This is a genomic window from Microcella sp., from assembly GCF_046293215.1.
Classification (GTDB): domain Bacteria; phylum Actinomycetota; class Actinomycetes; order Actinomycetales; family Microbacteriaceae; genus Microcella.
Map to the genome: position 1 here is coordinate 1 of NZ_JBKBPI010000004.1, position 56,818 is coordinate 56,818.

The following is a 56,818-nucleotide window of genomic DNA, read 5'->3' on the forward strand; positions in this document are numbered from 1 at the left end:
AACCTCGATCCTGGACACCCTCAACCACTGCTTGAGACAGGCGCGCCGCCGGTCACCCCTTGGAATCAATCATCTAGACTGGCCCGTTATGAATCCTGACGGCCCGCTCATCGTGCAGAGCGACCGAACCGTGCTGCTCGAGGTTGCGAACCCGCACGCCGATGACGCCCGCCACGCGCTCGCGGTGTTCGCCGAACTCGAGCGCGCCCCCGAGCACATCCACACCTACCGCATCACCCGGCTCGGTCTGTGGAACGCCCGCGCTGCGGGTCACGACGCCGACGAGATGCTCGCGGTGCTGGAGAAGTATTCGAAGTTCCCGGTGCCCGCGTCGGTCGCGATCGACATCGCCGAGACCGTCGGCCGATACGGCCGACTCGTGGTGGAGCGCGACGATGAGGGCCTGGTACTGCGGTCGACCGATCGCGCGGTCTTGACCGAGATCGCATCGAACAAGCGCATCGCTCCTCTGCTGGAGGGCCGCATCGACGAGCACGCGTATCGCCTGCAGGCCTGGGCGCGGGGGCAGGTGAAGCAGGAGCTCGTCAAGATCGGCTGGCCCGCCGACGATCTGGCCGGCTACACGCCGGGCACGCCGCACCCGATCGACCTCGACACCGCCGACTGGAACCTGCGGCCCTACCAGCAACAGGCCATCGACCAATTCTTTGTCGGCGGCTCCGGCGTTGTGGTGCTCCCCTGCGGCGCCGGCAAGACGCTCGTCGGCGCGGGAGCCATGGCGTCGGCGGCGACCACCACACTCATCCTGGTCACCAACACGGTGTCGGCCCGGCAGTGGCGCGACGAGTTGCTGCGCCGCACGACACTCACCCCCGATGAGATCGGCGAGTACTCGGGGCAAGTGAAGGAAATCAAGCCGGTCACGATCGCCACGTACCAGATCCTCACCGCGAAGCGAAAGGGCGAGTACGCGCACCTCGCCCTGCTCGACGCACTCGACTGGGGCCTCATCGTCTACGACGAGGTCCACCTGCTTCCCGCGCCCGTCTTCAAGCTCACCGCCGAGCTGCAAGCTCGGCGCCGCCTCGGCCTGACGGCGACCCTCGTCCGCGAGGACGGCCGCGAAGGCGACGTCTTCAGCCTCATCGGCCCGAAACGGTTTGACGCCCCCTGGAAGCAGATCGAGCAACAGGGCTACATCTCACCGGCCGCCTGCTTCGAGGTGCGCGTCGACCTTCCGCCGGATGAGCGGCTCGAGTACGCGGCGAGCGCCGACGACCAGCGCTACCGGCTCGCGGCCACGGCGCCCGCGAAACGGGAGGTGGTGAAGCGTCTCGTCGACCGTCACGCGGGCGAGCGCATTCTGATCATTGGCCAGTACCTCGACCAGATCGACGAATTGGCCGACGAGCTCGGGGTGCCCCAGCTGACGGGGTCGACACCGGTCGACGAACGCGAGCGTCTGTTCCAGGAGTTCCGCGACGGTACGACCCCCGTGCTCGTCGTGTCGAAGGTCGCGAACTTCTCGGTCGACCTTCCCGAGGCGACGGTGGCAATTCAGGTGTCCGGCTCATTCGGCTCGCGCCAAGAAGAGGCGCAGCGTCTGGGTCGCCTGTTGCGCCCCAAGCAGAGCGGAATTCCGGCGAGCTTCTACACGCTCGTTGCCCGCGACACGGTCGATCAGGATTTCGCGCAGAACCGCCAGCGCTTCCTCGCCGAACAGGGCTACAGCTACGAGATTCTCGACGCGCACGCGCTCGACGAGGCGGCCTGATTCAGCAAGCCCGCCCCGCGCATCCCGCCATTATCGGCGCGGCGTTCAGGAAACCTTCAGTGCACGCGCAGATACTTGCGGCATGGCTGACGGACCCAAGATTCTCATCGTTGACGACGAGCCCAACATTCGCGACCTGCTGACGACCAGTCTGCGGTTTGCCGGATTCGCCGTTCGCGCGGTGAGTAACGGCGCCCAGGCCATCTCCGCGGTGCTCGAAGAAGAGCCCGACCTGATCATCCTCGATGTCATGCTTCCCGACATCAACGGGTTCGGGGTGACCAAGCGTCTGCGCTCGAGCGGCTACACGAGCCCCATCCTTTTCCTCACAGCCAAAGACGACACCGACGACAAGATCATGGGCCTGACCGTCGGCGGCGATGACTACGTCACGAAGCCGTTCAGCCTCGACGAGATCGTCGCGCGCATCAAGGCGATCCTCCGCCGCACCATGCAGGAGGAGGACGACGCGATCATCCGCGCGGGCGAGCTCACGATGGACCAGGACACGCACGAGGTGACGGTCGGCGACGTCGTCATCGAGCTGAGCCCCACCGAGTTCAAGCTGCTGCGCTACCTCATGCTGAACCCCAACCGCGTGCTGTCGAAGGCGCAGATCCTCGACCACGTGTGGGAGTACGACTTCAACGGCGACGCCGGCATCGTCGAAAGTTACATCTCGTACCTGCGCCGCAAGCTCGATCAGCACACTGACGAGCCGCTCATCCAGACCAAGCGCGGCTTCGGGTACATGCTCAAAGCCTCCAAGTAGTGGCTAGAGCGGCCGGCATGGCTGACCTCGATGCATGAGCAACTGAGCGCGTGGTGGGAGGGAATCTCCCTCCGCTCGAAAATCACGGGAGTGACCGTGCTTGTCGTGACCTTCGGGCTGTTGGTCGTGGGCACGGGAACGCTGACGACGCTGCAGCGCACTCTTGTTGACGAGGTCGACCGCCAGATTGGTCAGGCGGCGACAGAGTTGCGCGAGTTGCTGTCATCAGAGAACGGCGAGCGCGCGCAGTTCACCACCGACCAGTTCGACGAATTCACCACCCTCACGCCGTCGGTCTTCTCCGCCCCGTTCTACTTCGGCGCGGTGGATGCGAGTGGTGAGGTCATCGACGACAACGTCGCCGACTACGCCCGCGACAGCGCGCCCGACCTCTCACGACTGACCGCTGACTTCGTCGCGGACCTCGACGGCGGCGTCACCCTGACCAGCGAGAACCGCACCACACAGTGGCGCATCGCCACGTACCCGCTCCGGGTGACCAACCTCGAGACGGGCGAGTCGCAGCAGGCGACGCTCGTCGTCGGCGCGAACCTCTCCGACACCAACAACGTGATCGGCTCGTTCGCCTCGATCTTCCTCGGTTTTGGACTGGTCGTTGTCATCATGTCGGCGGCCATCACCCGGCTGCTCGTGACGACCACCTTCCGGCCGCTGCGAGAAGTCGAAGCGACGGCCGCGCGGTTCGCTGGGGGTGACTTCAGCCAGCGCCTGTCGGGGGCGACGCCGAACACCGAGGTGGGCCGCCTCAACCGCTCGCTCAACACCATGCTGTCGCGCATCGATCGCGCGTTCGCTGACCGCGCGGAAACCATCAGTCGGATGCGCCGCTTCGTCGGCGACGCCAGTCACGAACTGCGCACCCCCCTCGTCAGCCTTCGCGGGTATGCCGAGCTGTATCGGATGGGCGCGATCCAGAAAGAGGAGGACGTCGCCCAGGCAATGGAGCGCATCGAGAAGGAGGCGATGCGCATGAGCTCGCTCGTCTCCGACCTGCTCGAGCTCGCGCGTCTCGACGAGCAGCGCCCCATCGAGAAGGTGCCTGTCGACCTTGTACCGCTCGCTCGCGACGCGGCGTTGGACGCGATGGCAGGTTCGCCCGATCGATCGGTGACCGTCGTTGTCGACGACCGCCCCGCATCCACCGCGATGTCTGTCGCGATCGACAGCGACCAGGAGGTGCCGGGAAGCACGAGCGCCACCCGGCGCCGCGCCAGCGCCGCGCTCGCCCGCCTGCGCCCGAAGCGGCGCGCCGTCGCCACCGCCGATGCGCCCGAGCTCGCGGGCCGACTGAGCATTCCCGAGCTACCCCCGGTGAGCGCCGTCGTGGCCGGCGACGAGAACAAGCTGCGCCAGGTCGTCACGAACCTGATCGGCAATGCCCTGCGCTTCACCCCGGAGGGCAGCCCCATCGAACTGGTCGTGAGCGTCGATGACGCCGCTGGCATGGCGACGCTGTCTGTCGTCGACCACGGAGAGGGCATTCCAGCGCAGCTGAAGGAGAAGATCTTCGACCGCTTCTTCCGCGCCGACTCCTCGCGCACGCGCGACACAGGAGGCTCGGGGCTGGGTCTGGCGATCGTCTCTTCGATCGTTGCCAACCACGGCGGCCGCATTGACGTGCTGGACACTCCCGGGGGCGGTGCGACCTTCCGTGTTGCCCTCCCGCTCCTCCCCAATGAGCCCGCCGCCTCGGAGTCACCGGCCGACGAGGTGTAGCCCGGCCAACGAACCGCGGCGCTCTACCTTCTGGGCGATCGGCACGCACGGTGCGCGCCGAATGGGAGGAGACACCATGACTCGCTATCACGTCGATGCCGATGCCCTGTTGAGCGCGACCTCAACCACCACCGCGACCATCGGTCGCCTGCAGGCAGAGTGCGCGGGCCTCACCAGCCAGTTGTCCGCCCTGCAGGGCAGTTGGTCGGGCAATGCGGCCAGCGCGTTCCAAACGCTGGTGGCTGAATGGATGGCGACGTACAGCCGGCTCGAGCAGAACCTCGCGGCGCTCAACCACGCGCTCGGCCAGGCGGGCAGGCAGTACGCCGAGATTGAGCAGCAGGCTGCATCCATGTTCATGCGGTGACGCCGACCAGACGAACACTCTCGGGGAAGTCGGGGAGCAGCGGCCATACAGTGGTCGCTGTGACCCGCTTCTCTGACGACATCGTGGGTGCCGTGCTGCACCACATGAATGACGACCACTCTGACGACAGCCTGCTCATTGCGCGCGCCTTTGGCGATCGTGGCGCGATTCGCTCTCGCATGGTCGATGTGACGATGGACGCCGGCCACTGGGTGTACGAAATCGGTGACGGACTCGGCGAGCGCGCACTCTCGGTGCGCTGGTCGCGCACCATCAGCGAGCGGGCCGAGATCCGTCGCGAAATCGTCGCCCTGTACGACCGGGCCTGCGCCATCCTTGGCGTTACTCCGCGGCCGCACTAAGCGCCGCGGCGGGGGCTTCCCCCGCGGTGACGGATGAGGTTAGGATTGCCTTACCTAATCCCGACCCGGAGCAGCATGACCGTCGCCGAGCCCACCCCCACCACCGTCGTCCCGTTCTCGGCACTGATCCGCGAACGATCACGAACCAGCCACGGCACGAGCGAAGGCACGTCGTTCATGACCGACCTGCTGTCGGGCGCCGGATCGCGCGACGACTACATCGCGCTAGTTCGGCAGCACCACGAGATCTACGCCGCCCTCGAAGCGGGGGCCGAGGCTCTTCGCGCCGACCCGACGGTCGCCCCCTTCCTCTCCCCCGCGCTGACCCGGCTCCCGGCACTCACGACTGACCTGACGTTTCTCGTCGGAGACGATTGGATGACGCGCATCCCGCTCCTGCCGGTGACCGAACGCTACGCCGCGCGCATCCGCGAGGTGTCTGCATCATGGCCGGCCGGCTACGTCGCCCACCACTACACGCGATATCTCGGCGATCTGTCGGGCGGCCTGCACATCGGGCGCGTTCTCGCGCGTCGCTTTGGATTCGAAACCAACGGCATCGGCTTCTACCTGTTCGACCAGATCGCCGACCCCGCAGCATTCAAAGACACCTACCGCGCCCAGCTGGATGCGGTGACGTGGGACGACGCCGAGCGTGAGCGCGTCGTCGGCGAGGTGCTTGCCGCCTACCGCTTCAATACCGCGGTGTTCGTGGCCCTCGACGAGGCCCGCAGCACACGCGCTGCCTGATTCGCCGCGCCGCGACGCTGGGGCTAGACGCCCAGTCGACCAAAGACGTGTGGAGCCAGTACGGACACCAGCATGTAGCTGGGGATTACCGCGGCGAACGCTGCAGCACGGAGCGTCCACGTTCGCGGAATGAGAACGAGGATTGCCACGGCGGACGCGACGTCAATCATCGCCTGGACGGGTCGAACGGTTGACCAGAAATAGTCCGGCATTGACTCGGTCAGTGCGATCAGAAGGCGTGGAACCGCGCCGCTCACGAGACACAATCCAGCCATCAGCGCTGCGAGCACCGCAGAGTACCAGCGGTCTGCCACGCTGCTCCAGTGCACGATGGCCGCACCCATTGGCACGACGACGAGCGCGAGGGCAAGCCAGATGGTGACCTCTCGGCCGAGAGGGATCCCCAGCACCACAAACGAGGTGACGTAGTACCCGCTACACATCGCGACGAAACCGAGCACTGCGCGCAGGGAAGCACGCGCCACGTCATTCGACATCACAGCGATGACGACGAGGGCAACGACCCACACGGAGAGATAGGTGGCAGCGTCGCTCAGCCAGGTTTCTGACAGATCCGCGTACTTCGCGAGCACGCCCGCGGCGAATCCTGCGGGAACAAAGACCCCCGTCACGATGGCAGCGCGCGGCCGAGCTGGTGTGCTCCGGTGACGGTCGGTATCGCGACGATGCATCGACGAAAAAGCCACGGGCCCAGTAAAGCAGGATTCCCGTCAGCGAGACTCGCGGGCCAGAGCGGTGCGCGGCGGCCGATCCCGACGCTGTGACACGCGAAACGGGGCGGCCTCCCGAAGGAAGCCGCCCCGCGTGTGCGTTGCGTGAGGTGGAGGACTAGAAGTCCATGCCGCCCGACGGGTCACCCATGGGTGCCGGGTTCTTCTCCGGCTTGTCGGCAACGACGGCCTCCGTGGTGAGGAAGAGACCAGCGATCGACGCGGCGTTCAGCAGCGCCGAGCGGGTCACCTTCACCGGGTCGGCAATGCCGGCGCCGAGCATGTCGACGTACTCGCCGGTGGCCGCGTTGAGGCCGTGGCCGACCTCGAGGTGGCGCACCTTGTCGGCGACGACGCCGGGCTCGAGGCCCGCGTTCAGGGCGATCTGCTTGAGCGGGGCGTCGATCGCAACCTTCACGATGTTGGCACCCGTCGCCTCGTCACCGGTCAGACCCGTGAGGGCGTCCGACTCGAACGCGATCTTTCCGGCCTGGATGAGGGCCACACCACCACCGGCGACGATGCCCTCTTCGACGGCAGCCTTCGCGTTGCGGACGGCGTCCTCGATGCGGTGCTTGCGCTCCTTGAGCTCGACCTCGGTCGCCGCGCCGGCCTTGATGACGGCAACGCCGCCGGCCAGCTTCGCGAGGCGCTCCTGCAGCTTCTCGCGGTCGTAGTCGGAGTCGGTGTTCTCGATCTCGGCACGGATCTGCTTGACGCGGCCGGCGATGGCGTCGGCGTCACCGGCACCCTCAACGATCGTGGTCTCGTCCTTGGTGATGACGACCTTGCGGGCGCGACCGAGCAGGTCGAGGGTGGCGTTCTCGAGCTTGAGACCGACCTCCTCGCTGATGACCTGGCCACCGGTGAGGATGGCAATGTCTTGCAGCATGGCCTTGCGGCGGTCACCAAAGCCGGGAGCCTTGACGGCGACCGACTTGAAGATGCCGCGGATCTTGTTCACGACGAGCGTCGCGAGAGCCTCGCCCTCGACGTCCTCGGCGATGATGAGCAGCTGCTTGCCGCTCTGGATCACCTTGTCGACGATCGGGAGCAGGTCCTTGATGGCCGAGATCTTGCCGTTCACGATCAGGATGTACGGGTCTTCGAAGACCGCCTCCTGACGCTCCGGGTCGGTCACGAAGTACGCCGAGAGGTAGCCCTTGTCAAAGCGCATACCCTCGGTCAGCTCGAGCTCGGTGCCGAAGGTGTTCGACTCCTCGACGGTGACGACACCCTCCTTGCCCACCTTGTCGATGGCCTCGGCGATCAGCGCGCCGATCTCGGGGTCGGCGGCCGAGATGCTCGCGGTCGCGGCGATCTCTTCCTTCGTCTCGACCTCCTTGGCGCTCTTCAGCAGCTCGTCCGAGACAGCCTTGGTCGCCTTCTCGATACCGCGCTTGAGGCTGATCGGGTCGGCGCCGGCCGCGACGTTGCGCAGGCCCTCACGCACGAGCGCCTGGGCGAGAACGACCGAGGTGGTCGTGCCGTCACCGGCGACGTCATCGGTCTTCTTCGCGACCTCCTTGACGAGCTCGGCACCGATCTTCTCGTTCGGCTCCTCCAGCTCGATTTCCTTGGCGATCGACACACCGTCGTTCGTAATCGTGGGGGCGCCCCACTTCTTCTCGAGAACGACGTTGCGGCCGCGGGGGCCGAGCGTCACCTTCACGGCGTCGGCCAGGATGTTGAGGCCACGCTCCAGGCCGCGACGGGCCTCTTCGTCAAAAGCAATGATTTTAGCCATGTGTATCTTTCGTCCCTCCCGGACGCAGTACGTACGGTAGCTCTGGCACTCGCAGAGAGTGAGTGCTAACTGATTTTGGCACTCTCCACCACCGAGTGCAAGCCAGGGAGGGGCGGAAGGTCAGCCGGCCGTGATCGTTGCGTCTCCGCTGCGCGGCACCAGCTCGACCCACGTGTTTCCAGGGGCAAGTCGCACGGCCACGCCGTGCTCGTCGACGATGCGGATCGGATCGGTCATCGAGGCCTTCGACCAGGTCACGGGCACGGTGCGCCCTCCGGTAGCGACGAAGCCCGTGCCGCTCTCACCCGCCAGGAACGTCGTCGGGATGTTCTGGATCGTCTCGACGCGCACGCGCAGGACGACGACATTCGTGGCACTGAGCCGCGTGCCGCTGGCGGCGTTGTCGGGGTTGCCGCCCTGCGACCGCAGCCACGCCCCCTGGTCGGCGCTCCACTGCCAGCCCGACTGCCCAATCTGGCCGTAGCGCAGGGCGAGCGCGGATGCGGGGCTCCCATCGCGCACGGCGGTGGCGTTCTCGAGGCGATCAGCGAACGCGAACTGCTGGACGGGCGGTGCGTCGCTGGCATAGCGGTCAACGAGCTGCGCGGCGCGCGCGATGACGTTGTGGGGCGCCGGTCGCGGCAGACCCCGATAGAGCAGGTCGGAGTCGTTCCCGAGGTCGAAGATGATGTTGCGCACCGGAGTGTTGCGCATGGCGTCGATGAAGCGGGGCTGAGCGCCCGAGTACGCGAGGATCCCGCCGAGTGGGGAGACGATGTCCGGGTCCATCGGGCGCACGGAGCGAACCGGACCCACCTCGTCGGGAAGGTCGCTATGCCAGGAGGCGGCGTAGCGGATCGAGCCCCCTTCGACGAGCTCGACGTGCACGATATCGGCCCGATCGAGTCCGACCTGGGGCCGCGCGAGCGGGGCGTTGTCGATCTTCGCCGAGAGCACGGGGCGGTCAAGAGCACCCGGCTCGATGACCTCTCCCGTCAACGGAGCAAGCGCGTACGGCGGAGGCGCCTCGTACGTCGAGGTGTACGTCGGCTCGGGTTCGGGGCTCGGGGTCGGCGACGCTGTCTCCAGCGGTCGCTCCTCGGGGGCGCAGGCTGCGACGCCGATCAGGAGGGCAACGGTGGCGACGAGCGCGCCGGAACGGCGAAGAGCAGTGCTGCGCATGGCCAGAACCCTAACCCGGTCGCGCGTGTCGCCGTGGACGTGACGCGCGCGAGCTCACGCCAGGACGGTGACGTTCTCGGCCTGCGGGCCCTTGGTGCCTGCCCCGATCTCAAAGCGGACGGCCTGCCCCTCCTCGAGCACCTTGTATCCGGGCATGTCAATCGACGAGTAGTGCACGAAGACGTCCGTGCCGTCTGCCTCGAGCGTGATGAAGCCGAAACCCTTCTCGGCGTTGAACCACTTGACGGTTCCGTTGGCCATGCTGTGACTCTTTCTGATGCGGTGAACGACAGGGCACGCGAGCGCTGTCATTCGGCACAGTAGCGATCCGGCAGATACCGCGAAAGAGAATCCGATCACTCGTTACCGCCCGGTAACGGCGCGGAAACGTGGCCGCTTAGCTGGCGGCGCGCAGCTCGTAGTCGGTTCCGAGAACGATCGTGATCGGTGCGCCGGGGAACGCATCCGTCAACTCGATGTCCGCGACGCCGTCGAGCAGCTCGACCATGCCCCGCGCCACGGGTTCGAGGTCGGCGCTCGTGTAGTACACGACCGTCTCTTCGACGTCGGCGGTGGCCGCCTGAGTAACGGTTCCAACGGGCCAGCCGCGAGCATCCAGCGCGCTTTGCGCCTGCGGACCGCGCCCCACCGACCCGGTGCCGTCAAGAATCGTGATGGTGAAGCCTTCGGGCAGGTTCGCGTCGGCGGCGTCCGTGATCGGCTCCGGCTGGGGCTCGCCGGGTTCGCCCGGCGCGTCCGGATCGTCGCTCGGGGGCGCCGTCAGGACGGGGATATCCAGCTCGAGCCGATCATCGATCGCCGCCAGGCCGATCAACCCGGCCACAACCAGCACGACGGAGGCAGCGGCGCCGATGCCCACGAGTTGCCACGTCGCCGCTCGGCTGCGCGGAGCCCGATGAGCGCCCACTCGACCGCTCTCGAGCGGCAGATCGTCGAAACGATCGGGCGGAAAATCGGGCATGAGGGCTTTCTCGGCTCAGGAGGCGACGGTGTCGCGGCGGGTGCGCCGGCGGGTGGCTCGCGCGTCACGCACCTCGTGCAGCCTGCTCACGAGAATGGGGTCGTATGCGTGCGACGCCGCGTCGTCGATGACGGTGTTCAGCACCTGATAGTACCGGGCCGGTGACCAGCCGAATTCTGCACGGATCCGGCGTTCTTTCGCCGCGCTGTGGCCCCACCACTCGCGCTCGAACTCGAGCACGCGCCGCGCGCGCTCGGAGAGCGCGGACGCGTCAGCCGGGTTAGCCATGGCCTCATGCTACGGGCGTGTCCGACGGACGCTGGGCGGCTCGCGGAGGACCATCAGACTCGCAGGTTAGGCTTACCTAAGCCCCTCTGCCCATCGCTCCGGAGCCCCATGCCCATGACCGTTCGATACCGCGTCGCGCGCGCGCTCGCGGTCGCATCGGCGCTCGCGCTGGTCGCCGGATGCACGACCCCCGGAGCGCCGGGAGCATCCGACCCCGACGTGGTCGGCGACCGCCCTCCGCTGAGCGACATCGCCCTCCTGGAGGATCCCCGCACGCAGGGCGGAGCCGCGACGGCGCTGATCGCCGATGCCGCCATCGAGCCGGTCCTCGAGAACCCTTCGGCGATACTCCCCACGACCGTGACTTCGCGCGATCTCGACGGCGACCGCGACATCGAGGTGACGAGCGCCGAGCGGGTTCTCGCCCTCGACATCGCCGGGTCGATCGCGGCCACAACGTGGGCGCTCGGGTTCGGCGATCGACTGATCGGGCGCGACGTGTCAACGACTTTCCCCGGCACGGAGGACCTGCCGCTCGTGACGAGCTCAGGGCACGCGGTCAGCGCCGAGTCCGTCTTGTCGCTGCGCCCCGACCTGATCATCACGGACGGCACCGTGGGTCCCACCGATGTACTCGTACAGCTGCGGTCGGCGGGCATCACGGTCGTCTATGTCGACGTCGAGCCTGGCCTTGCCGCGCCCGCCACCCTGGCTCGCGAGGTTGCGGCCGTCTTTGGCGCTCCGGAGGCAGGCGAGCTGCTCGCCGAGCGACTCGACGCGGAGCTGGAGGCTGTGCTGGCCGACATCGCCGCAATCGCGCCGGACACGCCCGAACGCCGCGTGCGCATCCTGTTCCTGTACCTGCGCGGGGCCAGCGGCATCTACTACCTGTTCGGTGAGGAGTCGGGGGCCGACGAGCTCATCGAAGGCCTCGGCGGTGTCGACGTGGCCGGCGAGATCGGCTGGGTGGGTTTGCGCCCCATGACCGACGAAGCGCTCATCGCCGCCGATCCTGACCTCATCATGGTGATGTCCAGCGGCCTGGCGAGCGTCGGCGGCGTCGAGGGATTGCTCAGCGAGAAGCCCGCCATCGCGCTGACCTCTGCCGGTCAGAACGGCCGGTTCGTCGACATGGCCGACGGCGAGGTGTTGAGCTTCGGGCCCCGCACGCCGCTCGTGCTCGACGCGCTCGCCCGCGCGATCTACGGCACAGACGACTAGCGGCTCACTCGGTCGCGATCGGCGACGCCCAGCGGTCAATGCGCTCACCGTGGGGGCTGACGATGGCGATCGGCTGGCCGTCGCGGCTGAGGAGAAAATCATCGTCGGAGCCGGGTAGCCGAGCCTCGGCGCGCTCGGCGACATCGGGCAGGACACGACGGCCGTCGAGAGAGACCCACACGTCGCTGAGTTCCCGAGCCAGCTCACCGAAGCGAACCCGCGCTTCGGGGGCGAGATACACGAGCACCGCGGGGCTCCAGATCACCCGAACCGCGTCGTCGGGCATCTCGGCCACGGCCGCACGCAGACCGTCGACAGCATCGCCTGCCACGACACGGGGAGGATGCGCGTGCGCAATGCGCAGGGCTGCGTCGAGTTGGCGAGCCCGGTCGCGCTCCTCCGGCCAGATGAGGGTGCGCAACCATCGCTCGTCGTCGGCGACGCCGAGACTCAGTGGTCGCCGCTCCAGGCCCGCGCGCCAGACGATGTCGGGTCGACTTCTCGGTGCCGGGACACCCTCGCCCAACTGACAGTCGAGGGCGAGAGCGTCACCCTCATCGTCAACGGCGTCGATCACCGATACCGGCTCGGTGCCGCGCCAGAAGGTGTGGCGGTAGCGGTCGACGAGCAACCCGAGGCCGATCGATGCACCGACCTCCAGCAGAGCAATCGGCTCGCGGATGCCATCGAGCGCCGCGACCAGAGCGGAGGCACGTCGCGGGTCATTCGTCTGCGTGGCGCGATTGCGCGCGACCGCCTCGACCGCGTCCCACTCCCCCTCCACCCAGGCGCGCGCATCCCCCGCTGGCGACAGCCCCGTGAAGCGGGCTGCGGCGAGGATGAGCACGGGCTGGCGGCACGCGACGGGCAGCGTGTCGATGAGCGCCATCGCGTCGGGGTCGTCGGCGAGATCCCGGGCCCACCGCGCGTAGACCGCCGAGCGGCCAGCCGCTTCGCGGGCGAAGCGACGGTACCGTTCGGCGGTCGACGTCACGCTCGCATCCTGCCACGCAGGACGCGCCGTCGTTACGCGGCGCGGCGGCGCAGCACCATCACGGCCAGCGCAACGATCACGGCCAGCAGCACGGCGATGATGGCGATCAGCACGCTGGTCGATTCCGCGGCAGGGGCGGGATCGGCGCCGGATCCGTTCGCCGCATCTCCGTCGAGGTCGGCCGGCGCCGCCGTGGCGGGACTCGCAGCGCAATCGCTGGGGATCGAGTACGCGAGCGTGATCGGGTCAAACTCTTCGCCGGCGGGGTACGTGCCGAACGCCTCGGCGCCCGCCACCGTGAGCGTCGTCGGAATTCCCGTGATCGTCACGGTGCCGTTCTCGCGGCTGCCGCTGGTGGCCCCGGCCAGGTTCAGTTCGAGGAAGCGCACGTCACGTGCCTCCACCTCTTCGAAGTCTTGGCGGGTGCCGGTCAGATCGGCAATGAGCTCCGCGGTCGTCGAACTCGTGAAGACAATCCGCGGGTTGGCGATCAGGGTGTCAAGGATGCCCTCGTGCCCCGTAAATCGAATGGCGCCCGCAAAGGCGATCTCCCCGGTGCGCGCGGCAGGGTTCACGGCACCGGTTCCGCCCCCGAAGGTGAACAGCGGCACCGCATACTCGGCGCCGTCGAGCACCTCCCAGCCGCCGCGAGCGATCGAGCCGCTGACGTATGCCCGGAAGCTTTCCTTGAAGCCCCAGTCGAGCTGGGCATCCGTCACCACGCACTGGTCAGCGTCCGTCGCGGTCAGCGCGGGGTCGACGATCTGCAGCACGACGCCGCGGTCGACCGAGCCCTGGAACGTGAGGGTGTGCTGGCCGACGAGGTCATCGGGGAGGCGACCAGTCCACACCGCCTGGCCGGAGGCATCCGCCGTCACCTCGCCGAGCAGGCGTGGCTCACTGTAGACGACGACGAGGATGCCCTCTTCACCGGGCGCGAAGCCGGTCGCTCGGGCCTCAATGCGGGCGCCCGGTAGCAGGTCACCGTCGCCACCGACGAGTTCGGCACCGGTCGTTGCCGGCGGCTCTGCGGGGATTCGCCGTTCGACAAATCGCGCCAGCTCGACAGCTCCCGGCGCGATGGCGGTGCCGGCGACCGCTCCGCCGCCCCCGGTCATCGCCGGGCTGCCGATGGTGAAGGTGACCGGGTCGAGGGCGGTTCCCGCCGGGTAAAACGCGTTGCCCTGGAAAGAGAACACGCTGGTCCCCGACCGCGTGAGGGTCGCGGGCACGCCCGAGTAGCGAATCGACCCGTCAGCACTCTCGGTGCGCGTACCTGCCGCCAGATTCAAGGTGGCGAGCGACACGGGGGTGCCGTTGACCACGACCGAGAGGGATGCACGGCTCGCCGACTCGATCGTCACGCGCGGATCGCGCAGGGTCACGTCGAGCAGGCCGCTGTGCCCGAGGTAGCGAACCTGGCCCGAGTACGCGACGGTTCCCGTCGAGCCCGTCGGCGATGGTCCGGCCTGGGGGAAGACGAGGTTCGCACCCTGCTGGCCGACGCCCGCCGCGGTGATTGAACCGCGCGCGATCGTGCCCGTCATGTACTCGCGGAATGACTGCTTGACACCCCACACGAGCGAGCCCGCTGTGACGTTCTCGCGCGGCGCCTCGGTGACCGGTGCGGGCACTGGTGCGGGCACCGTCGGGGTCGGCGTGGGGCGCGGGCCCGAGCCCGTGCCATCCGCCGCGAAGGTCAACGGTGTGAAGGTCTCGTACGGCGCGTAGACGGCTCCGGAGCCGGCGTAGGTGAACACGCCGAACGTGCCGGTCGCGAAGCGTTCAGCGTCGGCGCGCGAGACATCGAAGGTCACGGTGAACGACCCGTCCGGGTTGATCGGAACCGCTCCGGCCGAGGGTCCGCCGATGAGTTGCACATGCTCGGGGCCAACCACCCAGCGCTGTTGGGAGACTTGGCGAGCGGTGGGTGGCGCGTTCTGGCTCGGCTTCCACACGTCGAGGACCGAGCCCAGAATCACGAAGGTTCCGGCGTACTGGCCCATCAGCGGCGGGCGCGTGCCGTTCGTGGCGGGCGCGTTGGGGGTGAACCCCGTGCCGCGGACGGTGATGGTCTGCCCCGCCGGGTTCAAGCCCGTCGTAGCGGACACGGAAACGGTCGGCTGAGTCGCACCGGGATCAGGCTGCGGCTCCGGCTCCGGCTCGGGGCTGGGCGTGGGGTCGGGTTGGGGGTCGGGCTCCGGGTCCGCAAAATTCAGCGCAGTGTACGTCTCGAACGGCGTGTAGCTCGCGCCGGATCCGGAGAACGTGTAGATGCCATACCGACCCCCATCGGGTGCGGTCTCGCTCGTTGCCACCGAGAATTCGATGGAGAACGAACCATCGGGGTTGATGGGCACGGCCCCGGCGGCCGCGCCGCCGACGGTCGCCACGTTTTCGGGGTTGACGACCCACTTCTGCTGGATGACCGGGCGGGCGCTCGACGGCGCTCCGGCACTCGGCTTCCAGTTCTCGAGGAACGCCCCGAAGGTGACGTAGACACCGCCGAAGACTCCTTGCAGGGGCCGGCGCGTGCCGTCGGTCGCCGGAGGGTTCGGCGAGAATCCCGTGCCCGTCACCGTGATGGTGTCGCCGGCCGGGTCGAGGCCCGTTGTCTTGGACACCGTGACGGTCGGCGTCGGGGCGAAGGCGAGGGGGGTGAAGGTTTCGAACGACGGCACCACCGCGCCCGAACCGGCAAAGGTATACACACCGAAGTTCGGCTGCGTGAGGGTCTCGGCAGCGGCCTGCGACACCGCGAAGTCGATGCTGAAGGAACCGTCGGGGTTGATGGCCACGGCTCCGGCCGCGGCGCCCCCGACGGTGGCGACATTCTCGGGGTTCACGACCCACTTCTGCTGAAGAACCTGGCGGGCGGTCGATGGGGCACCTGCGCTGGGCTTCCATACGTCGGCGACGGCACCGAGCACGACGTACACGCCACCAAAGACCCCCTGGAGGGGTCGGCGCGTGCCGTCGGTCGCGGGAGCATTCGGCACGAAACCACTACCGCTCACGGTGATAGTGTCACCGGCCGCGGTGAGGCCCTGCGTTTTCGAGACCGTCACCGTCGGAGTTGACGTCGTGGCGCCCGCAGCGGACTCCACGGGGGCAACGGTGAAAGCGAGAACGCAGGCCAGGGCGGCTGCGAGCGCGACGGCAAAGGGCCGCCGGCGATTGAGGGTGTGCACCGGGTGACTCCGTAGTCAGAAAGTGATTCAGGTTTTAGGTAAGGCTTACCTAACTCCAGAGTACGCGTTTTCGCGACGCGACCCTAATTCAACGCGATACCGCCTGGTCAGCCGCTGGGAGGCCGCACCATCGTGACGTGCGGAATGCCCGCCTCCACGTACTCGTCGCCGATCGGCACGAATCCCGCCCGAGCGTACAGCGGCTGCACATACGACTGAGAGTGCAGGGCGAGCGGCTCGTGCCCGAACTGGGCGACCACGTGCTCAACGAGGCGGAGCGCGAGGCCGCGACCGCGCGCATCCGCCCGCGTCACGACGCGCCCGATCAGGCGGCGTGCGCCGCCATGAGCGGGGTCAGGATGCTCGTCGTCGATGACACGGAGGTAACTGACCACGCCGCGATCGTCCCGCATCCACACGTGCAGGGTTGATTCGTCACGGTCGCGTTCGTCGAGTTCCGGCTCATCGATCTGCTGCTCGAGGTAGAAGACGACGGTGCGCAGCATGGCGATGTCGAAGAACTCATCGGCCGAAATGTGACTCCATGTTTTCTGCTCGATGGAAGGTTCCGGCACAAGCCCGAGTTTAATGGGGGGAGACGACGCGCCCGACGGGCGAGCAGGAGGAACCATGAGCGAGCAGACCACCGGCAAGTACCAGGTTGAAAAGACCGAAGACGAGTGGCGGGCCGAGCTCGGCGAGGAGCGCTATCAGGTGCTGCGCCAGGCCGGCACCGAGCGCGCCTGGACGGGCGAGCTGCTCGACGAGAGCCGCGCCGGCCTGTACACCTGCGGCGCCTGCGGGGCCGAACTGTTCCAGGCCGGCACGAAGTTCGACTCCGGCTGCGGCTGGCCGAGCTTCTACGAGTCGGTGCGCCCCGAGGCTGTTGAGCTGCTCGAAGACACCTCACTCGGCATGGTGCGCACCGAGGTGCGCTGCGCCACCTGCGGATCGCACCTCGGCCACGTGTTCCCCGACGGGTTCGGAACCCCCACGGGCAATCGCTACTGCATGAACTCGCTCGCCCTCGACTTCACCCCGGCCGACGACGCCGACCCGGCGTAGTCACTCACGCCAGCTGGCGAGCGCCGAGACGATAGTTCGCCCCGCGGTGCTCGTCGGGGAGTCGATCCCCGCGGCCGTGCAGCTTCTGCCGCAACGTGCCCTCCTCGTAGCCGTCGGGGTATAGCCCGCGCTCGCGCAGCACCGGGATGACGTGCTCGACCACATCGGCGAAGGTGCCGGGTGTCACGGCATAGGCGAGGTTGAAGCCGTCGACGTCGGTCTCGGCCACCCATCGCTCCAGCTCGTCGGCAATCTCGCTGCCCGAGCCCACGATGAGGGGTCCCAGCCCGCCGATAGCGCTGTGCCGGCCGATATCGGCGACCGTGAACTCGGTGCCGTGCTCGGCCGCGGCCGCGAAGTTCGAGACGACGGACTGAATCGCGTTACTCGGAACGTTTCCGACCGGCTCATCCAGCGGGAACTGCGAGAGGTCGATTCCCATCCAGCCGGACATGAAAACGAGAGCGCCCTCCGGGTTGGCATAGGACAGGTAGTCGCGGTACTTCGCCTGCGCGGCGTCGGGGGTGGCGTCCGTGATGATCGTGAGCAGGGTGTAGATCCGCGCCGCGTAGCGATCGCGACCCGCCGCCTCCAACGCATCCCGGATGCGCGTGACGGTCGCCCGCAGTACCTCCTTCGTCGGGGCGGCGACGAAGATCGCTTCAGCATTCCCGGCGGCAAAGGCGACTCCGCGGGGGCTTGCTCCAGCCTGGTAGATAACGGGTGTGCGCTGAGGGCTCGGCTCAGAGATGTGGATGCCGGGAACCGTGAAGTGCGTCCCCTCGTGACGAATCTCGTGCACCTTCGCCGGGTCGGTGTAGACCCCGCTGGCGCGATCGCGCACGACGGCATCGTCTTCCCACGAGCCCTCCCACAGCTTGTACAGCACCTCCAGGTACTCATCAGCGTGGTCGTAGCGATCGTCGTGCTCGCGCTGGTCGTCGTGCCCCATGTTGCGTGCAGCACTCGGCAGGTAGCCCGTAACGACGTTCCACCCGACCCGCCCCTTGGTCAGGTGATCGAGCGTCGTCATCCGGCGCGCAAACGGGTAGGGATGCTCGTAGGCCGTTCCCGCCGTCACACCGAATCCCAGATGCTCGGTCACCGCGGCCATCGCGGAGACCAGCAGGATCGGGTCGTTCACCGGCACCTGAGCGCCGTGCCGGATCGCCGCCTCGTTCGACCCGCCGTACACGTCATACGTGCCGAGGACATCGGCGATGAAGATGCCGTCGAACGACCCCTTCTCGAGCAGTTGGGCCAGCTCCGTCCAGTACGACAGCTCGGTGTAGCGATGCGACTGGTCGTCGGGGTGGCGCCAGAGCCCGGAGGACTGGTGGGCGACGCAGTTCATGTCGAACGCGTTGAAGCGGATGCGGCGGGGAGGCGTGGCAGCGGTGTCAGACATGGCCGTCATCGTGCCCGTCCGATCGTGCCCCGTGCATCCCTCATGTCGCAGCGTGACCGCGCATGTCACCGCGTGACGCAGCGCGACGCCTGATGACACGGATGCTTGAAGCGAGTGCCGACAGGCTCCTAGCGTGCCGGGCATGACCGCCACCACAGCTGCTCCGAGACCGATTGCTGCACGGGAAAGCTCCCCCGACCGCCTCACCGTCGTGGGAGTGTCGGGAAGCACGCACGCGCCATCGCGCACGACCGCGCTCGTCACCGCGATCGTGGACACGATCGCCGCCCGCACCCCCGCCACGACGCACGTCGTCGAAGTGGACGCCGTCGGGCCCGCGCTGGCCGCGGCCCGGGGGCGCGACGCCCTGCCGCCGATCGCGGAGGACGCGCTGACGCGCATCGAGACTGCCGACCTGCTCGTTGTCGCCAGCCCCGTGTACCGGGCGTCATACACGGGACTGTTCAAGCACCTGTTCGACTTCGTTGACCAGCACGCGCTCGTCGACACGCCCGTGCTCCTCGCGGCGACCGGCGGCAGCGACCGGCACGGGCTCATGATCGACCATCAACTGCGGCCGCTGTTCAGCTTCTTCCGGTCGCTGACGCTGCCCGGCGGCATCTACGCAGCAGACCGCGACTTCACCAACTACACGGTCAGCGCGCCAGAGTTACGAGAGCGCATCGACCGGACGGTTGACGGGGCGCTCGCTCTCGTCACTCGCGGGCCGCTCGAGGTTCGCTCCGCCTACTTCTGAGGCGCACGCTCCCGTCGCTGTGCGAACCGTGGGCGCCACCGATCGAGGGTGGCGATGACGATACCGAGCGCGGTCAGCATCACGCCCGCCACCGTTTGCGGCGCGAGTGCCGGGCCAATCGCCGAGAGCGAGTCGAAGACGGTCGCCCCGAGCAGCTGACCGAGCACGAGACACATGCCGAGCAGAAGCACGCCAATGCGGCCCACGGTGGCGGTCTGCACGGCGATGAAGACAACGCCGACCAGCCCACCGAGATACAGGTACGGCTCGGCCGGGGGCGCCGCCGGCAGCCCCCGCACGAGCAGCGCGACGGCGGTCACCACCACGAGCCCGGCGGTACCCACCGTGAAGTTGACCAGCGTCGCGGCGAGCGGAGATCCGCTGACCTGACGCACACGCCCGTTCATGGCCTGCTGCACGCCGATTCCGAGACCGGCGATCAGCGGCAGCAACAACGCCAGCCACGGGATGCTCGCGGCCGCGTTCCCGGCAACCGCCACGATCACGGCGACGACCGTGAGTGCGGCCCCGACGAGACGCGCCGGTGTCGGGGGCGTGCGCCGGGCGCCCGCGAAGCCCCGCGCATCCGCGACCATGCCGGCAAGAGTCTGGCCGGACACGATCGCGACCGTGAAGATGGCGACGCCGAGCACGCCCGCGACGAGGCCCTGCGAGAGCACGAAGAAGGCTCCCCCGGCCCCGCCGAGCAGCATCCACCACGGCAAATCACCGGCGCGCATCGCGGACCGGATGCGCCCCATCGCCGCGCGGCCGCGGCGGGTCGCCAACACCACGACGAGCAAGACGACCCACCCGGAGGAGAACGAGACGAGAGCGGCCGTGAAGCCGTCGTCGAAGCGTTGGCCGAGCTCGCCGTTGATGCGCGACTGGGTCGCCACGCCGAAGCCGGCGAGTACGGTCGCCGCGACCGCGAGGATCGTGCGAAGGCGTTCGCTCACGCGGTGCCTCCGGCGGGGTGCACCGCGCGGGCGGCCAACTCGTCGTCGTGAGCGGCCCGCCACACGCGACGGGCGGCCGTCGCGTTGAGGCCGAGAATGATGAGGCCGAGGGCGATGTCGGGCCAGCCGCTTGCCACGAAGAGGGTGACGACCGCCATGACGACGATCGCACCGTTGATGATGATGTCGTTGCGCGCGACCAGCCATGCCGCGCTCACGAGCGAGCCGCCCTCCCGTCGGTGGCGAGCGAGCAGGAGCGCGCAGACGAGGTTGATCAGCGCTCCGCCGGCGGCGACCACGATCAGCGGCACGGCCGACGGCGCTTCCGGCTCGAACGCTTTGCGGATCGCCTCGACGCCGGCAACCACCGCCGGCACGACGATGACGACCGCGAGCACGCGCCCAAGACGCGCCTGTGCCATCGCCGACCAGCCCAGCGCGACCGCGATCAGCAGGTTGATCGAGGCGTCCTGGAGGAAGTCGACGGAGTCGGCCAAGAGGGCCACCGATCGCACCGACAGTGCGACGACGAGCTCGACGACGAAATAGGCGCCGTTGAGCGCGGCGACCGTCAGAATCACCCGGCGCAGAGCGCGCGTCGCTTCGTTGACGGTCATGCGCATCCTCTCGACGTGACAATCACACCACGCGCACAGGGCAACGGATGCACGGGGCACGATGTGCGCGAGAAGAAGGATGGGGATGGGGATGGGGCCGCCTGTGGGAATCGAACCCCGCGACGCGCCAGCGTCGGCGCACCGGGAACAACCCCAGCAGGAAGGACGTGATTGCGGGCCGCCTGTGGGAATCGAACCCCTCGACGCGCCAGCGTCGGCGCACCGGGAACAACCCCAGCAGGAAGGACGTGATTGCGGGCCGCCTGTGGGAATCGAACCCCGCGACGCGCCAGCGTCGGCGCACCGGGAACAACCCCAGCAGGAAGGACGTGATTGCGGGCCGCCTGTGGGAATCGAACCCCGCGACGCGCCAGCGTCGGCGCACCGGGAACAACCCCAGCAGGAAGGACGTGATTGCGGGCCGCCTGTGGGAATCGAACCCACGACCTATTCATTACGAGTGAATCGCTCTGCCGACTGAGCTAAGGCGGCGTGCGACGGGCGAGCCCGGCACGGTGCAGAAGTCTAGCCCAAACCCGAGCATCGCGATGACGCGGCGGAGACTTAGGCATTGCACTGCGGGTCGGCGTCGGGCACCGCTCCGGTGAGCAGATACGTCTCGATCACGTCGTCAACGCAGGGGTCGCCCTCGTCGTAGGCGATGTGCCCCTCGCCGACATAGGTGACGAGCACGCCGCTCGACAGCTGCTCGGCGAGCGCCACTGCCCACTCGTACGGCGTGGCCGGGTCGCCGGTCGTACCGACGACCAGGATGGGCGCAGCGCCCTCAGCCGTCACGGGCCCGAGCTCGCCGTCGAACTGGTGCGGCCAGTTGGCACACAGCACGTCTCCGACCGGTGAGGGGGATGCGGTCGTGGGGGCGACCTCGAGTAGCCGCTCGTTGTGCGCCGCGATGACGGCGGGGTCAGTCTCGACGGGATAGTCGAGGCAGTTGATGGCGACGAACGCTTCGAAGGAGTTGTCGATGTATTCGCCGTTCTCTCGCCCGTAGTAGAAGTCGGCGAGGAAAAAGCCCGTCGACGGATCACCGGCGCGCAGCTCGGTGAAGAGCTGGGTGAGGAAGGTCCACGTGGCTTGGTCGTAGAGCGCCGTCGCGATCGCGGTGCTCATGACCGAGCCGTCGAACAACCGGCCGTCGGCGCCGGCCAGTGGGGCCGCGTCGAGGCGGTCGACGAGATCACGGATCTGCGCAGCCGCGGCGTCGACGTCGCCGGGGAATGGGCAGTCCCCGAGCGCGGGGCACTCGGCGAGGTACGCCCGCAACGCCTGCTCAAACCCGGCCTGTTGCGCAATGACGACGTCGAGCACGCCGAGCCGCGGGTCGGTCGCTCCGTCCAGTACGAGACGCCCGACGCGGTCGGGGAAACGGTCGGCGTACCGCGCGCCGATCTCGGTGCCGTAGGAGTAGCCGAGGTAGTGCAATTGCTCGTCTCCGAGCACGGCCCGCAGCAGATCGAGGTCGCGCACGGTCGAATCGGTGTCGACGAAAGCGAGCAGCGGGCCTGTGTTTTCGGCGCAGGCCTGGGCGAAGGCCTCCGACGACTCGGTGACCTCGGCAACCCACTCATCGGTGCCCAGTTCGGCGTCGGGAATGCCGAAGAGGAACGCGTCCATGTCGGCAGCGTTGTCGTAGCAGGCGACCGCGCTCGAGCGACCGACGCCGCGGGGATCCCAGCCGACCACGTCGTATGCCTCGCGCACGGCCTCGCCCACCGCGAAGTCGACGCTGTCGCGAATGAAGTCGAAGCCCGAGGCTCCCGGGCCCCCGGGGTTCACAAAGAGCGAGCCGATGCGCTCACCGGTCGCCCGATGCCGAACCAGGGCGAGCTCGACATCGTCACCGTCGCCGGGGTTGTCCCAGTCCAGCGGAGCGATCGCAGTCGCGCACTGCGCTCCTCCCCCGCAGTCGGTCCAGGTCACGCGCTGCTCGTAGTACGCGGCGAGCTCGACGTCGACCTGCTCGCCCGTCGGGGTCGACTGTTCGCCCTGGCCCAGCAGCTCGGAGAGCAACCCCGGGGTGCAGCCGCCGAGCAGCAGGGCCGAGGCGGCGATGGCCGAAACGAGAGCGAGTCGACGATGCATCACGCGGGCGAGCCTAGCGCCGGCACCCTGCCACTTGCCGCGATCAGCATGGCCTCCAGCGCCATCGCCGGCGGCATGTTGCCCTCGATGCGTCGTCGGGCGAGCGCGATCGCGTCCAGCGCCGCGAGCATCCGCTCGGGGGTGGATGCTCGTGCCGCCTCCTCGATCCGGTCGCGAATGGCCTCGTTGACCAGGTCGACACCGGCACCGAGTTGCACCGTCAGAATGTCGCGGTAGAGCGACGTCAGATCGACGAGCACACGGTCGATGCCGTCGCGCACCGAGCGCGTCGCCCGGCGCTTCTGGTCCTCCTCAAGCGCCTTGAGTTGCGACCGCAGGGCGGGGGGCACCGTGCCGCCCGGCTCAATGCCGAGGGAGCGCAGGGCGGCCTCCCGCTCGGCCTGATCGCGCTCGATCGTGAGCGCCTTCGCGTCGTCGGTGGCAACCGCGACAAGCTTGTCGGCGGCCAGCACCGCGCCCGAGACGGAACCGACGCCGAGCGCGATGTCGAGGCTGCGCGCCCGGCGCTCACGAGCATCCTGATCAGTGGCAAGCCGGTGGGCCATGCCGATGTGGCTCTGCGCCTCGCGGGCGGCTCGAGCGGCGAGGTCGGCGGGGATGCCGTCGCGTCGTTCGAGCAGAGCGGCGACCTCGGCGACGGTTGGCACGCGCAGCCGGACGGTGCGCACGCGCGAGCGGATGGTCGGGATGAGGTCAGCGGCGTTGGGCGCGCAAAGAATCCAGACGGTGCGCGGCGGCGGCTCTTCGAGCGCCTTGAGCAGCACATTCGAGGTGCGCTCCGTCATGCGGTCGGCGTCTTCGATCACGATGACGCGGTAGGGGGCAACCGACGGCGAAAACTGGCTCTGCGCAACGAGGTGTCGCACCTCGTCGATCGAGATGATGACGCGGTCGGTCGCGAGCACCGCCAGATCAGGGTGACTGCGCGCGTCGACCTGGGCGGCGACCCGCGGGTCGGTGGCGCCACCCAGCAGTTCGGTGGCGAAGGCGTAGGCCAGGTTTGAACGGCCGGACCCGGGCGGGCCGGTGACCAGCCACGAGTGCGTCATCGCCTCAGAGCCCTCGGCAGCCGCGCTGCGCAGCGCCTCGATGGCGGCGTCCTGGCCGGTGAGATCGTCCCAGGCGGTCATGCGGTCACCCTAATCGAGGAGGTCCGACACGCGATCCCGGATGCTCTGCTGCAGCTCGTCGACCGGCCGCGTGGCATCGAGCACGAGGAAGCGCTCGGGCTCCGCAGCGGCCAGCGCGAGATAGGCATCGCGAACGCGCATGTGAAAGTCGAGCTGCTCGGCCTCCAGCCGGTCGTACCGGGTGCGACTGGCGTCGAGGCGCGCGCGTCCGACGGAGGGGTCGAGGTCGAGCAGCACCGTGAGGTCGGGGAGCAAGCCCTCCGTGGCCCAGAGTGAGAGCTCACGCACCTCCTCCATCGACAGCACTCGCCCGGCGCCCTGATACGCGACCGACGAGTCGAGGTAGCGGTCTTGGATGACGATGTCGCCGCGCTCGAGTGCGGGACGCACGACGGTGGCGACGTTCTGGGCGCGGTCGGCGGCATACAGCAGCGCTTCCGCCCGCGGCGCAACGAAGCCGCGACGGTGCATGACAATCTCGCGCACTTCATGACCGAGGTCGGTGCCGCCGGGTTCGCGGGCGTGCACCACGGTGCGCCCACGCTGCGTGAGCCACTCGGTCACGAGCGCCGACTGGGTGGTCTTTCCCGAGCCGTCGCCGCCCTCAAACGTCAGGAAGACGCCTCGGCCCGTCATCCGTCTGCCGGCGGGGTCTTCTTGGCGGCAGGCTTCTTGGCCGCAGGCTTTTTCGCCGCCGGCTTCTTTGCGGCAGGCTTCTTCGCCGTCGCCCCGCGTCGCGCTGCCGGCTTCTTGGCCGGACCCTTGGCCCGCTTGTCGGCGATCAACTGCACGGCGCGCTCGAAGTCGATCTCCATCGGGTCTTCGCCGCGCGGAACGGTCGCGTTCGTTTCCCCGTCCGTGACGTAGGGGCCGAACCGACCGTCCTTGAGCTTGATGGGCTTACCGCTGACCGGATCGGCGTCGAACTCTTTGAGCGCGCTGGAGGCCTTGCGCGCCCCGTACTTCGGCTGAGCGAACTTCTCGAGCGCTCCGGCCAGGTCGATCTCGAAGATCTGCGCCTCGCTGTCGAGCGACCGCGTGTCGGTGCCCTTCTTCAGGTACGGGCCGTACCGCCCGTTTTGCGCCGTGATGGCGTCACCGCTCTCGGGATCCTCGCCGACCGTGCGGGGCAGGTCGAGCAGTCGGATGGCCGTGTCGAGGTCGATCGTGTCGGGCGACATGTCTTTGAACAGGGATGCCGTGCGCGGCTTCTCGGCGGCGGCTTTCTTTCCGCGGGCGGGCGACTTCGCGGGTGCCTCCTCGACGACCTCGCCGGTGGCGGTGTCGACCTGCGGTTCAGGGGCGGGATCCACCTCGGTGACGTACGGTCCGAAGCGGCCGTCCTTGGCGACCACCATCTTGCCCGTGGCGGGGTTGATGCCGAGCTCGCGGTCACCGACAACGGGAGCGTCGACGAGCTCTTGCGCCCGAGCCGGGGTCAGCTCGTCGGGCGCCATGTCCTGCGGGATGTTGACACGGCGCGGGGTCTCTGCGCCCTCGTCGACCTCGAGGAAGGGGCCGTACTTGCCCACGCGCAACGTGATCGTCTCAGTGATCGGAATCGAGTTGATGGCGCGGGCGTCGATGTCGCCGATGTTGTCGACGACGGGGCGCAGGCCCGGCTGCCGGTCGTCACCGAAGTAGAAGGCCTTCAGCCAGTCGGTGCGGTCGGCCTCGCCGCGGGCGATGCGGTCGAGGTCTGCCTCCATTTCGGCCGTGAAGTCGTACTCGACGAGGTCGCCGAAGTGCTGCTCCAGCAGCTTGACGACGCTGAATGCGACCCACCCGGGAACGAGCGCCGAACCGCGCGGGGCGACGTAGCCGCGGTCGATGATGGTCGAGATGATCGATGCGTAGGTCGAGGGGCGGCCAATGCCACGCTCTTCGAGAGCCTTGACGAGGCTCGCCTCGGTGTAGCGCGGCGGCGGGCTGGTCTCGTGACCCTTCGGCTCGGTGTCGATGACGCCGAGCGCCTGACCCTCCGTGAGGGGCGGCAGCGTCGCCTCCTTCGCCTCCGCGGGGTCGGCGTTGCGCTCTTCGTCGCGGCCTTCCTCGTAGGCGGCGAGGAATCCGCGGAAGGTGATGACCGTGCCACTCGCTGCGAACTCCGCAACCTGGCCCGAGACCCGCGAGTCGCTGCTCGTGAGTGGGCCGGTCGCCATCTGGATCGAGGCCGTCTGACCGCGTGCATCCGCCATCTGGCTGGCGACGGTGCGCTTCCAGATGAGGTCGTAGAGCTTCCAATCGTTGCCGCGCAGGGTGCCCTCGAGCTGGCTCGGCGTGCGGAATACGTCGCCCGCCGGACGGATCGCCTCGTGCGCCTCCTGCGCGTTCTTGCTCTTACCGCTGTAGGTGCGCGGCGCGTCGGGCACCGAGTCGGCGCCGTACAGGTCGCGCGCCTGACGGCGGGCCGCGTCGACGGCTTGCTGCGACAGCGTCACCGAGTCGGTACGCATGTACGTGATGTACCCGTTCTCGTACAGCGACTGCGCGATCGACATGGTCTGTCGCGCCGTGAAGCGGAGCTTGCGGCCGGCTTCCTGCTGGAGCGTCGAGGTGGTGAACGGAGCGGCCGGACGGCGCGTGTACGGCTTCGACTCGACGCTCGTGACCGTGAGGGCGAGATCGGATGCGCGCAGCGCCTCCGCGAGGCTCGTCACCGTGGCCTCGTCGAGCGCCACCGCGTCTTTCGCCTTCAGCTGTCCGCGGTCGTCGAAGTCTCGACCGGAGGCGACCTTGTTGCCGCCCAAGCGCGAGAGTCGAGCGGGGAAGGGCGCTCGCTCGCTCAAGGGGGTGAGGGTCGTGTCGAGGTCCCAATAGCTCGCCGACACGAACGCAATGCGTTCGCGTTCGCGGTCAACGATGAGTCGGGTTGCTGCCGATTGCACGCGCCCGGCGCTCAAGCCGGGGCCGATGCGACGCCACAACACGGGGCTGACCTCGTAGCCGTACAGGCGGTCGAGGATGCGGCGGGTTTCTTGCGCGTCGACGAGTGCGGTGTCGAGGTCGCGCGTGGCCTCGACGGCTTTCTGAATCGCCTCTTGGGTGATCTCGTGGAACACCATGCGCTTGACCGGAACCTTCGGCTTCAGCACCTCGAGCAGGTGCCACGCAATGGCCTCTCCTTCGCGGTCTTCATCGGTGGCGAGCCACAGTTCGTCTGCCGACTTGAGTGCCTTCTTGAGGTCGGCGACCGTGCGCTTCTTCGAGTCGGAGACGACGTAGTGCGGCTCAAACCCGTTGTCGATGTCGATGGCGAACTTGCCGAGGGGGCCCTTCTTCAGCTCGGCGGGAAGGTTCTTCGGCTCCATGAGGTCGCGCACGTGCCCGACCGAGGCCTGCACCTCGTAGTCGTCGCCGAGGTAGCGACCGATCGTCTTCGCCTTGGCGGGCGACTCGACGATGACGAGCTTCTTCGAACCGGGCACGGTGCTCCTTTATATGTGCTGCTGGGGCGGGCGACGGGGCTGCGGCAGGCGGCCGGGGTAGGCCGCAGTCGAGGCGGCAACACCCGTTCCCGGTGACTGGCGACGGGGTGCGCCAGTCACCGTCACCATACACACCCGGCCGACAAAGGCCATCAGCGCCGGTCTGCGGCCCCGGCGCGCGCCGACCGGTCGACCGCGACTGCGAGGATGCTGCGGCGCACCGTGACAACGACGCTCACCTCGTCGACGGCACACGACGCCAGCTGGGCGCCGTGCGCACTCGCCACGCGCTCGGCCGCGGAACACGGATCACCGGGCAGCCACCCGAGGAGCGTGTCTGCGGCAGCCAGTGCCGCGCCGTCTGCGGTGTGAGCCAGCCGGGAGGCGTCGGCGAGCGCCGCGCCGATTCCCAGCAAGATCGTCGCGAGGAGGACCGTCGCTGCGATGACCCCGACCATGAGCGGCGTGGCAGCGCCGTTGTCGTGAGGCGTCACCAGCCGCTGTCGAGCGCGCACGAACGTGCCTCCACCGCCAGCGGGAGTCCGAGCACGCGATGCGTGTGCTCGACACGCGTGCACAGCAAGCCGTCGACGCGCGTGATGTGGAGCCTCGCACCGGCGAGCACCCGGGCCACGTGGCGGTGAGCGTCAGACTCGACGGCACCGCGGGCAAGCAAGCGCGCCGCCGTGGTCGCGACCTCGTGGGATCGTGCCTGGGCGGTCGCGGCGGTCAGCCCGCCGAGACACAGGGCCAGCACGATGAGTACCGCCGGGATGGCCGCGACAAGCTCGGCGCTGACCGCACCGCGCTCGTGCACGGCGGCCCCGCGACGAGCGCTCACCCGCCGAAGGTCAAGGCCGAGCGCACCATGTCGGTCAAGATGCCGCGTACCTCGTCGCTCTGCATGATGACAACGAGCAAGCCAGCGAACGCGACCGCGGCCATCGTGGCGATGGCGTATTCGGCGGTCGCGGCTCCGCGGTCGTCGGTCATGTGGCGGCGCAGGCGCGCGAGACGGCGGTGAGGGCGGGCAAGGGTCGACATGGCGTCTCCGATTTCGGTCGGGTGGGCGGCACGAACGCGACCAGTGTCGGTGGCCCGCCGCGACAGCGGGGCGAGAGCACGAGCATCCGGTTGACGGGAGATCAGCCGGCAAGTGTGGAGGAGACGATGCCGAGCAGGATCGGAACAACCCCGATGAGCAGGAAGGCCGGCAGCACGCACGCTCCGAGCGGCAGCATCAGCCGCACACCGAGCCGCTCTGCCGTGCGACGAGCGGCCCCGCGCGCGCCGACGCGCGCCTGGTGAGCCTCCGTCCTCGCCAACTCGCCGAGCGGCGCACCGGATCGGCGCGACAGCGAGACGAGGTCGCCCAGCTCGATCACCTCGCCCGGTGGGGGCGAGCAGCCAACAGCAGCGAGCTGGTCGATCACGAGGCGCAGCGCCGCCTCCGGCCCCCGACCGCCCGCCGCAGCGATGGCGAGCAGATCGAAGGCGAGTCCCGCGGTGGGCGCGGGAGGCTCGGCGGCCGCGAGCAGGCGGCGCGTCCAGCGACGGCCGATGTGCACCAGGCCGAGCCCCGCTGCGACGCTCACGAGACCGACGGGGTGCGTGGCGGTTGCCACGACGTCGACGCCAATCATGAGGGCGAGCAGGACGCCGGCGGCGGGCAACCACAGGACGAGTCGGGCCGTCGCGCGGGGCGCGGCGAGCGCCACCGCGATCTCGCGGCGCGCGTCGGCGCGATCCCGCAGCGCATCGGCGATGGAGCGCAGCACCGGTGACAGCGGGGCGCCCGCGGTGGCGGCGATGCGCCAGGCCGCGGTGAGGGCCCGCCACTCGACCGGCGGGTCACCGGAGGCGGCCGCCATCGCCTCCGCTGGATCGCGCACGAGGGCCGCGTGCTCGGCCACCGCGGCGACCAGGGGGTGGGCTCCCGCGTCGCCTCCCGCGACGTGGCGCCACGCCGACGCCGGTGTCAGTCCAGCGCTGAGCAGAACAGCGAGTCGGTGAATGAGCCGCGGCAGTTCCTCGTCGGCCGCGCGGCCCGCGGGTCGCGGAGGCGTCACCGTCACGACGCCACGCTGACGGCCGACTCGGGTGGCGCGGCGGGGGCGACCGCCTCGGGGAGGAGCGGTCGGATGCGCAGCCGCTCACGGGCATCCAGATCGGGTCGTCCGAACGCGATCGCGCGCGCCCCGTCGGGCGTGCGCGACAGATGCGCGACCAGATCAACTCCGCTCACCGCCTGACGGGCCAGGGCGGCCGGCGTTAGGCCGGCGAGCATGCCGACCGCTTCGAGCCGCGCCGCCACGTCAGCGAGCCCGTTGGCGTGCAGCGTGCCCGCGCCGCCGCGGTGGCCGGTGTTCAGGGCGGCCAAGAATTCGCGCACCTCGGCGCCTCGGCACTCGCCCACGACGAGACGATCGGGTCTCATGCGCAACGCCTCCCGCACGAGACGGTCGAGACCGACCCCTCCGACACCCTCGATGTTCGGCTGCCGCGTCTCCAACGACACGACATGCGGGTGACGAATGCGGGCCTCGGCAACGTCTTCGAGCACCACGATGCGGTCACGCGGGTCGGCGGCCGACAACCAGGCCGACAGCAGCGTCGTCTTGCCGCTGCCCGTCGCGCCCGTGATGAGCAAGGTGGCGCGCGAGGCCAAGGCGCGCGCCAGGGCGGCATTCGCCTCGGACGGCAAACCCAGCGCCGCGATGGTGGTGGGCATCGCACGCGGAAGCCGGATGGACAGCACGGCACCGCCCGTGCTGATCGGCGGCAGCACACCGTGAACGCGAAGCCCGTCCCCGAGCCGCACGTCGCAGCACGGAGCGGCCTCGTCGATGTGGCGACCGCCCAGAGCGATGAGATGCACGACGAGCTCACGGGCCTGCGCGGCAGACAGGCTGAGGCCGGCGACTAGCTCTGCTCCCCCGCCGGCATCGACGTAGACACGCCCCTCCGCGGTCACAAAGAGGTCGGTCAGTCGGCCGTCCGCGGCGAGCGGAGCGAGCGGCCCCAGGGCGTCACGCACCTCGGAGGCCACCGGCCGATGCCCACCCGAGCCGGCGATGGCCACGGGCAGGAACGGGCCTGAAGGCGAGGAGGAGGACACCCGGCGAGTGTGTGCGAGAGCGCGGCACGCATCGCGCAGCGCGTGCCGTGCCGGGGACGACGAAGCGGCGGCCCCTCCGTGGGGAGGAGCCGCCGCCTTACGTCAGGGGCGGCGCCCACTTGGGGGGATTTGGACGCCGCCACAGCGACACGAGATTGGGGGGATTTTTCGCGCCGCGAGGTCAGTTTTGCTGCTGACAGTCATCAGTGTACGCGAGGACGGGGTCCGGTCAAGAGATTTTTGACCCCCATTTCGTCCCCAGAAGTGCGGACACCCGAATGGGGGACACACGGTGCGTGTGACGCACCACGACGCACCATCGTCGCGCGCACGGCGTGAAAGCCCTACGATGGCGTCTGTTCACTCGCACCGTCGCGGCAGACCAGGCCAGTCCGCACATCGACGAAAGTAGATGTATGTCCTCGACATCGATCGACAGCCTCCTGCACGAAAACCGCCGCTTCGCCCCCGAGCCCGCATTCACCGCCCAGGCGAATGCCACGGCCGAGCTCTACGAGGAAGCGAAGGCCGACCGCCTGCGCTTCTGGGCCCGCCAGGCCAGCGAACTGCTGAGCTGGCACACGCCATTCACCCAGACCCTCGACTGGTCGAACCCGCCGTTCGCGCGGTGGTTCCACGACGGCCGCATCAACGTCGCCTACAACTGCCTCGACCGCCACGTCGAGGCGGGCAACGGTGACCGCGTCGCCCTCTACTTTGAGGGCGAACCCGGCGACTCGCGCGCCATCACGTACGCCGAGCTCACCGCCGAGGTCAAGAAGGCGGCGAACGTGCTCGCGAGCCTCGGCGTCGGCCAGGGCGACCGCGTGGCGCTCTACATGCCCATGATTCCCGAGGCGGTCATCGCCATGCTGGCGGTCGCGCGCCTCGGCGCAATCCACTCCGTCGTCTTCGGTGGCTTCGCGGCCGAGAGTCTGCGCGCGCGCATCGACGATGCCGAGGCGAAACTCGTCATCACGGCCGACGGCGGCTACCGCAAGGGCAAGGTCTTCAACCTCAAGAACGCGGTGGATGCAGCGCTCGCCTCGGGCGCGGAATCGGTTCAGAACGTCCTCGTCGTCCGACGCGGCGACAACGAGATCGCCTGGAGCGAGGGCCGCGACCTGTGGTGGCACGACCTGATGGCGGAGGCCGACCCCGAGCACGAGGCGGAAGGCTTCGAGGCCGAGAACCCGCTGTTCATTCTGTACACGAGCGGCACGACGGGTAAGCCGAAGGGAATCTTGCACACCTCAGGCGGGTACCTCACCCAGGCGGCGTTCACCCACAAGAACGTGTTCGACCTGAAGCCTGAGAGCGACATCTACTGGTGCACCGCCGACGTCGGCTGGATCACCGGGCACAGCTACGTCGTCTACGGCCCATTGGCGAACGGTGCGACGCAGGTCATTTACGAAGGCACGCCAGACACCCCGCACCCGGGTCGCTGGTGGGAGATCATCGAGAAGTACGGCGTGACGCTGTTCTACACGGCGCCGACCGCGATCCGCTCGTTCATGAAGATCGGCCGCGAGGTGCCCAACCAGTACAACCTGGCCACCCTGCGCGTGCTCGGCAGCGTCGGCGAACCCATCAACCCCGAGGCCTGGGTCTGGTACCGCCAGGTCATCGGCGGCGGCCGCACCCCCATCGTCGACACCTGGTGGCAGACCGAAACCGGCGCAATGATGATCAGTGCGCTGCCCGGCGTCACCACCGCCAAGCCCGGCTCGGCGCAGGTGCCGCTTCCCGGCATCAGCGTGGACGTGCTCGACGACCAGGGCAACCACGTCGGCAAGGAGGCGGGCGGCCTGCTCGTCATCACCGAGCCCTGGCCGAGCATGTTGCGCGGCATCTGGGGCGACGAGCAGCGCTTCGTCGACACCTACTGGTCGGCGTTCGATGGCATGTACTTCGCCGGCGATGGTGCTCACCTCGACGAGGACGGCGACGTGTGGCTCCTCGGACGCGTCGACGACGTCATGAACGTCTCGGGACACCGCCTGTCGACCATGGAAATCGAGTCAGCGCTCGTTGCTCACGAGCTGGTCGCCGAAGCCGCTGTCGTCGGCGCCAACGACGAAACCACCGGCCAGGCGGTCGTCGCCTTCGTCATCCTGCGCCAGCGGATGGTTGGCACGGTGAGCGACGAGGAAGCGGAGGCGCAGCTGCGGGCACACGTCGCCGAGCAGATCGGGGCCATCGCGCGCCCGCGCAAGGTGTTCGTCGTCGCCGAGCTGCCGAAGACCCGCTCAGGCAAGATCATGCGCCGCCTGCTGCGCGACATCGCCGAGGGTCGCGAGGTCGGTGACACCACGACACTGACCGACACGAACGTGGTCGCGTCGATCAGCGCGTCGTTCCGGTAACGAGGCGCTCCAGCAGACGACACGGGGCCGGGCATCCGAATCATGGATGCCCGGCCCCGATGTCGTCGACGGCCCGCCTAGGGCTAGGCGAACTCGACGATCAACTCGACCTCGACGGGGGCGTCGAGCGGCAGAACCGCGACGCCCACGGCGCTGCGGGAGTGCACGCCGATGTCACCGAAGATGTCGCCGAGAAGCGTGCTCGCGCCGTTCAGAACGGCGGGCTGGCCCGAGAAACTCGGGTCGGAGGCGACGAACCCCGTGACCTTCACAATGCGGGTGACGCGGTCGAGCGAGCCGATCACGCTCTTCACCGCCGCCAGCGCGTTCAACACCGCGGTACCGGCGAGCTCGGCGGCGCGCTCAGCGCTGACCTCGGCACCCACCTTGCCCGTGGCGGGCAGGCTGCCGTCCACGAACGGGAGCTGGCCGGCGGTGAACACCAGCTGACCCGACACGGTCGCCGGAACGTAGGCGGCGACCGGGGCGGCCACCTCGGGGATGGTGATTCCGAGCTCGGCGAGGCGCGCATCCAGGGTGCTCATCAGGCGCCCTCACTCGCGACCGGGCGCTTGAAGTAGGCGACGAGGCCCCCCTCGGGTCCCGTGACGATCTGCACGAGTTCCCAGCCCTCAGAACCCCACGTGTTCAAGATCGCCGTCGTGTTGTGGATCATCAGCGGGGTGGTGATGTACTCCCAGCGGGTCATCAGCGGCCTTTCGAATTATCAAAGATGGGTCACGTTCAGAGACGCCATAGCGCCTCTGCCCTACCCTTGAGTCTATGTCTGCCCAGAATTCTTCGCCCGCCGGCGCACTGGGGGCGTTCGCCGGCATGATCGGCCTGAGCGCCATCATCGGCTTGCTCACCACGATCATGGTGACCCCCGCGATCGCGGTCACCGGCATGGCGGCCAACAACACGATCGGCATCTTCGACAGCCTTCCCGAGTACATCCGCATTGACCCGCTCTCGCAGCGCAACGAGCTGTACGCCCAGGTCAGCCACGACCCCGAAGACGGCTACGTGAAGATCGCCGAGGTGTTCAGCGAGAACCGCGAGGAGGTCGGCTACGACCAAATCGCCGAAACGGTCATCCACGCGACGCTCGCGGCCGAAGACCGCCGCTTCTACTCGCACGGCGGCATCGACCTGCAGGGCATTGTGCGGGCGGCGACGAACAACTTTGTCGCTGGCGACATCACTGGTGGTGGGTCAACGCTGACCCAGCAGCTGGTGAAGAACATCTTCATCAACCAGGCGATTCAGCAGTTCCCCCCGGGCGAAGAGCGCAACGAGGCCGTGCGCGCGGCGCAGGAGACGACGCTGGAGCGAAAGCTCAACGAGGCGAAGCTCGCGATCAGCCTCGAAAAGCAGTACACCAAAGACGAGATCATGCTCGCCTACCTGAACATCGCGGGCTTCGGCGGCAACACCTACGGTATCGAGGCGGCCGCTCAGCAGTACTTCGGCATCACGGCCGCTGAACTTGACGTCGCACAGGCCGCGAGCTTGCTCGCGATCGTGCAGCAGCCGAGCGCGCGCTCGCTGCTGCGCGAAGAGAACTACGCGGCGAACGAGCGTCGGCGCAACGTCATCATCAACTCGATGTACGACGAAGGATTCATCACGGCGAGCGAGCGCGACGAAGCGATCAACACCCCGGTCGACGCCGACTTCGTCAACCTGTCGACGCCGCGCTCGGGCTGCATCGCGGCCGACGAGTACGCCAAGTTCATGTGCGACTACGTCGTCAACCTCGTACCGGAACTCGAGGCACTCGGGTCCACCGAGGAAGAGCGCGAGACGGCGTGGCGTCAGGGCGGTTTCGAGGTGTACACGACGCTCGACATGTCCCTGCAGAAGGTCGCGCAAGACACCGTCTGGAATGTCGTTCCGGCAGACGCACGCTCGGAAAACGCCGATGGTCAGCTCATTTACGACGTGGGCGGTTCATCCGTCTCCGTCGAGTCGAACACCGGGCGCATCCTGACGATGGCGCAGAACAAGCGCTTCGACAACAGCCTCGAAGGCGGCGGTGTCACGACGACGGCCGTCAACTACAACACCGACCGGCCATACGGCGGCTCGAGTGGGTTCCAGACGGGCTCGACCTACAAGATTTTCGCTTTGGTCGAGTGGCTCGAGGAGGGTCGCGGCCTGCAGGAGTTCATCGACGGATCGCCCAGTCGCTTCGAGCAGTCCACCTTCACGGACTCGTGCAATGGCCCGCACAGTGGGGCCGTATGGGAGCCGCGGAACTTCGCTGGCGCAGGCGGCGGCGTCATGAGCGTCTTGCAGGCGACGGTGAACTCGGTGAACACGTCGTTTGCCGCGATCGCTCAGCAGCTCGATCAGTGCGCGATCGCCGACACGGCGGAGCGCCTCGGTGTTCGCCGCGCCGATGGCGGTGAGCTGCAGACCAACCCCTCTGCGGTGCTCGGGACGAACGAAATCTCGCCCCTCCGCATGGCCGCCGCATTCGGCGCCATTCAGAACGGTGGCCGGTACTGCGAGCCCATCGCGGTCGACCGCCTCGTCGACCGTAATGGCACAGAATTGACCGGCCAGGTCTCGGAGTGTCGTCAGGCCATCGATGAGGACGTGGCCGCCGCCACGACGTTCGCGATGCGTGAGGTCGTCACCCGCGGCACCGGCCAGGCGTCGAACCCGGGAGGCGACATCCCCGTCGTCGGAAAGACCGGCACCAGCGACAACGCTCGCCACACCTGGATGGTCGGGGGATCGACCCGAATTGGCACGGCCGCGTGGGTCGGCAACGCCTTCGGTGAGTTGGACATCAACAACCTGCCCGGCGGCGGCGGAATGCGTCACGAAATCTTCCGTCCCATCATGGCCGCGGCCAACGCGACGTACGGCGGTGACGCTCTGCCCGAGGTGCCCGACCGGCTGCTGCGCGGCCAGGGCGTGAACCTGCCCGACGTGACCGGTCAGGATCCGGAGGTCGCTCGAGGCATCATCGAGGGCCTCGGCTTCCGCTTCTTTGTCGAAGAGGCCCGCGTCGACTCCGCGTTGGCGGAGGGCCTGATCGCCACACAGAATCCGGCGCCCGGAACGTTCTTGAGCCTCGGCACCCCGGTTCGGGTGCAGCTGAGTGCGGGCAATCAGGCCGTCATGCCCGACGTCGTGAGCCCCGGCTACACGCTGGAAGAGGCACGAGCCGTGCTCGAAGAGGCCGGCTTCACCAATATCAGCGTGCGCTGCGAGACGATTCGCCGCCAGCCTGGCCCCAGCCCCGAGCCGCCCGGAGACGGCGACGAGGGCGAGGACGAGGTCATTGAGGATCCGGTCGATCCCGGTCCGTCACCCGGCGACAACATTGTGATCGACCAGAACCGTGCGGCCGGCGAGACGTTCACGCGTAACACACTCGTGCGGATCACCGTGCAGCGAGACAGTTGCCGATGAGCACGCCGGCCAAGGCGGCGGCCGCCGTAACCTTCGGGGTTGCGGCGGCCGCCGCCGTCTACGCCATCGCGATCGAACGGCGCGCCTACCGGGTGCGTACCGAAGTCGTGCCCGTGCTGGCGCCGGGTGCCGAGCCGATCCGCGTGCTGCACCTCAGCGACCTCCACCTCGCTCCGTGGCAGCGCGACCGCATCGATTGGGTTCGGTCATTGATCTCTCTGAAGCCCGACATCATCGTCTCGACCGGCGACCTGCTCGGACATCGCGAGGCGCTCCCGGCCCTCACCGAAGCGCTCATGCCGTTCGACGGGGTTCCCGGCGTCTACGTGCACGGGTCGAACGATTACTTCGCCCCCACGTTCAAGAACCCGTTGCGCTACTTGATCGGCCCGTCGTCGGGCGACCCCGACGTCGAACCACTCGACATCGACGCGCTCGAGCGTCTGCTCGGCGACCGCCTGGGCTGGCACGGGCTGAACAACGACGTCGGCCAGCGCATCATCAACGATTCGACGCTCGACTTTGTGGGGGTCAATGACGCCCACCGCGGCTGGGACCGCCTCGACGTCGTGCCCGCCCTGCTCGACGACCTGCGCGAGCAGGACCACGACGACAGCGATGACCCGGCCATCACGATCGGGGTGACCCACGCCCCCTATCGTCGCGTACTTGACTCGTTCACGACGCAGGGCGCCGACCTGATATTCGCCGGTCACACACACGGCGGCCAGGTGTGTCTGCCCGGCGGCCGCGCGCTCGTGACCAACTGCGACCTGCCCGCCGAGCAGGCCAGGGGCCTCAGCCTCTGGTATCACGCGCACCGCGCCGCCTACCTGAACGTCTCAGCGGGGCTCGGTCACTCGATCTACGCGCCCGTGCGCTTTGCCTGCCCACCCGAGGCGGTGCTCGTGACACTCGTGGGCGACGACATCGGGTACGCTTGACGGGTTGCGGCCACGGCCGCAGACCTCACGGGGTATGGCGCAGTTTGGTAGCGCGCGTCGTTCGGGACGACGAGGTCGCAGGTTCAAATCCTGTTACCCCGACGGTGTCCTGTCTCAGGACATTGGAAACCCTCGAGCTTTCGGGTTCGAGGGTTTTTTGGTCCTTAGCTGAAGTCGGGATCCGGGCCGAGCATCTCGGGGTCCAGCTCGACGGGGGCGCGGCGGCCCGAGGCGAGCGTGTCGCCGGACTCGTCGAGGTAGCACGCGCCGCAGAGCGACTCGTAAGCGACGTCGACACCGTCGATCGCCACCTGGTCACCCGCGAAGACGAACCGGCCATCCACGGTCCTGCCGTTGAATACGGCCTTGCGTCCGCAGCGACAGATTGTCTTCAGCTCTTCCAGCGAGTGGGCGATCTCGAGCAGGCGCCGGCTGCCGGGAAACGCCACCGTCTGAAAGTCGGTGCGGATGCCGTAGGCCAGCACCGGGATATCCTCGCGAATGGCGATGCGCAGCAGATCATCAACCTGTTCGGGCGTCAGGAATTGTGCCTCGTCCACGAGCAAGCACGACACTTCGCGACCCTCGTCACGCAAGACTCCTGCGCGCTGCCGCTGGAAGACCGTGTAGACGTCATCGGCGAGGTCGACGGTGAAGTCAACCGGTCTCGTCACGCCGAGGCGCGACACGATCGTCTGATCGCCCTTCGTGTCGATGCGCGGCTTCGCGAGAACGACCCGTTGGCCGCGCTCTTCGTAGTTGTACGCGGCCTGCAGCAGCGCTGTCGACTTGCCGCTGTTCATTGCTCCGTACCGGAAGTACAGCTTCGCCATTACTGCAGGTATCCGTCCTCGGCGGCGCGCCGGATGAGCTCTGCCTTCGTCGACGCGGGGCGCCCGGCGCGCGCATACTTGTCGCGCACCCGACGCAGGTACGTCTTAGCGGTCTCGTACTGCACGTTCATGCGAGTGGCAACCTCGTTGGTCGACAGGCCGCTCGCATACAGGGCAAGCGCCTCGCCCTCACTCTGCGAGAGCTTGGGCCGCGCGTGCCGGACGGCTCCGGAGGGCAACGGCCGCCAGTCGCGAGGCTGATCGGGCGCCGACTCGAGACCCATCACGCGCCGGGCCGTGTCCATGACCTCACCGAGCGGCATCGTCTTGGTGAGGAAGGCGGATGCTCCGGCGTCGAATGCGCGCTGGCGCGACTCATCGGTGTCGAGGCTCGTCAGCACGATCACCTTCGCCCCCGCCGCGCGGCACGTGCGCACGCGCGCCTCGATTGAGACAGGCTCTTGCAGTTGAAAATCGAGGAGCACAAGGTCGGTGGGGAACTGTTCGCTCTGCACGAGTTCAAACCACGTGGGTGCCGTCAGCACGAGGTCGAAGTCGGGTGCGTTCGCGCTGATCCACGACGAGAGGCTGTCGAGCAGCAGCTCGTGATCGTCGAGGATCGCCAGGCGCACGCGAGCGTGCGGGAACGCTCTAGTGTCCATACTCAAACTCTAGAACGAGGGCGCCGTCACGCTCGACTGCAACGCAGCGACGCGCCAGACCGCGCACCGCGGCGAGGAGCGGCGAGAGCTCATCGCGCACCGCGCTCACGGGGCGGTCGCCCGTGGCGACAATCCGCACGGTGAGGCCAGTTTCTGGGGTGGGCGGCGCGATCGCGAGATCGATGCGCCGGGTGCCGACAGCATCCATCACCGCCGTGAGGATCGCGCGAATGAGCGTGCGCTGTTCGATGCTCGCGCGGCGGCCAGCATCGTCGGGGTCGACGACCGTGATGCGCGGGGACAGTTCCGGGCGGCGACTCACCAACTCATCGACGAGATCGCGGGCCCAGCTGCGCTGAACCCCGTCGACGAGCGTGGCGCGGATGCTCGTGGCTCGCTCGGCCGCCTCCTCGCGGTCGCGCGCCGTCACCTCGCCCCGTTCGACGACCCGGGTCAACACGGGCATGGCGTCGCGACCGGCGCGGGTGATTTGATGTTGCCGCACCGAGCGGGCGACGCCACCGCGGGCCTCCCGAGCGAGGGAGTGCGCGCGGCGCCACGCCTTCTTCTCCCACGACAACACCGAGCCGTTCATCGATCGGGCGTATGCGACGGCGGCCGAACCGACGATGAGGATCACGACCGACCCGGAGACGGCGAACAGCGGCGCGGGAAGCGGCATCGACGCTGCCGGGCCCTGCAGCAGGCCGAGCACCGCGGCGACGCTCGTGTGCACGCCCGTCCACACCGCGAGCTCGCGGGGTGAGCGATACGAGGTCAGGGCGACCAGAGTGAGAGCAACTACCAGGGGGGCCCAGTCGTCACGCAGCGCGACGTTGCTGCCCCACGTTGACATCGCGGCACTCACCATCATCACAATGAGCAGCACGTGCACGGCCATCGCCGAGAAACGCGACCACGCGGGCCTGCTGAGACGCGTGCGATCGATGAGCAATGCCATGGCTGACAGGAGCGCACCGAAGGCGATCGCGAGGAAAATCGGAGACGTGACCTGAAATGCCTTGACCGCCGTGTCGACGACCGCCAGCACGACCATGCTGCACGCGATGATCACGGTCACGGGGCGAGCGGCAGCCGCCGACAACGGGTCAACGTTTTCCATACGCATACGCCAGGGGTGGGGGCGCGTGTCCGGCCCCGCCTGCGGCTGCGCGGTCATCGCTGCCCCTCCCCCGGAGCCAGCGCCGACGGCACCGACGCGCCGTCGGGCGGCGACGACGCGGTCGACGGGGCGCGTGACGGGGCGCGTGACGGGGCAGGAAAGGACGCCGGAACACGCAACACGATCGTCGTGCCGCTGCCGGTGCGCGACCACACCTGCGCTTCGCCCCCGATCGCCTCCATCCGGGCGAGGATGCTCATCCCGACTCCCAGCCGGCCGTCACCTCCCGGTGACGGCTCGAATCCGCGCCCGGCATCGACCACCATCGCCGACACGTCATCGGCGCCGGCGCCGATGACCACCTCCGCCTCGGCGACGCCCGCGTGGAGCCGCACGTTGACGAGCGCCTGGCCGAGCGCGCGCAGGAACTCGCCACGCGCATCCGGTGCGATGCGATCGAGAACCGCGAGGTCACCCGACACCGCAACAGATAGCTCGCCCGCCGACGCGTCAGCGAGCATCGCGGCAAAATCTGCCGCCTGGGGGGTGACGGTGCCCGTGTCGCCCAGCAGCCACTCCTCTCCGACGAGGGTGGCCAGATCGGCCGAGATCGACGAGGCGACTCCGGGCCTCACGGGTCCCACCTCGTGGCTCGCGATCATGGCGAGGTCGTTGAGCACCGTGTCATGAACGAGCGCCGTCGCCCGTCGCTCGAAGTCGCGCCGCGTCTCGGCGAGCATCTCATCGCGCACAGCGCGATAGAGCAGGGGCAGTGCGGGGCGGGCCCGGAGACGCTGCACACGCAAGCACACGAGCCCGATCACGATCATCGCCCATACGGCGATCGAGCCGGGGGCAGGAGCCCACTGCCCGCCAAGCGACAGGATCACCACCGCCGAGGACAGTTCAGCGACCAACAGGCCAGCCGTCGTCCAGGCGATCGCGCGCATGACACCCGCCCCGACGCCGATGATGAGAATCACGGCCGCCTTGAGCAACCCCACGGTGAAGTCGTCGCTGCTGGGCGCCGTTTCCAACTGCGTGGCCCCAATCACCGTGAACCACGCGATGCACGAGCCTCCCACGAGGAGGTAGCCCAACGCGATGAACATCGAGGGGGTGCGGTCGAGCAAGACCAGGAGTCCCACCATCGGCGCTAGCACGATCAGTGCTGGCCACACGACGATGCCCGGAATCGTGACCTGAAGGGTGACGACGACCACGGCCGCCGCGACCAGACACGCGGCAGCGGCGGCGTGCCCCGCGCGCACCACCGCGAGCGATGCGGTCGACGTTGTCAGGTGGGGCGGCAGCCCGAGCGGCACGCGGGCTCCTTCCGTCGGGGTCGGGTTCGCCTGATTATCGCCCGCAGGAGCGGCAATGGCCAGAGCTTCGGCGCGCGCCGTAGGCTCACGGTATGCCCGCAATCGACCTCAACAGCGACCTCGGCGAGGGGTGGCGCGGTGTCGCGGTCGCCGACGATGAGGCGATGCTGCGGATCGTCACCAGCGCGAATCTCGCCTGCGGCGCCCACGGTGGCGATGCCGACGCTCGACGCACGGCCGTACGCGGCGCCGCCGCCGCGGGAGTGGTGATCGGCGCCCACCCGTCGTATGTCGACCGAGACGGCTTCGGGCGTCGAGCGATGGATGTCGCCGGCCCGGTGCTCGAGAGGCAGATTCGTGAGCAGGTCGAGGCCCTGCTCGATACGTGCGACGCGGTGGGCGGCGCAGAACTCGGTGTCGGCCGCGGCGCCGCGGGAGCACGCGTGCGATATCTGAAGCCCCACGGCGCCCTCTACTCGCGGATCGTGCACGATGCCGATCAGGCCGACGCGGTGGCGCGGGTCGCGGCCGCCTTCGACCTGCCGGTGCTCTCGTTGGCCGGGGTCAGCGGTTCCGCAATCCAGCGCGCGTGCGACCGTCGGTTCGTCGACGTGATCGGCGAAGCGTTCGCTGATCGTGCATATGCGCCCGACGGCACCCTGGTGCCGCGCACTACCCCCGGGGCGGTGATCGACGACCCCGAGCGCGTGCGGGCGCGCGCCGTACGACTGGCCCGCGAGGGAGTCATCGACACCATCGACGGAGGCACCGTGCGCGTCGATGCGAGGAGCGTGTGCGTGCACGGCGATACGCCCGGCGCCGTCGGCCTCGCGCAGAGCGTGCGTCGAGGCTTCACCGAGGCGGGCATCGACGTACGGCCCTTCCTCGACGATCGATGAACCTTCTGCCGTACGGCGACCGCGCGTTGCTCGTCGAGTGCGACGGGCTCGCGAGCGCGCAACGCGCGTACCGACTTCTCACCGAACACCGCCTCGACGGGGTGCGTGAGCTGGTGCCGGGTGGCCGCAGCGTGCTCGTTCGGATTGATCCGCGCGCGGTGGGCCTCACTCACCTCGCGCACTGGGTGCAGGGCGTGCTGGAGAGGCCGGGCGAAGCGGGCACCGAATCCACCGCGGGCACCACGCGATCGAGTGGCGAGGCAGCGGGAGGGGGCGCGGTGCGCATCCCGGTGGTCTACGACGGGGAGGATCTCGCGACCATCGCCGCGGCCTGGGGGTGCAGCGTCGATGAGGTCGTCGCGCGGCACGCGGCGAGCGACTGGGTGTGCGCGTTCGTCGGCTTTGCGCCGGGTTTTCCGTACCTTGTGCCGGTCACCACGGGCGCAGAGTCCGCCCCTCTGCCGCTCGTGCCCCGCCGGGCCACCTCGCGGGCACGCGTTCCAGCGGGTAGCGTCGCGCTCGCGGGCGAGTATTGCGGCGTGTACCCGCGCGAGTCGCCGGGCGGCTGGCAGTTGATCGGGCGCACTGAGGCGGTGCTGTGGGATGCGCGGCGCGACCCGCCAGCGCTCGTCACGTCGGACACGCACGTACGGTTCGAGGCGGTACGGCAGGTCGTGCGTGCCGTTTCTCAGGAGTTGAGCGACGCAACGGCAGCAGACACGGGGTTTGGTGGCGGCGCTGACGGCCGAACTCCTGAGAAACGTCACGGGCACGCCTCAGAAGTGGGGCGGGTCGACGCGGGTGGGCGGGCCGAGGCGGAGGGGCGGGTCGACGCGGGTCGGCGGACCGCCGCGGACGGGCGGGCCATCGGGGACGAGAAGGCCGCTGCAGTACGGGTGCTCGAGCCCGGCGCGCTCATGCTCGTGCAAGACCTGGGTCGCCCCGGCCTTGCCGCGATCGGCGTCGGCGCGAGCGGCGCCTTCGACCGCGCCGCTCACAGGCTCGCCAATCGTCTCGTCGGCAACGACGAGAGCGCGGCGGGACTCGAGGTGCTGGTGGGCGGCACCGCGCTCGCGCTGCCGGCCGGTACGTGGATCGCGGTCACCGGCGCCGATGGCCCGGTCACGCTCGACGACGCGCCCGTCACGCTAGCCCACCCTGTGCGAGCCGAGCGGGACGGCGCCGTCGTGCGCATCGGCCCCGCGACACGCGGGGTGCGTTACTGCGTCGCGGTGCGCGGTGGCATCGCCCCAGAGCCGGTGCTCGGTTCACGCTCACGCGACACTCTGGCGGCTCTGGGCCCGGATCCCGTCTCCGCGGGCGACGAGCTCATCGTGGGTGACGTGGTCACCGGACCGGTGCCTGCCGTCGACCTCGTTCCGGTGGATGCGTCGGTCACTGACCACGCAGAACTTGATGTGCGCCCCGGCCCCCGGCTCGACTGGTTCACCCCCGACGCGTGGCATCGCATGCTCGATGCGGAGTGGACAGTGTCGGTGCGTGCCGATCGCACGGGCGTGCGCCTCGACGGGCCCAGCCTCGACCGTCGGCCCGCTGTCGTGGACCGGGAGTTGGCGAGCGAAGGCATGACCGCGGGAGCGATCCAAGTCAGCCCGGACGGCGTCCCCACGATTCTCGGCCCCGACCACCCGGTGACCGGCGGTTATCCGGTCATCGCGGTCGTCACCGACGACACGCTCGACCGGCTTGCGCAGTTGCGCCCCGGCGGGCGCGTGCGGCTGCGGCTCGCCACCGGGCGCCCCTGACCCGCTACCGCCCGCTGGTCGACGCCCCCGGGCTCTGGGTGCGACTGCGTCCTCTCTTCATAACCAGAGGGAGGCTGGCTCGTCCCGAGCACGGGAGTCACAAGGCCGCGTGGCTCTCCGCCGTCTCGACGACGGCGCCACGTGTCGCGTCGCGCCGCCGCTCAGGGCAGCTCGGACGCCGTCCCCGGCTTACGCCTGCCGCTCGGCCGTCTCAACGACGTTCGCGAGCAGCAGCGCGCGCGTCATCGGCCCGACCCCGCCAGGGTTCGGCGACACCCACGCGGCGACCTCGCGCACGTCGTCGGCGACGTCGCCCGCGATGCGCGACTTCCCGGTCTCGGGGTCGGTGACCCGCGACACCCCGACGTCGAGCACGATCGCGCCGGGCTTCACGTCGGCGGCCGACACGATGCCGGGCACGCCCGCAGCAGCAACGATCACGTCGGCCCGACGCAGGTGCGCACCGAGGTCGCGCGTGCCCGTGTGGGTCAGCGTGACGGTGGCATTGACGGCGCGACGCGTCAGCAACGAGCCAATCGGTCGGCCGACCGTGACGCCGCGCCCGATGACGACGACGTCGAGGCCGTCCCACGAGATGCCGTGGCGCTCGACCAGCTCGATGACGCCGCGCGGCGTGCACGGCAGGGGCGTGTCGATGTCGCGCGCGGCACGCAGCATGAGCCGCCCGAGGTTCGTCGGGTGCAGCCCGTCGGCGTCTTTCGCGGGGTCGATGCGCTCGAGGATCGCGTCGGTGTCGATGTGCGTCGGCAGCGGCAGCTGCACGATGTAGCCGGTGACGGCGGGGTCGGCGTTGAGCTCGTCGAGCACCGCCTCCAGCTCCGCCTGGGTGGTCGACTCGGGCAAGTCGCGCCGGATCGACGCGATGCCGACCTCGGCACAGTCGCGGTGCTTGCCCGCGACGTACCACTGCGAGCCGGGGTCGTCGCCGACGAGCACGGTCGCGAGCCCGGGCACGACGCCGCGCTCGGCGAGCACGGCGACGCGCGCGCGCAGCTCGGCCTTGATCGTCGCCGCGGTCGCCGACCCGTCGAGGATCTGCGCCGTCACGCCTACAGCCCCGGGTAGAGCGGGAACGCGCTGGTCAGCTCGGCTACGCGACCGCGCAGCGCCGCCACGTCGGGGTTCGGCATGAGCGCGTGGGCGATGATGTCGGCCACCTCGGTGAATTCCTCGTCGCCGAAGCCGCGGGTCGCGAGCGCCGGGGTACCGATGCGCACCCCGCTCGTGACCATCGGCGGGCGCGGGTCGAAGGGCACCGAGTTGCGGTTCACCGTGATGCCGACCTCGTGAAGGATGTCTTCCGCCTCCTGGCCGTTCAGCGGCGAGGTGCGCAGGTCGACGAGCGCGAGGTGCACGTCGGTGCCGCCGGTCAGCACGTCGACGCCCGCGGCGCGCGCGTCGTCAGCCGTCAGACGCTCGGCGAGGATGCTCGCCCCGCGCAGGGTGCGCTCCTGGCGGTCGCGGAATTCCGGCTCGGCCGCGACCTTGAACGCCGTCGCCTTCGCGGCGATCACGTGCATGAGCGGGCCACCCTGCTGACCCGGGAACACGGCCGAGTTGAGCTTCTTGAACAGCGACTCGTCGTTGCTCAGGATGATGCCCGAGCGGGGGCCGGCGAGGGTCTTGTGCACGGTCGACGAGACGACGTGCGCGTGCGGCAGCGGCGAGGGGTGCAGGCCGGCGGCGACGAGGCCGGCGAAGTGCGCCATGTCGACCCAGAGCTTCGCGCCGACCTCGTCGGCGATGGCGCGGAAGGCGGAAAAGTCGAGCTGGCGCGGGTAGGCCGACCAGCCGGCGATGATGACGGCCGGCTTCACCTCGTGGGCCTTGGCGCGCACCGTGTCCATGTCGATGAGCATCGTCTCGGGGTCGACGCCGTAGGCGGTGGCGTTGTAGACCTTGCCCGAGAAGTTCAGCTTCATGCCGTGGGTGAGGTGGCCGCCGTGGGCGAGCTCGAGGCCGAGGATCGTGTCGCCCGGCTGGGCGAGGGCGTGCAGGACGGCGGCGCTGGCCGAGGCGCCCGAGTGGGGCTGCACGTTGGCGTACTCGGCGCCGAACAGCGCCTTCGCGCGCTCGATGGCGAGGTTTTCGGCGATGTCGACGAATTCGCAGCCGCCGTAGTAGCGCTTGCCCGGATACCCTTCCGCGTACTTATTGGTGAGCACCGAGCCCTGCGCTTCGAGGATGGCGCGTGAGACGAAGTTCTCGCTCGCGATCATCTCGAGCGTGTGCCGCTGGCGGCTGAGCTCTTGGTCGAGCACCGCGGCGATCTCGGGGTCGACGACGCTGAGCGGCTCGTTGAAGGACGTGGGAAGACGGTCGGACACGGGGGCTCCTTACAGCTCGCGGTGGTCGCGACGCGCGTCGCGACCGGGTGTGCGTTCAGGGCCCAGGCGTACGGCCCCTCACCGTGTCGGTCGCTCCCTGATGGTGACCCATCCCAACGCCAGTCGCGACGCCGTCAGTCTACCGCCCCGAATCGTCGGCGTGCGCGTGGCGGTGGTCGCCGTGGCGATGGTGATCCGGCAGCGCGATCGAGCCGGTGATCAGCGGCACCGTGCCCTCCCCCGCGACCTCGTCGTCGGTGTCGGGCGGGGTCTGCCCTCGTGCCTGCCGACCGCGTCGGCGCAGATCCGCCACGACGAGAAGCACCAGTCCCGCAGCGATGACGGCGGCCTGCACGAGGGCGAGTCCCGGTGTCGGAAGCACCGTGAACAACGCGCCACCGATGGCTGCCCCGCCGCCGATGCCGATGTTGAACGCGGTCGTCAGGAGCGCGGCGCCGACGTCACGCACCCGCGGCGACGCGGCGTGCAGCAGGCGCGTCTGCAACAGCGCCGGAATACCCCCGAAGGATGCTCCCCACACCACCAGCAGGACGACGACCGCGGCGGGCACCTCGGCCAGCAACCCCAAGAGGGTGACGGCGACGATAACGACCGCGAGCATCCCGTAGAGGGCGCCGCGCGGATACCGCGAACCGAGCATGCCGGCGAGCACGAGGCCGATCGCTCCCGCGCCGCCGTAGAGGAACAGCAGCCCGCCGACGGCTCCCTCGGCGAACCCCACCGAGCCGATCAGGTACGGCGCGATGTACGTATAGAAGATGTTCTGGCCGCCGACGACGACGAGCACGAGCAGGCAGATGAACAGCACGCTCGGGAAGGTCGCGTCGCGGCGAGCCGGAACCGCGATCTCGCCGGTGGCGAGCGGCGGGGCGTGGTTAACGGCGGGCAAGAACTTCACGACCAGCACGAGCAGCACGACGACAATGCCCGCAATCACGAGAAACGACGTGCGCCAGCCGACCGCCGTGCCGAGTGCGGTGCCGGCCGGAACCCCGAGCACGAACGCTGCCGTACCCCCGCCGCTCGTGATCGCCACCGCGCGCGCGATCTGGTGCTTTGGCACGAGGTAGCCGGCGTAGGCGCCCGCCACCGCCCAGAACAGTCCGTGAGCGAGCCCGCCGAGAACGCGGGCCGCGACGAGGAGTCCGTAGGTGGGCGCGAGGGCCGCCCCCACGTTCGCGACCGCGAAGACCACCAGCACGACCAGAATCAGGTGCTTGCGCTGGAAGCGGCGGGTGGCCGCAGCCATCGGCGCTGTCGCGACCACGACCGTGCCGGCGAAGATCGTCACCAGCAGCCCGACCTGCGGCTCCGTCACGTCCAGGTCGGCGGCGATCTGCGGCAGCAGACCGGTCGGCAGGAACTCGCTCGTCACCATGATGAAAATGGCGGCGGCAAGCGTGAAGAGGCCGACCCAGGGGAAGGGCCGAGGGGCGGCGTCAGATGGAGACGTGGTCATGGGCGAGAGAGACTTTCGCGGTCGGCACGAGCGGAGCCGACGGACCGGGGCGTGACAGGGCGTCAGGCCGCATCAACCCTAACCCCCGCGCAAACTAGGCTGAAGCGCGTGAGCGACACCCTGACCCGCGACCCCCTCAACCACTGGATCGTGACACTGGTCTGCCCCGACATGCCCGGCATCGTGCACGCCGTCACCGGCGCCATCGTCGAGGCCGAGGGCAACATCACCGAGTTGCAGCAGTTCTCGGGCCTCGAGACCGGCAACTTCTTCCTCCGTCTGCAGACGGAAACACCGGCCGACCACGACCGGCTGCACGCGGCGCTTGCGCCCGTCATCGCGCGCTACGGCATGGACTGCCGCATCGACCGCGTGGGGCGCCCCCTGCGCACCCTCGTGCTGGTGTCGAAAGCCGCGCACTGCCTGAACGATCTGCTCTTCCGCCAGCGCAGCGGCCAGCTGCCCGTCGAGATCCCCCTCGTGCTCGGCAATCACCCCGACCTCGGCGAGCTCGCGTCGTTCTACGGCGTGCCGTTCGAGTCGCGCCCCGTCACGAACGGTGACGAGAAGGCGGCGATGGAGGCGCGCATCCTGGAGGCGGTCGAGGAGCACGACATCGAACTCGTCGTGCTGGCCCGCTACATGCAGATCCTCTCCCCCGAGCTGTGTGAGCGGCTCGCGGGCAAGGCCATCAACATTCACCACTCGTTCCTGCCCGGCTTCAAGGGCGCGAACCCGTACCGCCAGGCACACCAGCGTGGCGTGAAGCTGATCGGAGCCACCGCCCACTTCGTCACGAGCGACCTCGACGAGGGCCCGATCATCGAACAGAACGTCGTGCGTGTCGACCACACCCGCTCGGTCGCCGAACTCGTCGCCATCGGTCAGGATGAAGAGAGTCGCACTCTCAGTCAGGCGGTGCGCTGGTTCGCCGAAGACCGTGTGCTGCTCGACGGCCAACGCACCATCGTTTTCCAATAGTTCCGCCCCGCTTCGCGCGGCACCGGCGCCGCACCCACCCGAAGGGCACGCGATGACCACCACCCTCCTCACCGACGTCGACCTGCTGGATGCTCGGGGCCGGCGCCCCGATTCATGGATCCTTCTCGACGGCGACCGCATCGCGGCCGTCGGCGAGGCGGGCGATGCCGCACCCGCCGCCGACCACGTGCTTGCCCTTGCCGGGCGCACCGTCACGCCCGGGTTCATCGACCTGCACGGGCACGGCGGCGGCGGTGCCGCCTACGACAACGGCGAAGAGGAGATCCGCGCCGCGCTCGCCGTGCACCGGGCGCACGGCACGACGCGCTCCGTCATCTCGCTCGTCGCGAACCCCTTGGAGCAGGTGGAGGAGTCGCTACGCCTCGTCGCGCGGCTGTCCCGCGACGACCCCACGGTCGTCGGCAGCCACCTCGAAGGCCCCTTCCTGGCGATCGGCCGCCGCGGTGCGCACGCGCCGGAATACCTGTCGGAGCCCGACCCCGTCGTGATCGCGCGGTTGCTGGATGCGGGTGGGTCGAGCATCCGCCAGGTGACGATCGCCCCGGAACTGCCGGGCGCGATCGCCGCCGTGCGCCAGTTCGTCGCGGCGGGCGTCGTGGTCGCCGTTGGGCACACGGAGGCCGACGAGAAGCTCACCCGTGAGGCGTTCGACGCCGGGGCGACGCTCGTGACGCACATCTTCAACGCGATGCCGGGCATCCACCATCGCGACCCGGGCCCGATCGTCGCCGGCTTCGACGACGATCGGGTCACGCTCGAGCTGGTGCTCGACGGTGTGCACGTGCATCCGTCGGTTGCCCAGATGACGTTCCGGGCGGCCCCGCACCGGGTCGCCCTCGTGACCGACGCGATGGCGGCAGCCGGCGGAGACGACGGCTACTACCGGCTCGGCACGCTCAACGTGACCGTGCAGAACGGCGTGGCGATGCTCAACGGCACCCAGACCATCGCGGGCTCGACGCTGACCCAAGACGCGGCGCTGAAGTGCGCCGTCACCACGGCGGGCATCGATGAGGCCCGCGCGGTTGAGGCGCTCACGCTCACGCCCGCCTGCGTGCTCGGGCGTGACGACGAGTGGGGCTTGCTCGAGCCCGGCTACGCTGCCGACCTCGTGGCCCTCGACGCCGAGTGGACCGTCGAACGGGTGTGGGCGGCGGGCAGCCTGGTCGGAGACGAGGGATGAGTACCGGTCGCGGGCGCCGGCTCGCGTTCGACGACCCCGCGGCAACGTGGACCCGCGATCCGGTGGGGATTTCGCATCACGACAGCCGCATGACGGTAGAGGCGGCCGAGGCGAGTGACTGGTGGCGGGACACGGCGTACGGCTTCCGTCACGACAACGGCCACGCGCTTCTGCTGCCCTGGGAAGCGGACACGGCGGTGGAGGTCGCGGTCGACCTCACCGGCTTCACGGAAGAGTTTGACCAGGCCGGGCTGTTCATTGTCGTCAACGACAGCACCTGGGTGAAGGCCGGAGTCGAGTTCGCCGACGGCCACCCGCAACTGGGAGCGGTCGTGACGAACGGGTCGAGCGACTGGTCGACTGGCCGGTGGGAGGACGCGGCGAGCGCGGTGGTGCGTATCCGCGCCTCCCGATTCGCCGATGCCATCGTCATTCGCGCGCGCCTCGAGAGCGACACCGACTGGCGCCTTGTGCGGGTGGCACGCTTCCCCCACGCGGACGCCCGTATCGGCCCGATGGTCTGCGCCCCGTCTCGGCCGGGATTGCGCGCGACGTTCACCGACTGGCGAGTGACGGCGCCCGACGCGGCACTGCACGACTGAGCGCGCCGCCCCCGAAGTGGGGGGCATCCGTGACGGCGACCGCGTCGAACCTCCATCGAGAGAAAGGACGCGCACGCATGCTCGCACCCCGCACGACCCGACGGCTGACGCGCACGGCCGCCATCGCTGGCGTGCTCGGCGCGGCCGCGACCATCACGGGATGCGCGCCGCTCGACGCTCTCACCGGCGGCCCCCGCGTCGAGCGACTCGACGGTGGTATCCCCGCCGCGCAGGCCGCTGAACGGGCGAGCTACGCCGCCGGGCTGTACGCGGGCAATGGCACCTACACGTCGCCGAACGGGCGAGAGAACATCGTCGTCTTTGTGACGCTCGCCGACGGGGGCGTCGTCACCGATGTGTCGGTCACTCCGGGAGCCAACAACCCCACTGTCGCGTTCTATCAGGGTCAGTTCGCCGAGGGGATCGCTGCGGAGGCGGTCGGGCGGCACGTTGACGAGCTGAACGTGACGCGCGTTGCCGGATCCTCGCTGACGAGCGGAGGCTTCCGAGAGGCCCTTGAGCAGATTCGCGCAGAGGCCCGCTTGTGAAGACAGCTGTGGCCGGGGACCCGAATCCCCCGGCCACAGCGCCTGACGCCCCGACGGGGCGTTATGCGGTTAGACGATCACCGAGCCGCGAGGCTTGGGGCCGCCTTTCTGCTTCGGCTCGACCACCACGCCGTCGCTCGTCTGCGACGCGGATTCTCCCGACGCATCGGTCGCCGTGACGACGACGCTGAGGGTCGAACCGACGTCGGCCTTCTTGAGCTTCAGCTCGGGGCGCGTGCCCGGCTTACCCGGGATCGGTTCGCCGTCGCGCAGCCACTGGTAGGTGAAGGTCAGCCCATCACCCTCCCACTCGCCGGTGGTTGCGCGAACCGTCGAGCCCTCGACCGCAGCGCCCTCGATGACCGGAGGCGCGACCGCCACCGGTCCGGTGGCCGGAGCTTCGCCCGTGGTCACGGTGAGGATGGTCGACACGCCCGTGTCGCCGTACTCGATGATGCCGAGGTACGACGCCTGCGGCTCGAGCCCGCTCCACGACGCCTGGAACGTGGTCTCGACGCCCTGCTCGCCGGCGACGACCGCCGGGTCGAGCACGAGGTCGCTACCGCCCGAGGCCACCGACGTGACCGTCAGGTTCCACGAGGCGACGCTCGGCGCGAACCACACGTCGGCGTAGATCAGGTACGTGCCCGCGACCGGGTTCACCAGATCAATGCGCTCGCTTGCGGCGGCCGTCGCCGAGATCCACCCAGCGACCGGAGTGCCCGAGGCGTTCAGTCGGTACACGATGAGGTCGAGGTCCGAGTTCTCATCGAGCGCCTCGAGGTCGAAGCGGGTGAACTGCGAGCCCTCGGGCACCGTCACCGTGTACGCCTCGAAGTCACCGGTCGCACCGGAGCCCGAGTTGGCCGAGTCAGGGTCGGACGGGTCGGCCAGTCGCTCACCGAGCGACAGACCCGTCGTGGCCAGAGCGATGTCGCCCGTGCCGCCCGGCGTCACCGCGATCTCGACCGAACCATCGACGCCCTCACCCTCGGCGTTCGCCGGCGCAATGATCGCGACCGGCTGGACCGCAATCGGCGAGCGCACGGTGGTGTCACCCGAGGTCCACGTGAGCGAACCCGTCGCGTAGCTGTTGAGCGTCGCGGTGGTGCGCGTGAACGTCACCTCGAACGTCGCGGTCTCGCCCGCCGCGCCGAAGGTCAGCGTCGACGGCGACACCACCACATCCATGCCGGCGAGGCCCTGGACCGAGGCGGTGAACTCACCGGCCTGGGTCGCCGTGACCGTGCGCGTGACGGTCTTCGACCCGGTCACCGCACCGGCGGCGATCGAGGCGAGGTTTAGGTCGCTCGCTGCGATCGGCTCAACGCCGATGTCGTAGCCGATGCCCTGGATGTACGCATCCCAGTCGGCGGGGCCGTTCAGGTAGAGCAACCCCGGCTCGAAGAACCGCGTGGGGTCGGCGTGTCCCGCACCCTGAATGAAGGGGTTGGTGACCGCACTGCCGTCAGCGGCCCGCGTGTCGTAGGCCGTCGTCATGATCGCCGACTTGACCTCCGACGGCGACGCCGACGGGCGCTCACCGAGGTACAGCAAGGCCAGACCCGCAATGTGCGGGGCCGACATCGACGTACCGCTCAAGAAGCCGAACGTCGGAGTCTCACCTTCGCGGTTCGACGTGGCGGCGAGAACACCCACACCCGGAGCCGAAATGTCGGGCTTCAGGATGTCGCTGCCGTCGGCCAGCACCGGTCCGCGCGACGAGAAGCCGGCGACCTGGGGCACGGGGGTGACGACATCGGTCGAGTTGCCAGCCGCGAAGCTGACCGTCGCCCCGTCGGTTGCCGCGTACGCGCGCACCGCGTCGCGATACTGCGCGTCGAGGTGGATGGTCGGCACGGAGTGCGCATCGGCGTCGACCGATCCGGGCGTCACGTTCACGTGCAGCATGCCCGCGCCGCCGGCGCGCAGCACCTCGGCCGACTTCGCGACCCGGTCGTACACGCCGCGATCGCAGACCACGATCATGTCGGCCTCGACGAGCTCGGGGTCGAGCGAACCGGGGGCACACAGAGCGATGTCTTCTGCGCTCGCCGCGGCGGTGTCACCCAACTCGGTAGACAGCACCAGCGGACCCTCGAGCGGTTCCGCACCCTCGGACATGTCGACCGTGATCGACGCGCCCGCGAACGCCTCGCCGTTGCCCAGCGTGGCCGTCGCCTCGTATGACGGAATCGTGCTGGCAGCGACGGTCGTGATCCACGGCGCGGCGTTGCCGAGCGTCGAGAAGCCCGGGCCGGAGTTGCCGGCCGACGCCGACACGAAGACGCCGGCAACAGCGGCGCCGTAGAAGGCCTGGTCGATGACGGTCACCGTGCTCGTCGCGGCACCGCCGCCGATCGAGTAGTTGATGACGTCGACGCCATCGGCCACGGCCGTATCGATACCGGCGAGCAGGTCGCTCGTCGCGCATCCGTCGTCGGTGTTCGTCGTGGGGTCGGGGCCGTTCCAGCACACCTTGTACGACGCGATCTTGGCCGCGGGCGCGACGCCCGAAATCGGGCCGAAGTCGATGCCGGCAACGTCGGCGTCAACGCGGTGGTTGCCCGCCGCGGTGCCCGCGGTGTGCGAGCCGTGGCCGTCGCCGTCGCGCGGCGACAGGAACTCGCCAGGGCCGGTGTTCTCGTCACCGATGCGGTTCTCGCCGAAGCCATTCACGAAGTACCGGGCGCCGATGACCTTCGTCGAGCAGTCATCGACGGTGAATTGCACACCGGTCTCGCACACGCCGCTGAAGATGCCGCCGTCCGACTTCTGGAAGACGATGCGGTCGCCGTCACGGTACGGAGCCTCGCCGGGCGTCGTGCCCAGCGGCTCACCCGCGAACGACGGATGCTCGGGCGCGATACCCGTGTCGAGGACGCCGATCACGACGCCCTCGCCCGCGCGCTCAGCACCGCCGATCGCCTCCCAGACGCCGCCCGGGCCGTCCAGGCCGAGGAATTCGGTGCCGGTCTCGGCCTGAATCTGCTGCAGCTCGTCGGGGATCAGGGCCACAACGTCACGGCTCGCGGCGAGCTCAACCGCCTGCTCGACACTGAGCTCCGCGGCGAAGCCGTTAACGGTGACCGTGTACGACTCGTCGACGCTCGCGCCAACCTCCGCGGCGACCGCGTTCTGCCGTTCGCGCAGGTACTCGCGGTAGTCAGCGACGGGCGACCGGCGCACGTCGAGTCGCTCGTTGCCGCGGGGGGCGGTGCGGGCAAAGCCCGAGACGCCGCCCTCGTACGTCGCGGCGGCCTCGTCGGCGAGAACGACGATGTACCGGCCGGGTTCGAACTCAATCGGCGACTGCACGATCGCGGGCTTGGCACCCGGCAGAGTCGGCGTGACGGCGCCGGCGGTGACGGGGCCGGCGATCGCGCCGGTGATGGCAAGCGCCGCGCCGGCGACACCGGCGAGAACGGAGCGAATGAAAGGTGGTGCCGCGGCGCGGCGTGATCGTTGATTCACGAGCGGGGGTGGCCCTTCTGCTGCGTGGGGGCGCCGCTGTTCGACTCCCCCGGTTGCATGACCCTAGGCACCCTGAACAGGGGTAGACACAAATTTCTACACAGGCTCTGCTCAGGCGGGAACAGCAATCCCCGACGGCCGCCACAGCGAATCCCCATTGACGTCGGTAATGCTGAAAGCCCGCCGACCGCGACCTGTACGCCACGACCCCGGAGCGCCGATGATCCGCCTCACCCGCCCCGCCACCCTGCCCCTTCTCACCGCCGCCGCCTCGGTGACGCTCGCGAGCGCACTCGCCGGCTGCTCGAGCGAGGTGCCCGCAGCACCCGCCGAACCCGTGCCCGGCGACGCATCGACGGGCGGCCAGGGTGATGAGGCGGCGACGCCCATCACGGGCGACTTTGCCGACGGCACCTACAGCGCTACCGGCTCGTATATCTCCCCCAACGGCACGGAGACGATCGACGTCGAGGTGACGCTCACCGACAACGTGATCTCCGGTGTCGCGGTGGGCACGAACCCGACGAACCCCACGACATCGCGATTCCAGATGATGTTCTCGGGCGGCATCGAGGCCGAGGTCGTCGGCCAGCGCGTCGACGAGGTCGAGGTCACGCGTGTCGCCGGGTCGTCTCTCACCGGCAACGGCTTCACCGACGCTCTCGAACAGATCAAGGCGGATGCCCTTAGCGGCTGATCCGGTCGTCTGGGAATTCGAGGCGATCGGTGCCCCCTGGCGCCTCGACGTGCATCCCGGGCGCGACGGGGCGGGCACAACGGTCGCCGACCGCGCGGCGGTGGACGAGCGCATCGCTGTGTTTGACCGCGACTGGTCACGCTTCCGCGACGACTCGCGGATCGCGGCGATCGCCCGCACGCCGGGCCGCCACCGGCTCGCCGCCGATGCCGGGCCGCTCATGCGCCACCTGCGCGACCTCTACGAGGTCACAGCCGGCCGCGTCAACCCTCTCGTCGGTCGCAGCCTCGAACAGCTTGGCTACGACGCCTCCTATCGCCTGACACCCACTGGCGACCCGATCGTCGCACCAGCGTGGGACGACGCGATCTCTCTTGTCACCGACACAGCCGGAACACTCGCGGTCGATACCGCCTCGCCTGTCGTGCTCGACGTTGGCGCGGCCGGCAAGGGCTACCTCGTCGACATTGTCGCCGACCTCCTCATCGACCGAGGCGCGTTCGGAGCGGTCGTCGACGGCAGCGGTGACCTGCGCGCGGTTGGCGCCGCGAGCATCCGTGTGGGGCTCGAGAATCCCGCCAACCCTGAATTGGTCGTCGGGGTCGTCGAGCTCGCCGCCGGACGCGCTCTCGCCGCATCGGCGCCGAATCGCCGAGCGTGGGGCGCAGGCCTTCACCACCTTGTCGACGCCATGACCGGCCGGCCGCTCGCGCTCGACGTCATCGCGACCTGGGCCGTCGCCGACTCGGCGCTCGTCGCCGACGGCGCCGCGACCGCGCTCTTCCTCGGCGAGCCGCGGGCAATCGCCGAGCGCCTCGGCGTCGAATACGTTCGGATGCACGCCGATGGCCGCCTCGAGGCGAGCCCCGGGTGGGAGGGAGAGCTGTTCCGATGAGAGCAACCATCGACCGCGTCACCGGACAGGTCAGCATGTATCGGCTGACGACAATCGCTCTCGCCGCGGTGCTCGCGATGGGCCTGCTGCTCGCCTTCGTCGACGTGATCGGCGTTGATCCGTACGGCCTGCTGGCGACTCTCGCCGTCGTGCTCGTGGCGACTCTCGGGGCGAACGAGGCCGCCGCCCGGCTCGCCCGCGTGGTGCCGCACCGCGAGTCGAGCGTCATCACGGCGCTCATCATCACCTGCCTCGTCCCCCCGACGGTCGCGACCCTCGACCTGGTCGGCGCCGCGGTCGCCGGTATCGTCGCTGCGCTGTCGAAGTACCTCATCGTCTGGCGCGGGCGCCACATTGTGAATCCCGCGGCGACCGGGGTGCTCGTCGCTGGCCTTTTGCAGCTGACCGTCGGCATCTGGTGGATCGCGACTCCGGCGATGCTCCCCGTCGTTGCGATCGGCGCCCTGCTGCTGCTTGATCGCACACGTCGACTCGACATCGGAGTCATCCTGGTGGTGGTGACGGTGGCGATCATCGGCACGCGCATCGCCGGAACCGGGCCGAGTGCGCTCGA

At 69.1% G+C, this 56,818-nt stretch carries 52 protein-coding genes, 2 tRNA genes and 1 riboswitch (1 of these 55 cut by a window edge); of the genes, 22 read left to right on the top strand and 32 right to left on the bottom strand.

Annotation, left to right across the window (positions count from 1 at the left end):
- Nucleotides 1-88 precede the first annotated feature (88 nt).
- From ACK4SC_RS04765 to ACK4SC_RS04790, 6 genes are all read left to right on the top strand, one after another.
- Entirely contained in the window at nt 89-1,735 is a 1,647-nt protein-coding gene (locus ACK4SC_RS04765) for a DNA repair helicase XPB (RefSeq protein WP_409615389.1), read from the top strand.
- An 82-nt stretch (nt 1,736-1,817) separates the two neighbouring features.
- Nucleotides 1,818-2,507: a response regulator transcription factor gene (locus ACK4SC_RS04770; RefSeq protein ID WP_130486193.1), complete on the top strand. Its 690-nt coding sequence runs from the start codon at nt 1,818-1,820 to the stop codon at nt 2,505-2,507.
- 30 nt (nt 2,508-2,537) lie between these two features.
- Complete coding sequence (locus ACK4SC_RS04775) at nt 2,538-4,244, top strand: sensor histidine kinase (protein ID WP_409615391.1); 1,707 nt, start codon at nt 2,538-2,540, stop codon at nt 4,242-4,244.
- Between the two features lie 76 nt (nt 4,245-4,320).
- Complete coding sequence (locus tag ACK4SC_RS04780; RefSeq protein WP_409615393.1) at nt 4,321-4,611, top strand: WXG100 family type VII secretion target; 291 nt, start codon at nt 4,321-4,323, stop codon at nt 4,609-4,611.
- Between the two features lie 59 nt (nt 4,612-4,670).
- Entirely contained in the window at nt 4,671-4,973 is a 303-nt protein-coding gene (locus ACK4SC_RS04785; RefSeq protein WP_409615395.1) for a DUF2470 domain-containing protein, read from the top strand.
- Nucleotides 4,974-5,048: 75 nt separating this feature from the next.
- On the top strand, nt 5,049-5,723 hold the full coding sequence (locus tag ACK4SC_RS04790; RefSeq protein ID WP_409615398.1) for a heme oxygenase (biliverdin-producing): 675 nt from the start codon (nt 5,049-5,051) through the stop codon (nt 5,721-5,723).
- Between the two features lie 23 nt (nt 5,724-5,746).
- On the opposite strand, the gene ACK4SC_RS04795 is transcribed toward ACK4SC_RS04790, so the two are convergent.
- From ACK4SC_RS04795 to ACK4SC_RS04820, 6 genes are all read right to left on the bottom strand, one after another.
- Nucleotides 5,747-6,355, bottom strand: coding sequence for a DUF6518 family protein (locus tag ACK4SC_RS04795; protein ID WP_409615401.1), 609 nt, complete (start codon nt 6,353-6,355; stop codon nt 5,747-5,749).
- Between the two features lie 217 nt (nt 6,356-6,572).
- Nucleotides 6,573-8,201: a chaperonin GroEL gene (groL, locus tag ACK4SC_RS04800; protein WP_409615404.1), complete on the bottom strand. Its 1,629-nt coding sequence runs from the start codon at nt 8,199-8,201 to the stop codon at nt 6,573-6,575.
- Between the two features lie 120 nt (nt 8,202-8,321).
- Nucleotides 8,322-9,383, bottom strand: a complete 1,062-nt coding sequence (locus ACK4SC_RS04805; protein WP_409615406.1) for a DUF3048 domain-containing protein — start codon at nt 9,381-9,383, stop codon at nt 8,322-8,324.
- A 54-nt stretch (nt 9,384-9,437) separates the two neighbouring features.
- A complete protein-coding gene (locus ACK4SC_RS04810) occupies nt 9,438-9,644 on the bottom strand; it encodes a cold-shock protein (protein WP_409615408.1) in 207 nt (68 codons plus the stop codon).
- A 136-nt stretch (nt 9,645-9,780) separates the two neighbouring features.
- Entirely contained in the window at nt 9,781-10,365 is a 585-nt protein-coding gene (locus ACK4SC_RS04815; protein WP_409615410.1) for a LytR C-terminal domain-containing protein, read from the bottom strand.
- A gap of 15 nt (nt 10,366-10,380) precedes the next feature.
- Nucleotides 10,381-10,653, bottom strand: a complete 273-nt coding sequence (locus ACK4SC_RS04820; protein ID WP_409615412.1) for a DUF3263 domain-containing protein — start codon at nt 10,651-10,653, stop codon at nt 10,381-10,383.
- A 108-nt stretch (nt 10,654-10,761) separates the two neighbouring features.
- Here ACK4SC_RS04820 and ACK4SC_RS04825 point away from each other — a divergent pair, with 108 nt between their 5' ends.
- Complete coding sequence (locus tag ACK4SC_RS04825; protein WP_409615414.1) at nt 10,762-11,874, top strand: hemin ABC transporter substrate-binding protein; 1,113 nt, start codon at nt 10,762-10,764, stop codon at nt 11,872-11,874.
- A gap of 4 nt (nt 11,875-11,878) precedes the next feature.
- Here the strand turns inward: ACK4SC_RS04825 and ACK4SC_RS04830 are convergent, their stop codons facing one another.
- From ACK4SC_RS04830 to ACK4SC_RS04840, 3 genes are all read right to left on the bottom strand, one after another.
- Complete coding sequence (locus tag ACK4SC_RS04830; RefSeq protein WP_409615417.1) at nt 11,879-12,868, bottom strand: DUF2332 family protein; 990 nt, start codon at nt 12,866-12,868, stop codon at nt 11,879-11,881.
- A gap of 32 nt (nt 12,869-12,900) precedes the next feature.
- Nucleotides 12,901-15,975, bottom strand: coding sequence for an HtaA domain-containing protein (locus ACK4SC_RS04835; protein ID WP_409615420.1), 3,075 nt, complete (start codon nt 15,973-15,975; stop codon nt 12,901-12,903).
- Nucleotides 15,976-16,166: 191 nt separating this feature from the next.
- Nucleotides 16,167-16,634 carry a GNAT family N-acetyltransferase gene (locus tag ACK4SC_RS04840; protein ID WP_409615423.1) on the bottom strand — a complete coding sequence of 156 codons (468 nt, stop codon included), beginning with the start codon at nt 16,632-16,634 and terminating at the stop codon, nt 16,167-16,169.
- 55 nt (nt 16,635-16,689) lie between these two features.
- Between ACK4SC_RS04840 and msrB the strand changes: the two genes are divergently transcribed.
- Nucleotides 16,690-17,124, top strand: coding sequence for a peptide-methionine (R)-S-oxide reductase MsrB (gene msrB, locus ACK4SC_RS04845; protein WP_409615426.1), 435 nt, complete (start codon nt 16,690-16,692; stop codon nt 17,122-17,124).
- 4 nt (nt 17,125-17,128) lie between these two features.
- Here the strand turns inward: msrB and ACK4SC_RS04850 are convergent, their stop codons facing one another.
- Nucleotides 17,129-18,532, bottom strand: a complete 1,404-nt coding sequence (locus tag ACK4SC_RS04850; protein WP_409615428.1) for an LLM class flavin-dependent oxidoreductase — start codon at nt 18,530-18,532, stop codon at nt 17,129-17,131.
- Nucleotides 18,533-18,674: 142 nt separating this feature from the next.
- Here ACK4SC_RS04850 and msuE point away from each other — a divergent pair, with 142 nt between their 5' ends.
- Nucleotides 18,675-19,289, top strand: a complete 615-nt coding sequence (msuE, locus tag ACK4SC_RS04855; protein WP_409615431.1) for an FMN reductase — start codon at nt 18,675-18,677, stop codon at nt 19,287-19,289.
- Here the strand turns inward: msuE and ACK4SC_RS04860 are convergent.
- The 12 genes from ACK4SC_RS04860 to ACK4SC_RS04915 form a co-directional block, all read right to left on the bottom strand.
- Nucleotides 19,280-20,248 carry a DMT family transporter gene (locus tag ACK4SC_RS04860; RefSeq protein ID WP_409615434.1) on the bottom strand — a complete coding sequence of 323 codons (969 nt, stop codon included), beginning with the start codon at nt 20,246-20,248 and terminating at the stop codon, nt 19,280-19,282. The genes msuE and ACK4SC_RS04860 overlap by 10 nt on opposite strands.
- Entirely contained in the window at nt 20,245-20,865 is a 621-nt protein-coding gene (locus ACK4SC_RS04865) for a cation transporter (protein WP_409615437.1), read from the bottom strand. Before ACK4SC_RS04865 ends, ACK4SC_RS04860 begins: the two co-directional genes overlap by 4 nt.
- 419 nt (nt 20,866-21,284) lie before the next feature.
- A tRNA-Thr gene (locus tag ACK4SC_RS04870) sits at nt 21,285-21,357 on the bottom strand.
- 72 nt (nt 21,358-21,429) lie between these two features.
- The gene (locus ACK4SC_RS04875; RefSeq protein ID WP_409615897.1) at nt 21,430-22,968 is read right to left on the bottom strand and encodes an alpha/beta fold hydrolase; all 1,539 of its coding nucleotides are present in this window, start codon (nt 22,966-22,968) and stop codon (nt 21,430-21,432) included.
- On the bottom strand, nt 22,968-24,119 hold the full coding sequence (locus ACK4SC_RS04880) for a DNA polymerase III subunit delta' (RefSeq protein WP_409615440.1): 1,152 nt from the start codon (nt 24,117-24,119) through the stop codon (nt 22,968-22,970). Before ACK4SC_RS04880 ends, ACK4SC_RS04875 begins: the two co-directional genes overlap by 1 nt.
- Nucleotides 24,120-24,128: 9 nt before the next feature.
- Nucleotides 24,129-24,755 (bottom strand): dTMP kinase, encoded by a 627-nt coding sequence (tmk, locus tag ACK4SC_RS04885; RefSeq protein ID WP_409615443.1) that lies wholly within the window; start codon nt 24,753-24,755, stop codon nt 24,129-24,131.
- Nucleotides 24,752-27,547 (bottom strand): type I DNA topoisomerase, encoded by a 2,796-nt coding sequence (topA, locus tag ACK4SC_RS04890; protein ID WP_409615446.1) that lies wholly within the window; start codon nt 27,545-27,547, stop codon nt 24,752-24,754. The genes tmk and topA overlap by 4 nt, the downstream gene beginning before the upstream one ends.
- Before the next feature lie 152 nt (nt 27,548-27,699).
- On the bottom strand, nt 27,700-28,041 hold the full coding sequence (locus tag ACK4SC_RS04895) for an Rv3654c family TadE-like protein (protein WP_409615448.1): 342 nt from the start codon (nt 28,039-28,041) through the stop codon (nt 27,700-27,702).
- Nucleotides 28,038-28,388 carry a TadE family type IV pilus minor pilin gene (locus tag ACK4SC_RS04900; protein WP_409615451.1) on the bottom strand — a complete coding sequence of 117 codons (351 nt, stop codon included), beginning with the start codon at nt 28,386-28,388 and terminating at the stop codon, nt 28,038-28,040. The genes ACK4SC_RS04895 and ACK4SC_RS04900 overlap by 4 nt, the downstream gene beginning before the upstream one ends.
- On the bottom strand, nt 28,385-28,591 hold the full coding sequence (locus ACK4SC_RS04905) for a DUF4244 domain-containing protein (RefSeq protein ID WP_409615454.1): 207 nt from the start codon (nt 28,589-28,591) through the stop codon (nt 28,385-28,387). Before ACK4SC_RS04905 ends, ACK4SC_RS04900 begins: the two co-directional genes overlap by 4 nt.
- Nucleotides 28,592-28,692: 101 nt before the next feature.
- Nucleotides 28,693-29,622, bottom strand: coding sequence for a type II secretion system F family protein (locus ACK4SC_RS04910; RefSeq protein ID WP_409615457.1), 930 nt, complete (start codon nt 29,620-29,622; stop codon nt 28,693-28,695).
- Nucleotides 29,619-30,665: a CpaF family protein gene (locus tag ACK4SC_RS04915; RefSeq protein WP_409615459.1), complete on the bottom strand. Its 1,047-nt coding sequence runs from the start codon at nt 30,663-30,665 to the stop codon at nt 29,619-29,621. Before ACK4SC_RS04915 ends, ACK4SC_RS04910 begins: the two co-directional genes overlap by 4 nt.
- Nucleotides 30,666-31,081: 416 nt before the next feature.
- On the opposite strand from ACK4SC_RS04915, the gene acs reads away from it, so the two are divergent.
- Nucleotides 31,082-33,034: an acetate--CoA ligase gene (gene acs / locus ACK4SC_RS04920; protein ID WP_409615462.1), complete on the top strand. Its 1,953-nt coding sequence runs from the start codon at nt 31,082-31,084 to the stop codon at nt 33,032-33,034.
- Nucleotides 33,035-33,117: 83 nt separating this feature from the next.
- On the opposite strand, the gene ACK4SC_RS04925 is transcribed toward acs, so the two are convergent.
- Nucleotides 33,118-33,579: a RidA family protein gene (locus tag ACK4SC_RS04925; RefSeq protein WP_409615465.1), complete on the bottom strand. Its 462-nt coding sequence runs from the start codon at nt 33,577-33,579 to the stop codon at nt 33,118-33,120.
- The gene (locus ACK4SC_RS04930; RefSeq protein WP_409615467.1) at nt 33,579-33,743 is read right to left on the bottom strand and encodes a hypothetical protein; all 165 of its coding nucleotides are present in this window, start codon (nt 33,741-33,743) and stop codon (nt 33,579-33,581) included. Before ACK4SC_RS04930 ends, ACK4SC_RS04925 begins: the two co-directional genes overlap by 1 nt.
- 74 nt (nt 33,744-33,817) lie before the next feature.
- On the opposite strand from ACK4SC_RS04930, the gene ACK4SC_RS04935 reads away from it, so the two are divergent.
- The 3 genes from ACK4SC_RS04935 to ACK4SC_RS04945 all read left to right on the top strand — a co-directional run bounded on the left by ACK4SC_RS04935 (nt 33,818) and on the right by ACK4SC_RS04945 (nt 37,509).
- Nucleotides 33,818-36,463: a transglycosylase domain-containing protein gene (locus ACK4SC_RS04935; RefSeq protein WP_409615469.1), complete on the top strand. Its 2,646-nt coding sequence runs from the start codon at nt 33,818-33,820 to the stop codon at nt 36,461-36,463.
- Nucleotides 36,460-37,407 carry a metallophosphoesterase gene (locus tag ACK4SC_RS04940; protein WP_409615473.1) on the top strand — a complete coding sequence of 316 codons (948 nt, stop codon included), beginning with the start codon at nt 36,460-36,462 and terminating at the stop codon, nt 37,405-37,407. The genes ACK4SC_RS04935 and ACK4SC_RS04940 overlap by 4 nt, the downstream gene beginning before the upstream one ends.
- A 28-nt stretch (nt 37,408-37,435) precedes the next feature.
- A tRNA-Pro gene (locus ACK4SC_RS04945) sits at nt 37,436-37,509 on the top strand.
- Between the two features lie 62 nt (nt 37,510-37,571).
- Here ACK4SC_RS04945 and ACK4SC_RS04950 read toward each other — a convergent pair.
- The 4 genes from ACK4SC_RS04950 to ACK4SC_RS04965 are packed head-to-tail and all read right to left on the bottom strand — an operon-like array spanning nt 37,572 to nt 41,350.
- Nucleotides 37,572-38,240, bottom strand: coding sequence for a thymidine kinase (locus ACK4SC_RS04950; RefSeq protein WP_409615476.1), 669 nt, complete (start codon nt 38,238-38,240; stop codon nt 37,572-37,574).
- Nucleotides 38,240-38,902 (bottom strand): response regulator, encoded by a 663-nt coding sequence (locus ACK4SC_RS04955; protein ID WP_409615478.1) that lies wholly within the window; start codon nt 38,900-38,902, stop codon nt 38,240-38,242. Before ACK4SC_RS04955 ends, ACK4SC_RS04950 begins: the two co-directional genes overlap by 1 nt.
- The gene (locus ACK4SC_RS04960) at nt 38,892-40,025 is read right to left on the bottom strand and encodes a hypothetical protein (RefSeq protein ID WP_409615481.1); all 1,134 of its coding nucleotides are present in this window, start codon (nt 40,023-40,025) and stop codon (nt 38,892-38,894) included. The genes ACK4SC_RS04955 and ACK4SC_RS04960 overlap by 11 nt, the downstream gene beginning before the upstream one ends.
- 53 nt (nt 40,026-40,078) lie before the next feature.
- Nucleotides 40,079-41,350 carry a sensor histidine kinase gene (locus tag ACK4SC_RS04965; protein ID WP_409615483.1) on the bottom strand — a complete coding sequence of 424 codons (1,272 nt, stop codon included), beginning with the start codon at nt 41,348-41,350 and terminating at the stop codon, nt 40,079-40,081.
- Between the two features lie 92 nt (nt 41,351-41,442).
- Here ACK4SC_RS04965 and pxpA point away from each other — a divergent pair, with 92 nt between their 5' ends.
- Together pxpA and ACK4SC_RS04975 are read left to right on the top strand one after the other, a co-directional pair.
- Entirely contained in the window at nt 41,443-42,249 is an 807-nt protein-coding gene (gene pxpA, locus ACK4SC_RS04970; RefSeq protein ID WP_409615486.1) for a 5-oxoprolinase subunit PxpA, read from the top strand.
- Complete coding sequence (locus ACK4SC_RS04975; RefSeq protein ID WP_409615489.1) at nt 42,246-44,015, top strand: 5-oxoprolinase/urea amidolyase family protein; 1,770 nt, start codon at nt 42,246-42,248, stop codon at nt 44,013-44,015. Before pxpA ends, ACK4SC_RS04975 begins: the two co-directional genes overlap by 4 nt.
- Nucleotides 44,016-44,204: 189 nt before the next feature.
- On the opposite strand, the gene ACK4SC_RS04980 is transcribed toward ACK4SC_RS04975, so the two are convergent.
- From ACK4SC_RS04980 to ACK4SC_RS04990, 3 genes are all read right to left on the bottom strand, one after another.
- Nucleotides 44,205-45,083: a bifunctional methylenetetrahydrofolate dehydrogenase/methenyltetrahydrofolate cyclohydrolase gene (locus ACK4SC_RS04980; RefSeq protein ID WP_409615492.1), complete on the bottom strand. Its 879-nt coding sequence runs from the start codon at nt 45,081-45,083 to the stop codon at nt 44,205-44,207.
- A gap of 2 nt (nt 45,084-45,085) precedes the next feature.
- The gene (gene glyA, locus ACK4SC_RS04985; RefSeq protein WP_409615495.1) at nt 45,086-46,363 is read right to left on the bottom strand and encodes a serine hydroxymethyltransferase; all 1,278 of its coding nucleotides are present in this window, start codon (nt 46,361-46,363) and stop codon (nt 45,086-45,088) included.
- Between the two features lie 53 nt (nt 46,364-46,416).
- A riboswitch (ZMP/ZTP riboswitch) is annotated at nt 46,417-46,500 on the bottom strand.
- 2 nt (nt 46,501-46,502) lie between these two features.
- The gene (locus tag ACK4SC_RS04990; RefSeq protein ID WP_409615498.1) at nt 46,503-47,843 is read right to left on the bottom strand and encodes an MFS transporter; all 1,341 of its coding nucleotides are present in this window, start codon (nt 47,841-47,843) and stop codon (nt 46,503-46,505) included.
- A 108-nt stretch (nt 47,844-47,951) separates the two neighbouring features.
- On the opposite strand from ACK4SC_RS04990, the gene purU reads away from it, so the two are divergent.
- The 4 genes from purU to ACK4SC_RS05010 all read left to right on the top strand — a co-directional run bounded on the left by purU (nt 47,952) and on the right by ACK4SC_RS05010 (nt 51,178).
- Nucleotides 47,952-48,824, top strand: coding sequence for a formyltetrahydrofolate deformylase (gene purU, locus ACK4SC_RS04995; protein WP_409615501.1), 873 nt, complete (start codon nt 47,952-47,954; stop codon nt 48,822-48,824).
- Nucleotides 48,825-48,876: 52 nt separating this feature from the next.
- Complete coding sequence (gene nagA / locus ACK4SC_RS05000; protein WP_409615504.1) at nt 48,877-50,028, top strand: N-acetylglucosamine-6-phosphate deacetylase; 1,152 nt, start codon at nt 48,877-48,879, stop codon at nt 50,026-50,028.
- Complete coding sequence (locus ACK4SC_RS05005) at nt 50,025-50,630, top strand: DUF1349 domain-containing protein (protein WP_409615507.1); 606 nt, start codon at nt 50,025-50,027, stop codon at nt 50,628-50,630. Before nagA ends, ACK4SC_RS05005 begins: the two co-directional genes overlap by 4 nt.
- A gap of 77 nt (nt 50,631-50,707) precedes the next feature.
- The gene (locus ACK4SC_RS05010) at nt 50,708-51,178 is read left to right on the top strand and encodes an FMN-binding protein (RefSeq protein WP_409615510.1); all 471 of its coding nucleotides are present in this window, start codon (nt 50,708-50,710) and stop codon (nt 51,176-51,178) included.
- A 69-nt stretch (nt 51,179-51,247) separates the two neighbouring features.
- On the opposite strand, the gene ACK4SC_RS05015 is transcribed toward ACK4SC_RS05010, so the two are convergent.
- Entirely contained in the window at nt 51,248-54,652 is a 3,405-nt protein-coding gene (locus ACK4SC_RS05015) for a S8 family serine peptidase (RefSeq protein WP_409615513.1), read from the bottom strand.
- Between the two features lie 220 nt (nt 54,653-54,872).
- On the opposite strand from ACK4SC_RS05015, the gene ACK4SC_RS05020 reads away from it, so the two are divergent.
- The 3 genes in view from ACK4SC_RS05020 to ACK4SC_RS05030 are tightly spaced (each overlapping or abutting the next) and all read left to right on the top strand, a layout consistent with a single transcriptional unit that may run on beyond the window.
- Nucleotides 54,873-55,349 carry a hypothetical protein gene (locus tag ACK4SC_RS05020; RefSeq protein WP_409615516.1) on the top strand — a complete coding sequence of 159 codons (477 nt, stop codon included), beginning with the start codon at nt 54,873-54,875 and terminating at the stop codon, nt 55,347-55,349.
- Nucleotides 55,333-56,244, top strand: coding sequence for an FAD:protein FMN transferase (locus ACK4SC_RS05025; protein ID WP_409615518.1), 912 nt, complete (start codon nt 55,333-55,335; stop codon nt 56,242-56,244). Before ACK4SC_RS05020 ends, ACK4SC_RS05025 begins: the two co-directional genes overlap by 17 nt.
- Nucleotides 56,241-56,818 carry the start of an FAD-dependent oxidoreductase gene (locus tag ACK4SC_RS05030; RefSeq protein WP_409615521.1) on the top strand. The gene runs 880 nt beyond the window's last position, so 578 of the gene's 1,458 nt are visible here — the first part of the coding sequence; its start codon is at nt 56,241-56,243; the stop codon falls past the right edge of the window. Before ACK4SC_RS05025 ends, ACK4SC_RS05030 begins: the two co-directional genes overlap by 4 nt.

Bases quoted from the DNA above. Each gene is read 5' to 3' on its own strand.
- groL (WP_409615404.1), bottom strand. From the start codon at position 8,201: ATGGCTAAAATCATTGCTTTTGACGAAGAGGCCCGTCGCGGCCTGGAG.
- ACK4SC_RS04905 (WP_409615454.1), bottom strand. From the start codon at position 28,591: ATGTCGACCCTTGCCCGCCCTCACCGCCGTCTCGCGCGCCTGCGCCGC.
- ACK4SC_RS04810 (WP_409615408.1), bottom strand. From the start codon at position 9,644: ATGGCCAACGGAACCGTCAAGTGGTTCAACGCCGAGAAGGGTTTCGGC.
- acs (WP_409615462.1), top strand. From the start codon at position 31,082: ATGTCCTCGACATCGATCGACAGCCTCCTGCACGAAAACCGCCGCTTC.
- ACK4SC_RS05020 (WP_409615516.1), top strand. From the start codon at position 54,873: ATGATCCGCCTCACCCGCCCCGCCACCCTGCCCCTTCTCACCGCCGCC.
- ACK4SC_RS04960 (WP_409615481.1), bottom strand. From the start codon at position 40,025: ATGGAAAACGTTGACCCGTTGTCGGCGGCTGCCGCTCGCCCCGTGACC.
- ACK4SC_RS05025 (WP_409615518.1), top strand. From the start codon at position 55,333: ATGCCCTTAGCGGCTGATCCGGTCGTCTGGGAATTCGAGGCGATCGGT.
- ACK4SC_RS04780 (WP_409615393.1), top strand. From the start codon at position 4,321: ATGACTCGCTATCACGTCGATGCCGATGCCCTGTTGAGCGCGACCTCA.
- ACK4SC_RS04790 (WP_409615398.1), top strand. From the start codon at position 5,049: ATGACCGTCGCCGAGCCCACCCCCACCACCGTCGTCCCGTTCTCGGCA.
- msrB (WP_409615426.1), top strand. From the start codon at position 16,690: ATGAGCGAGCAGACCACCGGCAAGTACCAGGTTGAAAAGACCGAAGAC.
- ACK4SC_RS04875 (WP_409615897.1), bottom strand. From the start codon at position 22,968: ATGCATCGTCGACTCGCTCTCGTTTCGGCCATCGCCGCCTCGGCCCTG.
- ACK4SC_RS04950 (WP_409615476.1), bottom strand. From the start codon at position 38,240: ATGGCGAAGCTGTACTTCCGGTACGGAGCAATGAACAGCGGCAAGTCG.
- ACK4SC_RS04930 (WP_409615467.1), bottom strand. From the start codon at position 33,743: ATGACCCGCTGGGAGTACATCACCACCCCGCTGATGATCCACAACACG.
- ACK4SC_RS04955 (WP_409615478.1), bottom strand. From the start codon at position 38,902: ATGGACACTAGAGCGTTCCCGCACGCTCGCGTGCGCCTGGCGATCCTC.
- ACK4SC_RS04775 (WP_409615391.1), top strand. From the start codon at position 2,538: ATGCATGAGCAACTGAGCGCGTGGTGGGAGGGAATCTCCCTCCGCTCG.
- nagA (WP_409615504.1), top strand. From the start codon at position 48,877: ATGACCACCACCCTCCTCACCGACGTCGACCTGCTGGATGCTCGGGGC.
- ACK4SC_RS04880 (WP_409615440.1), bottom strand. From the start codon at position 24,119: ATGACCGCCTGGGACGATCTCACCGGCCAGGACGCCGCCATCGAGGCG.
- ACK4SC_RS04765 (WP_409615389.1), top strand. From the start codon at position 89: ATGAATCCTGACGGCCCGCTCATCGTGCAGAGCGACCGAACCGTGCTG.
- ACK4SC_RS05005 (WP_409615507.1), top strand. From the start codon at position 50,025: ATGAGTACCGGTCGCGGGCGCCGGCTCGCGTTCGACGACCCCGCGGCA.
- ACK4SC_RS04820 (WP_409615412.1), bottom strand. From the start codon at position 10,653: ATGGCTAACCCGGCTGACGCGTCCGCGCTCTCCGAGCGCGCGCGGCGC.
- ACK4SC_RS04990 (WP_409615498.1), bottom strand. From the start codon at position 47,843: ATGACCACGTCTCCATCTGACGCCGCCCCTCGGCCCTTCCCCTGGGTC.
- ACK4SC_RS04865 (WP_409615437.1), bottom strand. From the start codon at position 20,865: ATGACCGTCAACGAAGCGACGCGCGCTCTGCGCCGGGTGATTCTGACG.
- ACK4SC_RS04935 (WP_409615469.1), top strand. From the start codon at position 33,818: ATGTCTGCCCAGAATTCTTCGCCCGCCGGCGCACTGGGGGCGTTCGCC.
- ACK4SC_RS04805 (WP_409615406.1), bottom strand. From the start codon at position 9,383: ATGCGCAGCACTGCTCTTCGCCGTTCCGGCGCGCTCGTCGCCACCGTT.
- msuE (WP_409615431.1), top strand. From the start codon at position 18,675: ATGACCGCCACCACAGCTGCTCCGAGACCGATTGCTGCACGGGAAAGC.
- ACK4SC_RS04825 (WP_409615414.1), top strand. From the start codon at position 10,762: ATGCCCATGACCGTTCGATACCGCGTCGCGCGCGCGCTCGCGGTCGCA.
- tmk (WP_409615443.1), bottom strand. From the start codon at position 24,755: ATGACGGGCCGAGGCGTCTTCCTGACGTTTGAGGGCGGCGACGGCTCG.
- ACK4SC_RS04925 (WP_409615465.1), bottom strand. From the start codon at position 33,579: ATGAGCACCCTGGATGCGCGCCTCGCCGAGCTCGGAATCACCATCCCC.
- ACK4SC_RS05010 (WP_409615510.1), top strand. From the start codon at position 50,708: ATGCTCGCACCCCGCACGACCCGACGGCTGACGCGCACGGCCGCCATC.
- ACK4SC_RS04850 (WP_409615428.1), bottom strand. From the start codon at position 18,532: ATGTCTGACACCGCTGCCACGCCTCCCCGCCGCATCCGCTTCAACGCG.
- ACK4SC_RS04770 (WP_130486193.1), top strand. From the start codon at position 1,818: ATGGCTGACGGACCCAAGATTCTCATCGTTGACGACGAGCCCAACATT.
- ACK4SC_RS04815 (WP_409615410.1), bottom strand. From the start codon at position 10,365: ATGCCCGATTTTCCGCCCGATCGTTTCGACGATCTGCCGCTCGAGAGC.
- pxpA (WP_409615486.1), top strand. From the start codon at position 41,443: ATGCCCGCAATCGACCTCAACAGCGACCTCGGCGAGGGGTGGCGCGGT.
- ACK4SC_RS04940 (WP_409615473.1), top strand. From the start codon at position 36,460: ATGAGCACGCCGGCCAAGGCGGCGGCCGCCGTAACCTTCGGGGTTGCG.
- ACK4SC_RS04975 (WP_409615489.1), top strand. From the start codon at position 42,246: ATGAACCTTCTGCCGTACGGCGACCGCGCGTTGCTCGTCGAGTGCGAC.